Source organism: Micromonospora sp. NPDC052213, from assembly GCF_040679695.1.
GTDB lineage: Bacteria > Actinomycetota > Actinomycetes > Mycobacteriales > Micromonosporaceae > Micromonospora.
In genome coordinates this window covers 1-57671 of sequence record NZ_JBFAVI010000009.1, presented here as the reverse complement: position 1 = coordinate 57671, position 57671 = coordinate 1, and the positions used below count along the sequence as shown (strand labels likewise).

50 protein-coding genes and 1 pseudogene (1 of these 51 running past the window's edge) are annotated in these 57671 nt (G+C 73.3%); 32 read left to right on the top strand and 19 right to left on the bottom strand.

The features are described from left to right. Positions 1-682 carry the 5' portion of an aspartate aminotransferase family protein gene (locus tag AB0L34_RS04510; protein ID WP_350703251.1) on the bottom strand. It extends 665 nt beyond the left edge of the window, so only the first 682 of its 1347 coding nucleotides appear in the window; its start codon is at positions 680-682; the stop codon falls past the left edge of the window. Between the two features lie 432 nt (positions 683-1114). On the opposite strand from AB0L34_RS04510, the gene AB0L34_RS04505 reads away from it, so the two are divergent. Together AB0L34_RS04505 and AB0L34_RS04500 are read left to right on the top strand one after the other, a co-directional pair. Continuing rightward, a complete protein-coding gene (locus AB0L34_RS04505; protein WP_363701836.1) occupies positions 1115-1885 on the top strand; it encodes a helix-turn-helix transcriptional regulator in 771 nt (256 codons plus the stop codon). Next, positions 1876-2076 (top strand): DUF397 domain-containing protein, encoded by a 201-nt coding sequence (locus tag AB0L34_RS04500; RefSeq protein WP_363701834.1) that lies wholly within the window; start codon positions 1876-1878, stop codon positions 2074-2076. Before AB0L34_RS04505 ends, AB0L34_RS04500 begins: the two co-directional genes overlap by 10 nt. On the opposite strand, the gene AB0L34_RS04495 is transcribed toward AB0L34_RS04500, so the two are convergent. Beyond that, positions 2077-2589, bottom strand: coding sequence for an Lrp/AsnC family transcriptional regulator (locus AB0L34_RS04495; RefSeq protein WP_350703245.1), 513 nt, complete (start codon positions 2587-2589; stop codon positions 2077-2079). A 205-nt stretch (positions 2590-2794) separates the two neighbouring features. Between AB0L34_RS04495 and AB0L34_RS04490 the strand changes: the two genes are divergently transcribed. The 8 genes from AB0L34_RS04490 to AB0L34_RS04455 all read left to right on the top strand — a co-directional run bounded on the left by AB0L34_RS04490 (position 2795) and on the right by AB0L34_RS04455 (position 11641). Continuing rightward, positions 2795-3979: a spermidine/putrescine ABC transporter substrate-binding protein gene (locus AB0L34_RS04490; RefSeq protein ID WP_350703243.1), complete on the top strand. Its 1185-nt coding sequence runs from the start codon at positions 2795-2797 to the stop codon at positions 3977-3979. A 5-nt stretch (positions 3980-3984) separates the two neighbouring features. Further along, positions 3985-5151, top strand: a complete 1167-nt coding sequence (locus tag AB0L34_RS04485) for an ABC transporter ATP-binding protein (protein WP_363701831.1) — start codon at positions 3985-3987, stop codon at positions 5149-5151. After that, complete coding sequence (locus AB0L34_RS04480) at positions 5148-6059, top strand: ABC transporter permease (protein ID WP_357692389.1); 912 nt, start codon at positions 5148-5150, stop codon at positions 6057-6059. Before AB0L34_RS04485 ends, AB0L34_RS04480 begins: the two co-directional genes overlap by 4 nt. Before the next feature lie 2 nt (positions 6060-6061). Next, positions 6062-6865 carry an ABC transporter permease gene (locus AB0L34_RS04475; protein ID WP_357455237.1) on the top strand — a complete coding sequence of 268 codons (804 nt, stop codon included), beginning with the start codon at positions 6062-6064 and terminating at the stop codon, positions 6863-6865. Then, the gene (locus AB0L34_RS04470; protein WP_363701829.1) at positions 6862-8322 is read left to right on the top strand and encodes an FAD-dependent oxidoreductase; all 1461 of its coding nucleotides are present in this window, start codon (positions 6862-6864) and stop codon (positions 8320-8322) included. The genes AB0L34_RS04475 and AB0L34_RS04470 overlap by 4 nt, the downstream gene beginning before the upstream one ends. Then, positions 8322-9524: a saccharopine dehydrogenase C-terminal domain-containing protein gene (locus AB0L34_RS04465; RefSeq protein WP_363701827.1), complete on the top strand. Its 1203-nt coding sequence runs from the start codon at positions 8322-8324 to the stop codon at positions 9522-9524. Before AB0L34_RS04470 ends, AB0L34_RS04465 begins: the two co-directional genes overlap by 1 nt. After that, positions 9521-10534, top strand: a complete 1014-nt coding sequence (gene speB, locus AB0L34_RS04460) for an agmatinase (protein WP_363701825.1) — start codon at positions 9521-9523, stop codon at positions 10532-10534. The genes AB0L34_RS04465 and speB overlap by 4 nt, the downstream gene beginning before the upstream one ends. A 261-nt stretch (positions 10535-10795) precedes the next feature. Beyond that, positions 10796-11641 (top strand): DUF559 domain-containing protein, encoded by an 846-nt coding sequence (locus AB0L34_RS04455; protein WP_363701823.1) that lies wholly within the window; start codon positions 10796-10798, stop codon positions 11639-11641. 207 nt (positions 11642-11848) lie between these two features. Here the strand turns inward: AB0L34_RS04455 and AB0L34_RS04450 are convergent, their stop codons facing one another. The 3 genes from AB0L34_RS04450 to AB0L34_RS04440 form a co-directional block, all read right to left on the bottom strand. Further along, a complete protein-coding gene (locus AB0L34_RS04450) occupies positions 11849-13783 on the bottom strand; it encodes a S8 family peptidase (RefSeq protein ID WP_363701821.1) in 1935 nt (644 codons plus the stop codon). Positions 13784-13955: 172 nt separating this feature from the next. Then, positions 13956-15230, bottom strand: a complete 1275-nt coding sequence (gabT, locus tag AB0L34_RS04445) for a 4-aminobutyrate--2-oxoglutarate transaminase (protein ID WP_363701819.1) — start codon at positions 15228-15230, stop codon at positions 13956-13958. 5 nt (positions 15231-15235) lie between these two features. Next, on the bottom strand, positions 15236-16672 hold the full coding sequence (locus tag AB0L34_RS04440; protein ID WP_363701817.1) for a gamma-aminobutyraldehyde dehydrogenase: 1437 nt from the start codon (positions 16670-16672) through the stop codon (positions 15236-15238). Positions 16673-16807: 135 nt separating this feature from the next. Here AB0L34_RS04440 and AB0L34_RS04435 point away from each other — a divergent pair, with 135 nt between their 5' ends. After that, the gene (locus AB0L34_RS04435; protein WP_363701815.1) at positions 16808-18247 is read left to right on the top strand and encodes an aldehyde dehydrogenase family protein; all 1440 of its coding nucleotides are present in this window, start codon (positions 16808-16810) and stop codon (positions 18245-18247) included. Between the two features lies 1 nt (position 18248). Here the strand turns inward: AB0L34_RS04435 and AB0L34_RS04430 are convergent, their stop codons facing one another. Beyond that, complete coding sequence (locus AB0L34_RS04430) at positions 18249-19481, bottom strand: SUKH-3 domain-containing protein (protein ID WP_363701813.1); 1233 nt, start codon at positions 19479-19481, stop codon at positions 18249-18251. Positions 19482-19555: 74 nt separating this feature from the next. Here AB0L34_RS04430 and AB0L34_RS04425 point away from each other — a divergent pair, with 74 nt between their 5' ends. From AB0L34_RS04425 to ahcY, 13 genes and pseudogenes are all read left to right on the top strand, one after another. Then, complete coding sequence (locus AB0L34_RS04425) at positions 19556-19975, top strand: YbaB/EbfC family nucleoid-associated protein (protein WP_363701811.1); 420 nt, start codon at positions 19556-19558, stop codon at positions 19973-19975. Further along, complete coding sequence (locus AB0L34_RS04420) at positions 19975-20313, top strand: hypothetical protein (RefSeq protein WP_363701809.1); 339 nt, start codon at positions 19975-19977, stop codon at positions 20311-20313. The genes AB0L34_RS04425 and AB0L34_RS04420 overlap by 1 nt, the downstream gene beginning before the upstream one ends. A gap of 18 nt (positions 20314-20331) precedes the next feature. Beyond that, positions 20332-24297, top strand: coding sequence for a toxin glutamine deamidase domain-containing protein (locus tag AB0L34_RS04415; protein WP_363701807.1), 3966 nt, complete (start codon positions 20332-20334; stop codon positions 24295-24297). Between the two features lie 423 nt (positions 24298-24720). Next, positions 24721-25155 (top strand): hypothetical protein, encoded by a 435-nt coding sequence (locus tag AB0L34_RS04410; RefSeq protein ID WP_363701805.1) that lies wholly within the window; start codon positions 24721-24723, stop codon positions 25153-25155. Positions 25156-25337: 182 nt separating this feature from the next. After that, positions 25338-25844 (top strand): annotated as a pseudogene (locus tag AB0L34_RS04405) (DinB family protein). A 197-nt stretch (positions 25845-26041) separates the two neighbouring features. Beyond that, a complete protein-coding gene (locus AB0L34_RS04400; RefSeq protein WP_363701863.1) occupies positions 26042-26704 on the top strand; it encodes an endonuclease V in 663 nt (220 codons plus the stop codon). Between the two features lie 341 nt (positions 26705-27045). After that, the gene (locus tag AB0L34_RS04395; protein WP_363701803.1) at positions 27046-28197 is read left to right on the top strand and encodes a hypothetical protein; all 1152 of its coding nucleotides are present in this window, start codon (positions 27046-27048) and stop codon (positions 28195-28197) included. Between the two features lie 69 nt (positions 28198-28266). Next, the gene (locus tag AB0L34_RS04390; protein WP_357455190.1) at positions 28267-29652 is read left to right on the top strand and encodes a phosphomannomutase/phosphoglucomutase; all 1386 of its coding nucleotides are present in this window, start codon (positions 28267-28269) and stop codon (positions 29650-29652) included. Between the two features lie 62 nt (positions 29653-29714). After that, complete coding sequence (locus AB0L34_RS04385; RefSeq protein WP_350682673.1) at positions 29715-29900, top strand: Trm112 family protein; 186 nt, start codon at positions 29715-29717, stop codon at positions 29898-29900. Next, a complete protein-coding gene (locus AB0L34_RS04380; RefSeq protein WP_363701801.1) occupies positions 29897-31093 on the top strand; it encodes an SIS domain-containing protein in 1197 nt (398 codons plus the stop codon). The genes AB0L34_RS04385 and AB0L34_RS04380 overlap by 4 nt, the downstream gene beginning before the upstream one ends. Positions 31094-31169: 76 nt before the next feature. After that, positions 31170-32171: a cation diffusion facilitator family transporter gene (locus AB0L34_RS04375; protein WP_363701799.1), complete on the top strand. Its 1002-nt coding sequence runs from the start codon at positions 31170-31172 to the stop codon at positions 32169-32171. Between the two features lie 3 nt (positions 32172-32174). Continuing rightward, positions 32175-33338 (top strand): mannose-6-phosphate isomerase, class I, encoded by a 1164-nt coding sequence (gene manA / locus AB0L34_RS04370; RefSeq protein ID WP_363701797.1) that lies wholly within the window; start codon positions 32175-32177, stop codon positions 33336-33338. A 315-nt stretch (positions 33339-33653) separates the two neighbouring features. After that, a complete protein-coding gene (gene ahcY / locus AB0L34_RS04365; RefSeq protein WP_363701795.1) occupies positions 33654-35153 on the top strand; it encodes an adenosylhomocysteinase in 1500 nt (499 codons plus the stop codon). A gap of 156 nt (positions 35154-35309) precedes the next feature. Here the strand turns inward: ahcY and AB0L34_RS04360 are convergent, their stop codons facing one another. The 4 genes from AB0L34_RS04360 to AB0L34_RS04345 form a co-directional block, all read right to left on the bottom strand. Beyond that, positions 35310-35468 (bottom strand): hypothetical protein, encoded by a 159-nt coding sequence (locus tag AB0L34_RS04360; RefSeq protein ID WP_363701793.1) that lies wholly within the window; start codon positions 35466-35468, stop codon positions 35310-35312. 49 nt (positions 35469-35517) lie between these two features. Continuing rightward, entirely contained in the window at positions 35518-36390 is an 873-nt protein-coding gene (locus tag AB0L34_RS04355; RefSeq protein ID WP_363701791.1) for a tetratricopeptide repeat protein, read from the bottom strand. Beyond that, positions 36387-36833 (bottom strand): hypothetical protein, encoded by a 447-nt coding sequence (locus tag AB0L34_RS04350; RefSeq protein WP_363701789.1) that lies wholly within the window; start codon positions 36831-36833, stop codon positions 36387-36389. The genes AB0L34_RS04355 and AB0L34_RS04350 overlap by 4 nt, the downstream gene beginning before the upstream one ends. Positions 36834-36955: 122 nt before the next feature. After that, complete coding sequence (locus AB0L34_RS04345) at positions 36956-38047, bottom strand: RDD family protein (protein ID WP_363701787.1); 1092 nt, start codon at positions 38045-38047, stop codon at positions 36956-36958. Positions 38048-38080: 33 nt separating this feature from the next. On the opposite strand from AB0L34_RS04345, the gene AB0L34_RS04340 reads away from it, so the two are divergent. Further along, on the top strand, positions 38081-39067 hold the full coding sequence (locus AB0L34_RS04340; protein WP_363701785.1) for a stage II sporulation protein M: 987 nt from the start codon (positions 38081-38083) through the stop codon (positions 39065-39067). A gap of 27 nt (positions 39068-39094) precedes the next feature. Here the strand turns inward: AB0L34_RS04340 and AB0L34_RS04335 are convergent, their stop codons facing one another. The 5 genes from AB0L34_RS04335 to AB0L34_RS04315 are packed head-to-tail and all read right to left on the bottom strand — an operon-like array spanning position 39095 to position 44361. After that, entirely contained in the window at positions 39095-40405 is a 1311-nt protein-coding gene (locus AB0L34_RS04335) for a DUF58 domain-containing protein (RefSeq protein ID WP_363701783.1), read from the bottom strand. Next, complete coding sequence (locus AB0L34_RS04330; protein ID WP_363701781.1) at positions 40402-41394, bottom strand: MoxR family ATPase; 993 nt, start codon at positions 41392-41394, stop codon at positions 40402-40404. The genes AB0L34_RS04335 and AB0L34_RS04330 overlap by 4 nt, the downstream gene beginning before the upstream one ends. After that, a complete protein-coding gene (locus AB0L34_RS04325; protein ID WP_363701779.1) occupies positions 41391-42944 on the bottom strand; it encodes a DUF4350 domain-containing protein in 1554 nt (517 codons plus the stop codon). Before AB0L34_RS04325 ends, AB0L34_RS04330 begins: the two co-directional genes overlap by 4 nt. Then, the gene (locus tag AB0L34_RS04320) at positions 42941-43522 is read right to left on the bottom strand and encodes a DUF4129 domain-containing protein (RefSeq protein ID WP_363701777.1); all 582 of its coding nucleotides are present in this window, start codon (positions 43520-43522) and stop codon (positions 42941-42943) included. The genes AB0L34_RS04325 and AB0L34_RS04320 overlap by 4 nt, the downstream gene beginning before the upstream one ends. Continuing rightward, positions 43519-44361: a hypothetical protein gene (locus tag AB0L34_RS04315; protein WP_363701775.1), complete on the bottom strand. Its 843-nt coding sequence runs from the start codon at positions 44359-44361 to the stop codon at positions 43519-43521. The genes AB0L34_RS04320 and AB0L34_RS04315 overlap by 4 nt, the downstream gene beginning before the upstream one ends. Before the next feature lie 199 nt (positions 44362-44560). On the opposite strand from AB0L34_RS04315, the gene mtrA reads away from it, so the two are divergent. From mtrA to raiA, 5 genes are all read left to right on the top strand, one after another. Further along, positions 44561-45250, top strand: a complete 690-nt coding sequence (gene mtrA / locus AB0L34_RS04310; protein WP_089001893.1) for an MtrAB system response regulator MtrA — start codon at positions 44561-44563, stop codon at positions 45248-45250. Between the two features lie 12 nt (positions 45251-45262). Beyond that, complete coding sequence (gene mtrB, locus AB0L34_RS04305; RefSeq protein WP_363701773.1) at positions 45263-47050, top strand: MtrAB system histidine kinase MtrB; 1788 nt, start codon at positions 45263-45265, stop codon at positions 47048-47050. Continuing rightward, on the top strand, positions 47047-48840 hold the full coding sequence (locus tag AB0L34_RS04300) for an LpqB family beta-propeller domain-containing protein (protein ID WP_363701771.1): 1794 nt from the start codon (positions 47047-47049) through the stop codon (positions 48838-48840). Before mtrB ends, AB0L34_RS04300 begins: the two co-directional genes overlap by 4 nt. Continuing rightward, positions 48840-49544, top strand: a complete 705-nt coding sequence (locus tag AB0L34_RS04295) for a ComF family protein (RefSeq protein WP_363701769.1) — start codon at positions 48840-48842, stop codon at positions 49542-49544. The genes AB0L34_RS04300 and AB0L34_RS04295 overlap by 1 nt, the downstream gene beginning before the upstream one ends. Before the next feature lie 248 nt (positions 49545-49792). Next, the gene (gene raiA / locus AB0L34_RS04290; protein ID WP_350703171.1) at positions 49793-50431 is read left to right on the top strand and encodes a ribosome-associated translation inhibitor RaiA; all 639 of its coding nucleotides are present in this window, start codon (positions 49793-49795) and stop codon (positions 50429-50431) included. A 97-nt stretch (positions 50432-50528) separates the two neighbouring features. On the opposite strand, the gene AB0L34_RS04285 is transcribed toward raiA, so the two are convergent. Both AB0L34_RS04285 and AB0L34_RS04280 read right to left on the bottom strand, forming a co-directional pair. Next, positions 50529-51638 (bottom strand): GNAT family N-acetyltransferase, encoded by a 1110-nt coding sequence (locus AB0L34_RS04285; RefSeq protein ID WP_363701767.1) that lies wholly within the window; start codon positions 51636-51638, stop codon positions 50529-50531. Continuing rightward, positions 51635-52798, bottom strand: coding sequence for a GNAT family N-acetyltransferase (locus AB0L34_RS04280; protein ID WP_363701765.1), 1164 nt, complete (start codon positions 52796-52798; stop codon positions 51635-51637). Before AB0L34_RS04280 ends, AB0L34_RS04285 begins: the two co-directional genes overlap by 4 nt. 161 nt (positions 52799-52959) lie before the next feature. Between AB0L34_RS04280 and secA the strand changes: the two genes are divergently transcribed. Then, positions 52960-55881 (top strand): preprotein translocase subunit SecA, encoded by a 2922-nt coding sequence (secA, locus tag AB0L34_RS04275; protein WP_363701763.1) that lies wholly within the window; start codon positions 52960-52962, stop codon positions 55879-55881. A gap of 77 nt (positions 55882-55958) precedes the next feature. On the opposite strand, the gene AB0L34_RS04270 is transcribed toward secA, so the two are convergent. Both AB0L34_RS04270 and AB0L34_RS04265 read right to left on the bottom strand, forming a co-directional pair. Further along, entirely contained in the window at positions 55959-56561 is a 603-nt protein-coding gene (locus tag AB0L34_RS04270) for an Rv3235 family protein (RefSeq protein ID WP_363701761.1), read from the bottom strand. Between the two features lie 102 nt (positions 56562-56663). Beyond that, positions 56664-56891, bottom strand: coding sequence for a helix-turn-helix domain-containing protein (locus tag AB0L34_RS04265; RefSeq protein WP_089001884.1), 228 nt, complete (start codon positions 56889-56891; stop codon positions 56664-56666). A gap of 216 nt (positions 56892-57107) precedes the next feature. On the opposite strand from AB0L34_RS04265, the gene AB0L34_RS04260 reads away from it, so the two are divergent. Next, the gene (locus AB0L34_RS04260; RefSeq protein ID WP_363701759.1) at positions 57108-57617 is read left to right on the top strand and encodes a hypothetical protein; all 510 of its coding nucleotides are present in this window, start codon (positions 57108-57110) and stop codon (positions 57615-57617) included. The last annotated feature ends 54 nt before the right edge of the window (positions 57618-57671 follow it).

Genomic DNA, 57671 nt, shown 5'->3' with positions numbered 1-57671 from the left:
GCGGCGGGAAGCAGCCGCCGGAGTTCTGCACCGGCTCCAGGAAAACGGCGGCGACCGTGTCCGGCCCCTCCCGCTCGATGGCCCGACCGATCTCCTCGGCGGCCCAGCGGCCGAACGCCTCGGGGGAGTCGCCGTGCTCGGGGGCGCGGTAGAAGTTGGTGTTCGGCACCTTGATGCCACCAGGGACCAGCGGCTCGAAGTCGCTCTTGATGCCGGGCAGGCCGGTGATCGACAGCGCGCCCATCGAGGTGCCGTGGTAGGCGATGTACCGGCTGACCACCTTGTGCTTGTTCGGCCTGCCGGTGCGCTTGAAGTAGGCGCGGGCGAGCTTCCACGCCGCCTCGACCGCCTCGGAGCCGCCGGTGGTGAAGAAAACCCGGTTCAGGTCTCCGGGGGTGAGCGTGGCGATCCGCTCGGCCAGCTCGACGGCCTTCGGGTGTGCGTACGACCAGAGCGGGAAGTAGGCCAGCTCGCCCGCCTGCTTGGCGGCGGCCTCGGCCAGCTCGGTGCGCCCGTGGCCGGCGTTGACGACGAAGAGCCCCGCGAGGCCGTCCAGGTAGCGGCGGCCCTGGGCATCCCAGACGTACGCGCCCTCGCCGCGCACGATGGTCGGCACCTCGCCGGCGGAGTAGCTCGCCATCCGGGTGAAGTGCATCCAGAGGTGGTCGGTGGCGTCGGCCATGTCAGCCCCATCGGGTCTCGGGCCGGTCAGGGGTGACACCGGCCGCTCTGCCCACGGTTATCCCACAGTCCGGCGGCCAAAAGCAAGTGGGATCGGTGGTGTGTGGTCGATATGGCAACGGAATCAGCGAGTAGCCAAAGCGTGAACGACGGAATCCGTATCGCGAGGGTTGTGAGGTGAACGGTGGGTGGGATCGCGTCGGACGGGCATTGTCGAGCTGCCCTGTCGGCGAGGCCGCGTCGAGGGGGATCGCGGTGGAGCCGCGTCGAGGGCGTCACGGTCGGGACACCTTCGGGGCACTTCGGCCGCGCTCGCGGCGCACCTGAGGTGCGCGAAACACATCCCACCGCGACACGCCGGTAGGCGGCGGACGCCGGCACCGAGCGTGGCTATCGTGCGCCGGAGCGTGAACCCGCGTGGAGGGAGGATCCGATGGCCAACGAGGCGCTGCGGGTGGCGATGGCCGCCAAGGGGGAGACCGTCGAGTCGCTGGCGGAGAAGGTGCGTGTCGACCCGAAGACGGCGGGCCGGTGGCTCACGTCGGGCCGGATCCCGCACCCCAGGACCCGGCTGGCGGTGGCCGAGGTGCTCGACCGCGACGCCGCCGAGCTGTGGCCCGAGCCGTTCCGCCGCCGCGACCTGCCCTGGTTCCGCCCCTGGGCCGAGCTGGAACAGGACGCCATCTCGATCCGGTCCTACGAGCCGCTGCTGGTGCCGGGCCTGCTTCAGACCGAGGGGTACGCCCGCGCGGTGCTCGGGACCGGCGGCCTGCTGTCGGCGGCCGAGGTGGACCAAATCGTGGCCGGCCGGCTGGAGCGCCAAGAGATTCTCTGTCGTGAGGAACCTCCGCAGCTCGTCGTCGTGATCGACGAGGTGGTGCTTCGCCGGCCGGTCGCGGGCCGGGCGGTGATGGCCGAGCAACTGGCCCATCTCGCTGCGATGGCGCAGCGGGAGCACGTGCAGATCCGGGTGATCCCGGCCGAGGGACCCTGGCACACGGGGTTGGCCGGGCCGTTCGTGCTGGCCCGACTCCGGGACGGGGTCGAAGTGGCCTATCTGGACAATCAGCTCCGTGGTCAGATGGTGACTGAGGGCATCGATATTGCTAGCCTGGGTCGGAGGTGGGAGAGCGTCACCGGTGAGGCGCTTCCCTGCCGCCGGTCGATCGCACTGATCCGAGAGGTGGCGCAGACATGGACCTGACGGAAGCCCGCTGGCGCACCGCCACCCGCAGCAGCAACAACGGCGGCAACTGTGTCGAGGTGGCCGACAACCTGCCCGGCCGGGTGCTGGTGCGGGACAGCAAGGACCGTGCCGGCGGCACCCTCAGCTTCGGGCCCGACGCCTGGCGGGCGTTCGTCGCGTCGGTCGGGCGCGACGGGGGCGCGCGCTGATCAGGCGGTGCCCCAGGTGTACGTCTGCTTGCGCAGCTTGAGATAGACGAACGCCTCGGTGGAGAGCACGCCCTCGACCGACCGCAGCCGCTGGAGGATCTCCAGCAGGTGGTCGTCGTTGCGGCAGACCACCTCGGTCAGCAGGTCGAACGAGCCCGCCGTGATCACCACGTAGTCGACCTCGTCCAGCTCGGCGAGGCGGTCGGCCACGGCCTCCAGGTCGCCGTTCGTACGCAGGCCGATCATGGCCTGGCGGGGGAAGCCGAGCTGGAGCGGGTCGGTCACCGCGACGATCTGCATCACCCCGGCGTCGAGCAGCCGCTGCACCCGCTGGCGCACCGCCGCCTCCGACAGCCCGACCGCCTTGCCGATGGTCGCGTACGGTCGGCGGCCGTCCTCCTGGAGCTGTTCGATGATCTGCTTTGCCACGTCGTCGAGCAGTGCGTGGCTGGCACCCTCGCGGACGGTGACCCTGCGTCCGCCGTTGCCGTTGTCGTGCTGCCGGTTCGTCATCGACCGCTCCCCATGTCCGTGCCCGGGCTGAGCCTAGTGCCCCCGGGCAGTCTGGCGTATTTCGTCGTGCAGAGCTATTCCGGCAACGGAATCCCTTGTAAGGAAGGTCACCTCATGTCAGGATCAGTCGTCCACCGCACCTGACCCTCCCGCCGGCGCGCCACCCCCGTTCCCGCCGCCGACGATGACCCCTAGGAGTCGTCACATGCGTACTCCCTTTCGGCCCCTCACCCGGCGTGGACTCCTGACCGGCACCCTCGGCTCGGCCGCGCTGCTCGCCGCCGGCGGCTCGCTGGCCGGCTGCGGCACCAAGGCCGCCACCCAGACGGAGGCCGGCTGCGTCAGCGAGGACCTGTCCGCCACCGAGAAGAAACTGGCCTTCTCCAACTGGCCGCAGTACATGGACGTGGACGAGAAGGACGAGTCCAAGCGGCCGACCCTCGACGCGTTCGTCGCCCAGAGCGGCATCCAGGTCGCCTACACCGAGGACGTCAACGACAACAACGAGTTCTTCGGCAAGGTGCAGAACCAGCTCGCGGGCTGTCAGGGCACCGGCCGGGACGTCATGGTCCTCACCGACTGGATGGCGGCGCGGATGATCCGCCTCGGCTGGGTCCAGAAGCTCGACAAGTCGAAGCTGCCCAACGTCGAGGCCAACCTGCTGCCGTCGCTGCGCAACCGGTCCTTCGACCCCGAGAACCAGCTCGCCATCCCGTGGCAGTCCGGCCTGGCCGGGCTGGCCTACAACGGCAAGGTGACCAAGGAGATCCGGACGGTCGACGAGCTGCTCACCCGCCCCGACCTCAAGGGCAAGGTGACGGCGCTGTCCGAGATGCGCGACACCATGGGCCTGCTGCTCCAGTCGAACGGCCACGACCCGGCGAACTTCACCGGCCCGCAGTTCGACGACGCGCTCAACAAGCTCAAGAAGGCCGTCGACTCCGGCCAGATCCGCCGGTTCACCGGCAACGACTACGCTCCGGACCTCGCCAAGGGCGACATCGCCGCGTGCATCGGCTGGTCCGGCGACGTCATCCAGCTCGGCTTCGAGGACGACAAGGTCAAGTTCGTGGTGCCCGAGTCGGGCGTGATGCTCTGGTCGGACAACGTCCTCGTGCCGAACAAGGCCACCCACAAGGGCAACGCCGAGCAGATCATCAACTACTACTACGACCCGGCGGTCGCCGCGAAGCTCGCCGCGTTCGTGAACTACATCTGCCCGGTCCAGGGCGCCAAGGCCGAGATGGAGAAGATCGACCCCGAGCTGGCCGCCAACCCGCTGATCTTCCCCGACGACACCATGCTGTCGAAGTCCAAGGTCTTCATGGCGCTGGACGAGAAGCAGGAACGCGAGTACGAGAGCAAGTTCCAGCAGGTCATCGGGGCGTGAGCGGCATGGGCGCGGCGACTGCGGGGCGCGAGACACCGGCCGGCGACCTGCGGCTGGCCAACCTCACCAAACGGTTCGGCATCTTCACCGCCGTGGACGACCTCAGCCTGACCATCCCGCAGGGCTCGTTCTTCGCCCTGCTCGGGGCGTCCGGCTGCGGCAAGACCACCACCCTGCGGATGATCGCCGGGCTGGAGGAGCCGACCAGCGGGCAGGTGCTGCTCGGCGACCGGGACATCGCCCGGCTGCGCCCGTACAAGCGGCCGGTGAACACCGTGTTCCAGAGCTACGCGCTCTTCCCGCACCTGAACGTCTTCGAGAACGTGGCCTTCGGGCTGCGGCGGCGCGGCATCCGATCCGTCGACGAACAGGTCAGGGGCATGCTCGCGCTGGTGCAGCTCGACGACTACGGCCACCGCCGTCCCGCCCAGCTCTCCGGCGGGCAGCAGCAGCGGGTCGCCCTGGCCCGCGCCCTGGTCAACCGCCCGCAGGTGCTGCTGCTCGACGAGCCGTTGGGCGCGCTCGACCTGAAGCTGCGCCGGCAGATGCAGATCGAGCTGAAGCGGATCCAGACCGAGGTCGGCATCACGTTCGTGCACGTCACCCACGACCAGGAGGAGGCCATGACGATGGCCGACACGGTCGCGGTGATGAACGCCGGGAAGATCGAGCAGCTCGGCGCACCCGCCGACATCTACGAGTTCCCGGCCACCGCGTTCGTGGCGAACTTCCTCGGCCAGTCCAACCTGCTCGCCGGCGAGGCCGCCGGCCCGGGCGGCGGCGAGGTGGCGGTCGCGGCGCACGGCAACCGCTTCTCGGTGCCCGCCGGCCGGGCCCGGGTCGACCGGGGGCCGGTCCACCTGGGCGTACGCCCGGAGAAGCTGCACCTGGTCGACTCCGTCGACCAGGTGCCCGCCGGGCACCAGCACGTCACCGGGTTGGTCACCGACGCCTCCTACGTCGGGGTCAGCACTCAGTACCTGCTGCGCACCGGCTGGGGCAGCGAGCTGTCGGTCTTCGTGGCCAACAGCGGCGTGACCGGCCCGCTGGCGGTGGGCAGCGAGGCGGTGGCGCACTGGGACCCGCGGCACGCCTTCCTGCTGCCCCGGGCGCCCGGCGAGCACGACCGGACCACGCCGGTCCTGGACGAGCCGGTGGGTGCGTCCTCGTGACGGCCCTCGCGCACATGCCCGGTTCGGGGCGGTCGGCGGCACCCCCGCCGACCCGCCGGTCCGGTCGGCACCGGTTCCTGCCGTACCTCCTCCTGCTGCCCGGCGCGGCGTGGCTGTTCCTCTTCTTCGCCGTGCCGCTGTTCCAGCTCGCCGCCGCCAGCCTCTACGACCCCGCCGGCTCGCTCGCCACCGGGTACGCGCTGACCTGGGCGGTCGGCAACTACCCGGACGCGCTCGCGGCGTACTGGCCGCAGTTCACCCGGTCCTTCGTCTACGCCGGCATCGCCCTGGTGCTGGCGCTGCTGATGGGCTACCCGCTGGCGTACGCGATCGCGCAGAAAGCCGGCCGGTGGAAGAACCTGCTGCTGGTCTGCGTGGTCGCGCCGATGTTCACCAGCTTCCTGGTGCGCACGCTGGCCTGGAAGACCATCCTGTCCGACAACGGCTGGGTCGTCGGGCTGCTGCGCGACGTGCACCTGCTCGCCCCCGACGGCCGGCTGCTGGCCACCCCGGTCGCGGTGGTGCTCGGCCTCACGTACAACTTCCTGCCCTTCCTGGTGCTGCCGCTGTACGCGAGCCTGGAGCGGCTGGACCACCGGCTGCTGGAGGCGGCGAGCGACCTCTACGCCAGCCCGCTGCGGGTGTTCCGCCGGGTCACGCTGCCGCTGTCCATGCCGGGCCTGGTCGCCGGCACGCTGCTGTTCTTCATCCCGGCCAGCGGCGACTACATCAACGCCGAACTGCTCGGCACCCCCAACGAGTACATGATCGGCAACGTCATCGACTCGGCGTTCCTGGTCCGGCTGGACTACCCGCAGGGCGCGGCGCTGTCCTTCCTGCTGATGGCGGCGATCCTCGCGGTCGTCTTCGTCTACCTGCGCCGGGCCGGCACGGAGGAGGTGCTCTGACCGTGGGACACCGCATCGGTCGCTGGCTCGCCGAGCGCTGGGTGATGGGCGTGGCGCTGCTGGTGCTCGGCTACCTCTTCCTGCCGATCGCCGTGGTCGCCGCCCTGTCCTTCAACCGCCCGTCCAGCCGCCTGTCGTACGACTTCAACGAGTTCACCCTCGACAACTGGCGCAACCCGTGCGCCACCTCCGACATGTGTGACGCGGTGGTGCGCAGCGTCCAGATCGGCTTCATCGCCACCGTCGTCGCCACGGTGCTCGGCACCCTCATGGCGTTCGCGCTGGTGCGGCACCGGTTCCGCGGCCGGTCCGGGATCAACGTGCTGATCTTCCTGCCGATGGCCACCCCCGAGCTGGTGATGGGCACCTCGCTGCTCGCCCTCTTCGTCTCCGCCGGGGTGCCGCAGGGCTTCTGGACCATCGTCATCGCGCACGTCATGTTCTGCGTGTCGTTCGTGGTGGTCACCGTCAAGGCGCGGCTGGCCGGGATGGACTCCCGACTGGAGGAGGCCGCGATGGACCTCTACGCCAGCGAGTGGCAGACCTTCCGGCGGATCACCCTGCCGCTGGTGCTGCCCGGCATCGTGGCCGCCGCGCTGCTGGCGTTCTCGCTGTCGTTCGACGACTTCATCGTCACGAACTTCAACGCCGGCACCACCGTCACGTTCCCGATGTACGTCTGGGGCGCCGCCCAGCGGGGCATCCCGCCGCAGGTCAACGTCATCGGCACGGCGATGTTCGTGATCGCGCTGCTGCTGGTGCTCGCCAGCACCCTGCGCGGCCGGCGGGCGAAGCGGCTGCCATGACGCCCCCGCCCACCGGCCGGGCGCTCGCCGACGCGGCGCCCGTGCCGTACTGGCTGGACCGCCCGGAACGCCCCGACCCGCTGCCGCCGCTGCACGGCGGCACCGACACCGACCTGCTGGTCGTCGGCGGCGGCTACAGCGGCCTCTGGGCGGCGCTGCTCGCCAAGCAGGACGACCCCGACCGGGACGTGCTGCTGGTGGAGGCGGGCACGTGCGGCTGGGCGGCGTCCGGGCGCAACGGCGGGTTCTGCGCCGCCTCGCTGACCCACGGCCTGGCCAACGGCGCCGAGCGATTCCCCGACGAGATCGACGTGCTGGACCGGCTCGGCCGGGACAACCTGGACGCCATCGCCGACACCGTGGCCGCGTACGGCATCGACTGCGAGTTCGAGCGCACCGGCGAGCTGTCCGTGGCGGTCGAGCCCCACCAGCTCGACGGGCTGGCCGCCGACGTCGACCTGGCCCGCCGGTTCGGCCACGACGTGCGGCTGCTCGACCGCGACGAGGTACGCGCCGAGGTGGACTCGCCGACGTACCTCGGCGGGCTGTGGGACCGCGACCGGGTGGCGATGCTGGACCCGGCGAAGCTGGCCTGGGGCCTGCGCCGCGCCTGCCTCGACCTCGGCGTGCGGATCCACGAGCACACCCGGGTCACCGGGCTGCGCCGCGACGGGGCCGCGCTGCGCGCCACCACCCGCGGTGGACCGTCCGGCGCTCGCGGGGCCGACGGCCCGGGACCGGGCGGCCACGGCGCCCCCGGCTCGGTGCGCGCGCGGCGGGTCGTCCTCGCCACCAACGCGTTTCCGCCACTGCTGCGCCGGCTGCGGGCCTGGCTGGTGCCGGTCTACGACTACGCGCTGACGACCGCGCCGTTGACCGCCGCGCAACGCGAATCGATCGGCTGGCGCAACCGGCAGGGGCTCGCCGACACCGGCAACCAGTTCCACTACTACCGGCTCACCGGCGACGGGCGGATCCTCTTCGGCGGCTACGACGCCGTCTACCACTACGGCAACCGGATGGCCCCCGAACTGGCCCAGCGGCCGGCCACCTTCACCGCCCTCGCCCAGCACTTCTTCGCCACGTTCCCGCAGCTCGCCGACGTGCGCTTCAGCCACCGCTGGGGCGGCGTCATCGACACCTGCACCCGGTTCTGCCCGTTCTTCGGCACCGCGTACGACGGCCGGCTGGCGTACGCGGCCGGCTACACCGGCCTCGGCGTCGGCGCCACCCGGTTCGGCGCCCGCGTGGTGCTCGACCTGCTGGGCGGCGGGCAGACCCCGCTGACCGGGCTCGACCTGGTGCGCAGCAAGCCGCTGCCGTTCCCGCCGGAGCCGTTGCGGGCCACCGGCATCCACCTCACCCGCTGGTCCCTGGCCCGGGCCGACGCGCGAGCGGGACGGCGCAACCTCTGGCTCCGTACGCTCGATCGTCTTGGTTTGGGGTTTGATTCCTGATGCGGATCCTGCTCGTCGGCGCCGGTGGGGTCGGCTCCGCCGCCGTCGCCGTCGCCGCCCGACGCTCCTTCTTCGAGACCATGGTCGTCGCCGACCGCGACCCCGCCCGTGCGGCGCGGGCCGTGGCCGGCCACGGCGACCGGTTCGTCCCCGCCGCCGTCGACGCCTCCTCGGCGGACGCGGTCGCCGCGCTGTGCCGCGAGCACCGGATCACCCACGTGCTCAACGCGGTCGACCCGCGCTTCGTCATGCCGATCTTCGACGGGGCGTTCGCGGCCGGCGCGGACTACCTCGACATGGCCATGTCGCTGTCCCGGCCGCACCCCGACCGGCCGTACGCCGAGACCGGGGTCAAGCTCGGCGACGACCAGTTCGCCGCCGCCGACCGCTGGTCGGCCGCCGGCCGGCTGGCGCTGTGCGGCATCGGCGTCGAGCCGGGCCTGTCGGACGTCTTCGCCCGCTACGCCGCCGACGAGCTGTTCGCCGAGATCGACGAGATCGGGGTACGCGACGGCGGCAACCTCACCGTCGACGGCTACGACTTCGCGCCGTCGTTCTCCATCTGGACCACCATCGAGGAGTGCCTCAACCCGCCGGTGATCTGGGAGGCCGGCCGCGGCTGGTACACCACCCCGCCGTTCTCGGAGCCGGAGGTGTTCGACTTCCCCGCGGGTATCGGCCCGGTCGAGTGCGTCAATGTCGAGCACGAGGAGGTGCTGCTGATCCCGCGCTGGGTCGCGGCGAAGCGGGTCACCTTCAAGTACGGCCTCGGCAACGAGTTCATCGAGGTCCTCAGGACCCTGCACAAGCTCGGCCTCGACGCGGCGTCCCCGGTGCGGGTGAGCGGCGTGACCGTCGCGCCCCGCGACGTCGTGGCGGCCTGCCTGCCCGACCCGGCGACCCTGGGCGACCGGATGCGCGGCAAGACCTGCGCCGGCACCTGGGTGCGTGGCACGGCGCGCGGCGGCGGGCCGCGCGAGGTCTACCTCTACCACGTCGTCGACAACGAGTGGTCCATGGCGGAGTACGGCCACCAGGCCGTCGTCTGGCAGACCGCCGTGAACCCGGTCGTCGCCCTGGAACTGCTCGCCACCGGCGCGTGGTCCGGGTCGGGGGTGATCGGCCCGGAGGCGCTGCCCCCGCGCCCCTTCCTCGATCTGCTCACCGGTTACGGCTCACCCTGGGGGATGCAGGAGCGATGACCCGCTACGGCCCGATGTTCGGCCCCGACGTCACCTTCCTCGGCGTCGACCGCTGCGCCCTCGACGACCCGTCGTCCTTCGCCGACGCCGACGTCGTGATCGTCGGCGCGCCCTTCGACGGCGGCACCTCGCACCGGCCGGGCACCCGGTTCGGCCCGTCCGCCATCCGGCAGGCCTGCTACCTGCCGCACGACGGCTCCCGACCGTCCCTCGCGCTGCGCGTCGACGCGCTGCGCGACCTGCGGGTGTACGACGCCGGCGACGTCGAGATGTTCTCCGGCGACATCGAACGCTCCCTGGCCGCCCTGGAGTCGGCGGTCTTCGCGGTCGCCTCGGCCGGGGCGATCCCCGTCGTGCTCGGCGGCGACCATTCCATCGCGCTGCCCGACGCGACCGGCGTCGCCCGCCATTACGGGCTGGGCCGGGTGTCGCTGGTGCACTTCGACGCGCACGCCGACACCGGGGACATCGAGTTCGGCAGCCTGCACGGGCACGGCCAGCCGATGCGCCGGCTCATCGAGTCCGGCGCCGTACGCGGCGACCGGTTCCTCCAGATCGGCCTGCGCGGCTACTGGCCCGGCCCCTCGGTCCTGTCGTGGATGGCCGAGCAGCGGATGCGGTCGTACGAGATGACCGAGCTGGTCGCTCGGGGCCTGGACGAGTGCCTGACGGAGGCGTTCGGGATCGCGGTGGACGAGTGCGAGGGGGTCTTCCTCTCCGTCGACGTGGACGTGGTCGACCCGGGCATGGCACCCGGCACGGGCACCCCGGAGCCCGGCGGGCTGACCTCCCGACAGCTGCTCGACGCGGTCCGGCGCTGCTGCTACGAGCTGCCGGTCGTCGGCGTCGACGTGGTCGAGGTCGCCCCGCCGTACGACCACGCCGACATCACCGCGTACCTGGGCAACCGCGTGGTGCTGGAGGCGCTGTCGGCGATCGCCCGCCGCCGCCGCGACGCCGCCGGCCACCCGCCCTGGACCCCGACCCAACCCCTCCTCGACGCCCGCTAACCCCCGCCCCCCGCCCCCCGCCTCCCTCCCCGCCCCCCGCCCCCGCCCCCTCTCCGCGATCTTGTATTTCGTGCCCCGATATTCCGGGCATTCTTCGTCAATCGAGGGCCGAAAGTGCAAGATCGCGGGGTTGTCGGGAGTGGGGGTGGGGCGCCTAGCACGTGAGGGGTGGGGTTTGGGGGTTGTGCACAGGGTGGGGGCTGTCCACAGGGGAGGTGGTGCGGGGCGGAGGGGCGGCGGGGAATTCTCGATCCTGTGCGTATGGGTGGTCAGTTGTGGCGTGTCGACGAGTTGATGCGGAGCCTCACCGTGAAGCGGATCCGCACCAGGGTCGACAGAGCGGAGCTGCTCCGGGTGCGGAGAGGCGTCTACGCCGACCAACCCTGCGATGAGGACGACGAACTGCGTGCCCTCATGCTGTGCCTGCCCGAAGAGGCCATGCTCACCATGCAGAGCGCGGCCCACCGGTACGGCTTCGGGGTCCTGCGGGAAGATCTCGTCCACATTCAGTTGCCTGCGACGGTGCCCAGACCCCGGCTGCCCGGACTGGTCGTACACCACTCGGTGCTTCCCGCGCAGGCTGTCGACGTGCGGGGGTTGCCCTGCGTGCCGGCGGCGCGATGCGCCGTCGACCTGGCGCGTACCGCCCGGCGGCTGGATGCCCTGCCCGTGCTCGATGCCGCCATCCGGTCGGGCGCGGTCGGCCTGGACGAGCTGTTGGCGGAGGTGTCGGCTCACCAGGGGCTCCGGGGCGTGCGGCAGGCCCGGGAACTCGTACCGCTGGCGGACGGGCGGCCCGAGTGCCGGCAGGAGAGCCAGTTGCGTTTGATCCTGATCGACGGGCGACTCCCGGCGCCTGAACCGCAACTGTGGGTGCACGACCGTGACGGCATTCCTCGCTACCGGCTGGACCTCGGCTACCGGAAGCGGAGAATCGGCATCGAGTACGACGGCGCGTCACATCTGGAACGTGATCAACTCCGTCGCGACCGTGAGCGGATGAACTGGCTCGACGTTAACGGGTGGCGGATGCGCTACTTCACCGATCGCGACCTGTACCGCCGCCCCGCCCACATCGTGGCCACGATCCGCGCCGCCCTCTCCTGACCCGCCTCCTTCCGTGACCCCACACTCCCGCGATCTTGCACTTTCCGCCCCGACAATTCGACATAGAGTGGATATTTGAGGGGCAGGAACTGCAAGATCGCGGGAGTGCACGTCGCGGCGGGGAGGGAGGGGTGGGGGGCCAGCTCCTCGTGTGGCGAGGGGCCCTTGCTTGCTGGCGGCCCTGCCGGGGCCGTCCGTTCCCGAGACCTAGAGGGTCAGGGTCCAGGTGTCGATGTAGCCGGTGTCGCCGGAGGCGGCGTCCTGGACGCGCAGGGTCCAGTTGCCGTTACGGGTCTCCGAGGAGAGGTTGACCGTGTAGGTCTGGTTGATGTTGTCGGCGGAGCTGCCGCTGCGGTTGTGCAGGGTGTAGGCGCTGCCGTCGGGAGCGACGAGGCTGACGACGAGGTCCCCGATGTAGGTGTGCACGATCTGCACCGCGACCTTGCTGCTGGACGAGGCGGTGCCGGTGCAGCCGCTGATCGCGATGGTGCTGGTGACCGTCGCGTTGTCACCGACGGTCACGTTGGTGCCGTTGGTGCCGGTGCACTCCTGCGTGCCGGAGCCGCCCAGGTTGAGCGTCCAGCTGTTCAGGTAGCCGGTGTCGCCGGCGCCGGCGTCCTGGACGCGCAGCTTCCAGGTGCCGTTGGCGACCTCCGACGACAGGTTGACCGGGTAGGTCTGGTTGATGTTGTCGGCCGAGCCGCCGCTGCGGTTGTGCAGGGTGTAGGCGCTGCCGTCCGGGGCGACGAGGCTGACGACGAGGTCCCCGATGTAGGTGTGCACCAGGTTCACCGCGACCGTGCTGGTGGCGCCGGCGTTGCCCGTGCAGCCCGCGATGGTGATGGTGCTCTCCACCGTGGCGTTGTCCCGGATCGTCACATCGGTGCCGTTGGTCTGGGTGCAGCCGGTGCTCGGCGGGGGCGTGGTGCCGCCGTCACCGAGGTTGAGCAGCTTGTTGGGCGAGCCGGTGCCGGGGCTGGTCACCACGTTGCTGGTGGCGTCGGCGACGAGCTTGTCGCGCACCTGCTGCGGCGTGAACGACGGGTTGGCGGCGAGCACGAGCGCGGCGGCGCCGACCACGTGCGGGGTCGCCATCGAGGTGCCGCTGATGGTGTTCGTGGCGGTGTTGCTGGTGTGCCAGGCCGAGGTGATCGAGCTGCCGGGGGCGAAGATGTCCAGGCAGGTGCCGATGTTGGAGAACGACGAGCGGGCGTCGGTGTTGGTGGTCGAGCCGACGGTGATCCCGGCGGGGGTGCTGGCCGGCGAGCTGTCGCAGGCGTCGGCCCCGTAGTCGTTCCCGGCCGCGAGGCCGTAGCTGACACCGTCGGCGATGGAGCGGGCCACCGCGTCGTTGAGGGCCTGGCTGAAGCCGCCGCCGAGGCTCATGTTGGCCACCGCGAGCTGGCCGGCGGCGTGGTCGCCGGTCACCCAGTCGACGCCCTGGATGACACCGGCGTCGGTGCCGCTGCCCTGGCAGTCGAGCACCCGGACGCCGACGAGGGTGACGCCCTTGGCCACGCCGTGGGCGCTGCCGCCGACCGTGCCGGCCACGTGGGTCCCGTGCCCGTTGCAGTCGTCGGCGCTGCCGCCGTCGATCGAGTCGAACCCGGTGACGGCCCGACCGCCGAAGTCGCCGTGGCCGAACCGGATGCCGGTGTCGATGATGTACGCCTTCACGCCCGAGCCGGTGTTCGGGTAGGTGAACGAGTTGTTCAGCGGCAGCGCGCGCTGGTCGAGCCGGTCCAGGCCCCAGGACGGCGTGGGGCTCTGCGTACCGCTGATCCGCACGGTGTGGTTCTGCTGGACGTAGCTGATCGACGGGTCGGCGGCGAGCCGCTTGGCCTCGGCCTCGGACATCCGGGCCTCGAACCCGCGCAACGCGTTCTGGTACGTCCGGTTGACCGCGCCGCCGTGCCGGCCGGCGAGGTCGCGCGCCCGCTTCGTGACGTCGGCCCGCCCCACGGTCGCGTCCTTGAAGACGACGATGTACGACCCGTCGACGGCGGTGGGGCCGCCTGCCAGGAGGATCTGCCCCTCGGCGGGGGCGGCCGTCGCGGGTGCGCCGAACGCCACGGCGGTGGCGACGGCGGCGGTCAGCACGCCGAGACGCCAGCGGCGCGCGGCAAGGTGGGGAAGTGTCATCCCTCGGGTGTTCCTCTCGCTCCACGACGGCGGGTCCCGCCATCGATCGCAATTGATCAAAGTGAGCAAGAGAGTAGAGCGTCCGCGGCGCGATGTGTAGATCGATCGATGTTTGGTTACTCGGGGGAAACAAAGATAGGGGTGGGCGCGGTGCCGCCCCGCACCCGCGCCGCTACGTGCCGAAAGCCTCGTCCAGGATGTCCAGCCCTCGACGCAGCTCGGTGTCGGAGATCACCAGCGGCGGCAGGAAGCGCAGCACGTTGCCGTACGTGCCGCAGGTCAGGGTGAGCAGGCCGGCGGCGTGACAGGCCGCCGAGACCGCCGCCGCGGCGACCGGGTCGGGCGTCAGGGTGCCGGGCCGGACGATCTCCACGGCGAGCATCGCGCCCCGGCCGCGTACCTCGGCGATGCGGGGATCGCGGTCCGCCACGGCTCGCAGGCGCGCCGTCATCGCCGCGCCGATCCGGCGGGCCGCCCCCGCCAGGTCCAGCTCGTGCATGGTCGCGATCGACGCGAGCGCCGCCGCGCAGGCGATCGGATTCCCGCCGTACGTGCCGCCGAGCCCGCCGACGTGCACCGCGTCCATCAGGTCGGCCCGGCCGGTGACCGCGGCCAGCGGCAGGCCGCCGGCGATGCCCTTGGCCAGGGTGACCAGGTCCGGCTCCACGCCCTCGTGCTGGCAGGCGAACCAGTCGCCGGTGCGGCAGAACCCGGTCTGGATCTCGTCCGCCACGAACACCACCCCGGCCGCCGTCGCCCACTCCCGCAGCGCCGGCAGGAACCCCGGCGCCGGTACGACGAACCCGCCCTCGCCCTGGATCGGCTCGATCAGCAGCGCGGCGACGTTCTCCGCGCCGACCTGCTTCTCGATCGTCTCGATCGCCCGGGCCGCCGCGGTCGGCCCGTCGAGCCCACCGTCGCGCAGCGGGTACGACATCGGCACCCGGTAGACCTCCCCGGCGAACGGCCCGAACCGGTGCTTGTACGGCATGTTCTTCGCGGTCAGCGCCATGGTCAGGTTGGTCCGGCCGTGGTACGCGTGGTCGAACACCACCACCGCCGACCGCCCGGTGGCGTGCCGGGCGATCTTCACGGCGTTCTCCACCGCCTCGGCACCCGAGTTGAACAGCGCGGACCGCTTGTCGAACGCGCCCGGGGTGAGCGCGTTGAGCTGCTCGCAGACCGCCACGTACGACTCGTAGGGGGCGACCATGAAGCAGGTGTGCGTGAAGCGTTCGACCTGCGCCCGCACCGCTTCGACCACGCGCGGGGCGGAATTGCCGACGTTGGTGACGGCGATGCCGGCGGCGAAGTCGATCCACTCCCGGCCGTCGACGTCGACGACGGTGCCGCCCGACGCCCGGTCCACGTAGGACGCGATGGTGCTGCCGACGCCGCGGGCCACAGCCGCGCCGCGCCGCTTGTGCAGTTCGTCCGAGGAGGCCATCGCGCTCAGCCCTCGATGTTGTGCATGACGTGCTTGATCCGGGTGTAGTCCTCCAGGCTGTAGACCGAGAGGTCCTTGCCGTGGCCGGAGTGCTTGAAGCCGCCGTGCGGCATCTCCGAGACGAACGGGATGTGCGTGTTCACCCAGACGCAGCCGAAGTCGAGCCGGCGGGTCATCCGCATCGCCCGACCGTGGTCCTTCGTCCAGACCGACGCCGACAGGCCGTATTCGACGCCGTTGGCCCAGCGCACGGCCTCGTCCTCGTCGGAGAACCGCTGCACGGTGATGACCGGCCCGAACACCTCGTCCTGGATGATCTCGTCGGACTGGCGCAGCCCGCTGACGACGGTCGGCGCGTAGAAGTAGCCGCGGTCGCCGACCTGCGAGCCGCCGGTCTCGACCTTCGCGTGGTCCAGCAATCGGTCCACGAAGCCCCGCACCCGGGCCAGCTGGTTGGCGTTGTTGAGCGGGCCGTAGAGCACGTCCGCGTCGTCCGGCGCGCCGGTCTTCGTGTTGCGGGCCTGCTCGGCCAGCGCCGCCACGAAGTCGTCGTGGACGCCGGGGCCGGCGAGCACCCGCGTCGCCGCCGTGCAGTCCTGCCCGGCGTTGAAGTAGCCGCCGACCGCGATCGCCTCGGCCGCCGCCGCCACGTCCGCGTCGTCGAAGACCACCACCGGGGCCTTGCCGCCCAGCTCCAGGTGGGTCCGCTTGAGGTCGGGGGCCGCGGCGGAGGCGACCTCCATGCCCGCGCGGGTCGAGCCGGTGATCGACACGAGCTGCGGGGTCGGGTGCGACACGAGCGTACGACCGGTGTCCCGGTCGCCGCAGACCACGTTGAACACCCCCGGCGGGAAGAACTCCGACGCGATCTCGGCCAGCAGCAGCGTCGACACCGGCGTGGTGTCCGACGGCTTGAGCACCACCGTGTTGCCGGCGGCCAGGGCCGGGGCGATCTTCCAGACGGCCATCATCAGCGGGTAGTTCCACGGGGTGACCTGCGCGCAGACGCCGATCGGCTCGCGCCGCACGTACGACGTGTGCCCCGCCATGTACTCGCCGGCCGAGCGACCCTCCAGCATCCGGGCCGCCCCCGCGAAGAAGCGGAACTGGTCGACCGCCGGCGGCAACTCCTCCTCGGCGGTGAGCTGACGCGGCTTGCCGGTGTTGCGTACCTCGGCGTCGACCAGCTCGCCGGCGCGGGCCTCGACCGCGTCGGCGAGCCGGAGCAACGCCTTCTGCCGCTCGGCCGGGGTCGTGTCCCGCCAGGTCTCGAAGGCGTCGGCGGCGGCCCGCATCGCCGCGTGCACGTCCCCGGGCCCGGACACCGGGGCCTGTGCGAAGACCTCTCCGGTGCACGGGTCGACCAGGTCGGCGTAGCCGCCGTCGGTCGGCTCGACGTAGTCGCCGTTGACGAAGTTGCGCAGCTGCTGCTGGTCACTCATGACGGGCTCACTCCGAGAGGGGGTGGTCTGCGGCGGTTATCGCAATCTGACTGCCATCTTGGCCACTGAATTCGCGGCAGACAAGGGTTGACGCCACTGTTTCCGTGGAAGGGTTGGTCGTCTACGCTGCTCCACGTGGAGTCCGCAGCCTTCTATGTCGCCTCCCGCCCCGCCCACGGCGAGGGCGAGCTGACCGTCCACCACCCTTACGACGGGCGCGCCGTCGGTCGTACCACCCTCGCCACCGCCGCCCAGGTCGAAGCGGCCGTCGCGGCAGCCGCCGGGGTGGCCGCGACGGCCGCGGCCCTGCCCGCGCACGCCCGCGCGGCGGCCTTGGACCACGTGTCCCGGCGGCTCGCCGAGCGGGCCGACGAGACCGCGCGCCTCATCACCGCCGAGAACGGCAAGCCGCTCAAGTGGGCGCGGGCCGAGGTGGGCCGAGCCGTCTCCACCTTCCGCTGGGCGGCCGAGGAAGCGCGGCGGTTCTCCGGCGAGCTGCAACGCCTCGACACCGACCCCGCCGCCACCGGGCGCATCGCCCTGGTCCGGCGGGCGCCGAAGGGGCCGGTGCTCGGCATCGCGCCGTTCAACTTCCCGCTCAACCTCGTCGCGCACAAGGTCGCCCCGGCGATCGCGGTCGGCGCCCCGATCGTCGTCAAGCCCGCACCGGCCACCCCGCTGTCCGCGCTGCTGCTGGGCGAGCTGCTCGCCGAGACCGACCTGCCGGAGGGGATGTTCTCGGTGCTGCCGCTGCCCAACGAGCGCGCCGCCGAGCTGGTCGCCGACCCCCGGCTGCCGGTGGTGTCCTTCACCGGCTCCGGGCCGGTCGGCGCGGCGATCCGCCGGTCCGTGCCCGACAAGCACGTCACCCTGGAGCTGGGCGGCAACGCCGCCGCCGTGATCTGCGAGGACTGGAACACCGACGAGGACCTGACCTTCGCCGCGCACCGCGTAGCGACGTTCTCCAACTACCAGGCCGGGCAGTCGTGCATCGCCGTGCAGCGGGTCTACGTGCACGAATGGCTCTACGACGCGTTCCTGCCCCGGCTGGTCGCGGCCGTGCAGGAACTGCGCACGGGCGACCCGTCCGACGAGCTGACCGACGTCGGCCCGCTGGTGTCCGAGGAGGCCGCCCGCCGCGTCGAGGCGTGGGTGGACGAGGCGGTCACAGCCGGCGCCACCATCGAGGTGGGCGGCCGGCGCGAGGGCGCCACCTACCCGCCGACCGTGCTCACCGGGGTGCCGGCGGACGCCAAGGTCTGCGCCGAGGAGGTCTTCGGGCCGGTGCTGGTGGTCGCCCCCGTCGAGCACGACCAGGCCGCGTTCGCCGCCGTCAACGACTCGGCGTACGGATTGCAGGCCGGCGTCTTCACCCATCGCCTGGATGTCGCCTTCGCCGCGCACCGGGCCCTGGAGGTCGGCGGGGTCATCGTCGGCGACGTACCGTCGTACCGGGCCGACCAGATGCCGTACGGCGGGGTCAAGGGCAGCGGCGTCGGGCGCGAGGGACTGCGCAGCGCGATGGACGACTACACCGACCCGCGTGTCATGGTGCTGACCGGGGTGACGTTGTAGCTCACCAGGTGCCGTCGTCGCGGACGCGGGCCGGGGCGCGGCCGAGCAGCAGGGTGGTCAGCGCGGCGTCGATGTCCGCGCCGAGGAACCACTCGCCGACCTGGTCCAACGCGAACACCCGACCCCGCTCGTCGACAGCGAGGATGCTGTCCTGCCGCTCGGTGCCGATGGGAAAGAGCCGCGCGCCGAGGACGGCGGCGAAGTCGGCCAGGGTGTCGGCGGTGTGGGCGACCTGACGTGGGCGGATGTCGAACCGGGAAATCCACACCTGCTCGCCAGGACCGCGCCGAGCGCCCACCAGGCTGGGGAAGGCGGTGAGCGTCGCGAGGGCGGCCGGGAAGCTGGCGTGGGTGGACGTCCTGCCCCGGACAGCGCTCACGTCCCTGATGGCGGACATGGCGACGACCTCGTCCCCGAAATGAGGCCGCCAACCAGCCGCGACGAGTGCCTGCGCGACCTCGGGCGGGAATCGGCCGGGGTCGGGATCCGGCTGCGGATCCGGCTGCCACGGCATCGTGAAGGCCCGGTCGGACCAGGGCAGAAGGTTGAACTCCACGAGCAGATCCACGCAGGAATCGCAGGGGCGGTCCGCAGGGCCCCCGTTGGGATCCCCCGGCTCGCGCACCCGGAAAACCTCGAATCGCGCGCTCTGCAGGAGATCCTTCGCGTCGGCCATGCTCAGTGGGGCGATGCCCTCGGTGGCGCGGCGGTGGTCGTAGTCGTGCAGGGCGTCCGAGACGACGATCAGCTCGGCGTGCCGGTCGCCGCCGCGCGCCAGGTGGCCGGCGGGCAGCTCGTCCAGGTAGGCGCGGACCAGCGGGTGGTGGTGCAGCTCGACGTCGCCCTTGGCCCCCTGCGCGCGGAATAGCCGGCCCTCGACGGTCAGGTGCGCCGCCGTGCCGGGGGTCGGTAGCCGGCGGATCTCGCGGAGCAGTTGGCTCGCCGGATCGACCGTGCGCGGCGCGCCGGGACCCTCCGCCCGGCTCGTGCGGTACATCTGCTCGACGATCTCCACCGGCACGCGCGGCCAGGTGGTCACCTCGCCGGTCTGCTTGTCCACCACGGTGGTCGGCAGCTCGCCCGGCACCGTCCTCGCGTCGAGGGACACAGTGGACGTGATCACGTAACCGAGGTCGAACTCGTCGACCATCGGGCGGCACTCGTGTCCCAGGCGCTGCGACTCGCGGCGGGCCCACACGGCGGCGAGTTGCTCGGCCTGCTGGCGATCGATCACGGGCTCGAAACTACCGGACCCCACGGAATCGTGGCGGCCGGTATGGTTCGCCCTACCGACGGTGACCGGGGAGGGTGGCGTTGGGCGAGAGCGTGGACCGGGACGCCAATCGCGCGCTGCGGGCGCGGTTCGACGAGGTGTACGGGGACTATCGGCGACTTCGGTCCGGTTTGGACGAGCTGCGGGTCCGGCTCGCCGAGCTGCGGGTGACGGAGCGCTCCGACGACGGCCAGGTGACCGCGACCGTCGGGGCCCGGGGCGAGCTGATCTCGGTGGAGCTGCACCCCTCCGTCTACCACGACCGGGACGCGAAGGCGTTGAGCCGGAAGATCACCACCACGATCCGCCGGGCCGGTACGACCGCCGCCTCCGCCACCCAGGAACTCGTGGCCGGCTACCTGCCCGCCGGCTCCGGAGCGGTCGACTTCCTGCGTACGGGTGACTTCGGGTCGTTGCTGGGCCGGGCGGACTCGGCGCTGCGCCGGGGCGAATGATGGACGGGCAGCTCTGGCTCGACCCGCAGCGTGCCCGGCGCGGCGGCAGGGACCTCTCGCTCGCCGGCGAGGCCGTCGGCGCACGGCGCCGCGAGGTGGGCGGGGCCATAGCGGCGGCGAGCGCATCCCGGCCGTGGGGCAAGGACGACATCGGCGCGGCCTTCGAGCAGAAGTACCGGGGCTTCGAGGAGCTGGTGCTGCGCGTGTGGGAGGGCGTGGGGCGGCACCTGGAGGGCCTCGGCGCCGACGTGGTCCGGTCCGTCGACGCCAACCTCCGCACGGACGCGTCGAGCGCCGGCCGGATCGACCGCGCCGGCGACCGGCACCAGCAGCGCTGATCCGCGGAGGAGACCCGGATGAGTCTGTTGCCGAGCCCCATCCCGCACCCGCTCGACTACTCGCCCTGGGACCTGCCGGGCTGGGTCTACGAGGCCCTCGACTGGGTGATCGGCGTCGAGTGGCCGGAGGGGAACGAGCGGGCGGTCTGGGAGCTGGCCGACCAGTGGTACGCGGTGGCCGCGGCGCTGGCCGGGCCGCACGCCGACGCCGTCACGGCCGCCGCTGAGGTGCGCGGCGGGTACGGCGGCGTCGGGGCGGTCGCCGCCGCCTTCGACACCGCCTGGCGCCGGGTCGCCGAGGGCGACGAGGCGCCGCTACCCGTGCTGCTCGCCGTCAGCACCGAGCTGGGCCGGCTGGTGGAGGAGTGCGGCTGCGACATCGAGGGCGCCAAGCTCGAGGTCTGGATCGAGCTGGGCATCCTGGTGATCGAGCTGCTGTCGCTGGCGGTCGCCACCGTGCTCACCGCCGGCGCGGCCTCGCCCGCCGCCGGGGCGGCGATCACCGCCACCCGGTTGATCGTGCAGCAGATCTTCAAGCGGCTGATGGCGCAACTGGCCCGCAAGTCGCTCAAGCAGGGGCTCAAGGAGGCGGGCGAGCGGGCGGCGAAGGAGGTCACCAAGGGCGGCGTGCGGGGCCTCGCTCGGCGTGCGGCGCTGGGCGGCGCGTCCGAGGCGGCCGAGGAGAGCGGCATCAACCTCGCCACCCAGGCGTACCAGAACTCGACCGGCCGACGGCACGGGCTGGACATGACGGAGTTGGGCACGACGGCGGTCGGCGGCCTGGCCGGCGGAGCGGTGGCGCCGCTGGCCGGCCTCGGCCGCCACGCCACCGGGCGGGGCGCCCGCATCGGGGAGCACCTGGGCCGCGAGATGACCGGCGAAGTGATGGCCGAGCAGGCCGCGAGCCTCGCCACCGGCCAGGGACTGACCTCCGTGGAGGACGCGGCCCGGGCGGCCGTGTCCGGAGCCCGTGGCTCCGCCACCGCCCAGGCCGACGCCGCGCTGCAGGCCCGACTCGACGGCCAGATGAGCATCCTGGCCGGAATGTCGCTGCCATCGGCAGCAGCCGGCGGGCTTTCGGCCCCGCCCGGTGCGCAGCCAGTGGCTGAGTTCTCCGCTGCCGTGCCTGACACGGCGGGGGTGGAGTCGTCGGCGCACGGCTCAGGGGCGGCGACCAGCGCGACAGGTGAGAGCCAACGAGGTGCGACCGTTGCCGAGGTGGTGCCGGCACCTCGGTCATCGCCCGAGAGTCACACAGCACCAGCCGAGCCCGCGACCACGGTCGCCGCCCGTGCCGGCGACATGACGGAGCCTGTGACCACCGCCGGAACCGACCAGGCTGGCGGAACCCTCGCCGGTAGGTCGTCCGCGTCGGAGTCCGCACTCAGTCCGACGCTCTCGTCGGTCACGACCGCGGCGCCGACTCTGGTCAGCGGGGGCGGCGCGACCGGCGTGGAGGTTCCGTCGGCCGGTTCCGGGAACCTCCCCACCGGCGGTGGGCCGTCGAACGCACCGGTTACCTCGGCAAGCGGGCTCAGCGCAGGTGCGGGCACGGCGGCGGTCCCACCCGGTCCCGCCTCGCCGCCTGAGCCGAGAGCACCCGGTGCGCCCGTCCCTGGTGCGGGCCACGTTCCGCCGCTCGGCAACCCCGAGGTCGCCGCCCCACGAGGAACCGCCGGAGGGGTGTCCACACATCCGCAACCGGCACCGCCTACCCGGCTACCCCTGCCCGACGCGTCGGCGCCCACGCAGAATCCGCATGTCCACGCCGAGACGCCCGCAGCGGCCCGCCGGGATGACGCGGCATTTCCCCCTGTCAGGACGCCAGAGTGGTACGCGGCCAAGTGGGCCCTCGACCAGGAGGCGTTCGAGAGACGCCGCTATCGCGGCTACTACGAGTCGCAGCGGGCGTGGTTCGAGGACAACCGCCGCTTCGACGAGGCTGCGAGACTCAGGGCTCGCGCCGAGGAGCACGACCAGAGGGCGCGCGACTTCGTCGCTCACGCGCGTCATCTGCGCCAGACGGGTCAGGCGCGTCAGGCTGACGCGTGGCAGTGGGCGGCTGATGACGAGACGCGTGCATACGGGCAGTGCCTCGACTACGCGGATGCTGTACTGGCCGGCAGTCTCGTACCGTCGGTCGTTGGCGTCGTCGACCCTGCGGACTTCCGGCGGATCAACGACGATGTCGGCGACCTGGCACTCGGTGCCGTGGAGACCGCGGACCGCTCGGCGCTGACGAGGGACGACTACCCGCCGCCGATCGACCGGTCGCGGAACTACGGCCAGCCCGGCGGTCTGCGTCCGCCGCTGGCGCTGCACCAGACCGACATCGAGCGGCAGGTGCCCCGCGAGCCCGACGGGAGCGTCAAGCGGACCGCCGATCCGCGACGCGGCGGCTGGTTCGGCTTGGTGAACGACGGCGGGCCGCGAGCCGACCCGACCCGCGCCATCAACTGCATCGACTGCACGCTCTCGCTGTTCGACACCTGGATGCACGGCCGGCCCCGGGTGGCCGCGCCCCGCACCTTCGACGCCTACCTGGCCGGTGACGTCACGCGCCCCATCAACGGTGAGTGGGGCGGCATGGGGCGGATCGAGGACGTCACCGGGGGGCGTTTTCAGCGCCTCTGCCAGCCGACGGAGGACGTTCAGGGTGCCGAGCGGCGCCGGGCCGTCGACACCGGCTACGACAACCTCCATTACCAGCTCCGCCTCGGCGGCCACGGCAGCTTCGCCTTCGTCGTCAACAGCTGGGAGCAGGGCGGTTCCCACATCTGGGTCGCCCTCAACCAGCACGGCACGGTGCTCTACCTCGACCCCCAGACCGGAGCCGTGTCAGACGCGCCGCTGTACCGGCACCGGGGCAGCCCGCACCCGTACAACGCTGTCGACACCGAGGTTCTGGTGCTGGGCCCGGACGCCCGACCGATGCCGCTCGGCGGGCTGCGGCGCGGCCGGTTCAGCGAGCGTCCGGACCTGCCGGACCACCCGCCCGTCGAGACCGACCAGGGGTACGGCGAGCCGTACCTGAACCGCATGTACCTGCTCGACGGCCCCGGTTCAGTAGGCTCTACTCCCTCGGCCAATGACAATCGGCCTGATGACGGCTGGCCAAAGGAGGAGTTACCTTTCGCCGGCCGGCTGTCCCCTGAGGAGCATGTTGTCCTGGCCGCCTTGCATTCTCAGGCGGCCGCCGCCGCAGACGAGGTTGAGGCCGCGCTTACGCAGGTGGGGAGGCGGGTGACAGAGATTTTGCGGCTGGATCATCCCATTACCCTGCGGGATCGGGAGTTTCGGGTGAAGGGCCTGGATTCCCTTGTCCGCAAATACCTTGACGAGGCGCAAGCGATGGGGATTTCGGTCGAGGAGTTTGGTGAGGACGTAAACGATGTCCTTAGGTTCTCGTTCTCCATGCCGCCCAGAGGGCGGTATCGGGAAGCTGTGCAGGAAATCCTTACTGAACTGAACGAGGTGGGGTTTGTTGTTCGCGGTGAGAACTGCAAGAATTTCTGGCGTGCGGGTAATCGCTTCTATGGGTTCAACTGCACGATCATCTCGCCGAACGGTCAAACGTTTGAGTTGCAGTTGCATAGCGATTTGTCCAGAAGTTCCTGGCTGCTGACGCATCGGGCATACGAGGTGCTGCGACGGGTTTCGGAGCCCCCGGAGCGACGCATCCATGCATTTATGGAAATGATTTCCGTGAATCGGAAATCCGGTATGCCGGACCAGATTCCGCCCGGCCTTCAAGACGATTTCCCGACGAAGGACGCCACTTTCGCAAAGTGGATACTTGCCAACGGTCGCGTGTGGGGCGACTATTTAAACTGGCTGCATCAGCAGGGACGCACCTTTCCTCAGATCGTTGAAGAGTTTGGTCTGGCGGTGGAAGATTTCCCGATTGCCCAAGAAGTCCTGACAATGCTGGAGAAGAGTGATGTTGACCTACTACGTAATCTACCGAGACGAGGCGAAGGCTAGGCCGGCTGGAATCTTCGTGATGGATACGGCCACGGAGTCCGCCATCCTTTGGAACCACCGTCAAGGCACATGGACCTATGACCCCGGTCTTGTCTTACGGTTCTTAGACGACTATCGCAACCTGGATAGATATGAGAATGTCGACAGATCGACCGTTGAGGGGCTCGTGGGGGCGATTACAGGGGGTCACGAGCTGCCTGAGGAAACTTTGCTCATGTCCATGCTGCAAGAAGGGCTCCGGCGGGGCCAGTGATCCCGCACTCCACTGTTCGGGTGGCTCGACGTCAGATGCATGGCGGTGTTTCTGGGTGGCGATGTGCGCTCAAGCCTAAGGAGCGCACTGTGGGGCGGATTGTTGCGCTCCGCAGGAATTGGGAATCATTGGCTACGGTTAAGTGATGAGGGAAGCGAGGTGCCGCCGTAATGGAGGCTCTGGTTGGTGTTGAACTTCCCGTCTTCTATAGCTACTACGAATCGCCCGTAAAATTCGTCCGAACGGCCGACGGTCGTGTTGCTGCATGGCGATTATCGAAAGACACTGGGGGCTGGCTCTCGGCGGATCATCTCATGGAAACGATTCTTCTCGTTGGAGGGGATGAAATCGAAGAGTTGACCCGTGAGGAGTTCATTCAACTTGCCGAGCATGACCGTGGGTACTGCCTCCGCGGCGAAGGCGCGGTTTTCGCTCTCTACGAGACGATCCGCGCAATTCAACACGCGCTGGCTAGTGAAAGGCGGCATCCGAGTCCGGCGGAGAGCGCGCTTATTGCCGGAATTCAACGCCGCACCTTCGTCATGTTCGAGGAGGAACTTCAGCGAGCGGGTGATCCTGCTGCCGATCCTTTGCTGGCTCAATAGCGTTCGAGCGCTTAGCTGCAAGACTCTGAGGGCTCGGGCGCAAGGAAACCTGTTGCGACCCCTGGTGTCGGTCAGGGTCGCTCGTATGGTTGAAGCCGCCGCTGCCCGCCCCACGCAGAACTTTGCCTGGTCGAACATGTTCGTCCACCCGGACGACGACCCCCGCTCCGACGGCAACCACTATGACGAGCGGACGATCCTCGTCGAGTACCTGCGCGACCAGCGGCTCACCCTGGAACTCAAGTGCGCCGAACTGGACGCCGAGGCGCTGGCCCGGCGGGGCCGTACCGCCATCGACGTTGTCGCTGCTCGGCCTGGTCCGCCACCTGGCCGAGGTGGAGCGGGGCTGGTTCCGGCGGACGATGGCCGGTCAGGACGCGCCGAAGCTCTACTGCTCGAAGGCCGACCCGGACGGCGACTTCGACGGCGCGGTCGGCGACCCGGAGGTGGTGGCCGAGGTGTGGCGCACCTGGCGGGCGGAGGTGGAGTTCGCCGAGCGCTTCGGGCCGTGCTGACCACGATCGCGGGGACGATCGCGCCGAGTCCGACGACCTGGGGGCACGGGCCGGCACGGCGACGGGGAGGTCTCGCTGCGGGAGCTGCTGGTGCACATGATCGAGGAGTACGCCCGGCACAACGGCCACGCCGACCTGCTCCGCGAGCTGATCGACGGCCGCGTCGGGCAGTAGGAGCGTCGCTGTTCACCGTGGACGGGGTGGTTTGTGAGGCCGGAATAGCATGGCGAAATGGCTGAATCAGACACCGACCAGCGGTCCGCTGGCCAGCAGAGTGCCGGCAGGCAGGCCACCGGCCGGTCGTCGTGACGACGGACGGACCGGGGGTCGCGCAGGTCGGCGTGTCCGAGGTGTCCGGCGTGCCCATTGCTGTGCCGGGCAGCGTGGCGGAGGCGCTGGCCGTGCAGGAGCGGTTGCGGCCGCTGGTCGACCTGGTCGGGCCGGGGCCGGACGAGCCGGCGACGGTGGCCGGCCTGGACGTCGCGTACGCCGAGAGTGGCGACCGCCTCGCGGCGGCCGTGACGGTGTTGGACGCCCGGACGCTCGCGGTGGTCGACTCGGCGGTCAGCGTGGGCCGGCCCGCCTTCGACTACGTCCCGGGGCTGTTCGCGTTCCGTGAGCTGCCCGCGTTGCTCGACGCGCTCGACCGGCTGACCGTGCGGCCGGAGGTGCTGGTCTGCGACGGGCACGGGCTGGCCCACCCGCGCCGGTTCGGGCTGGCCTGCCACCTGGGCGTGGTGACCGGCCTGCCGGCGATCGGGGTGGGCAAGACGCCGCTGCTCGGCGAGTGGGCCCCGCCGGCCGACGAGCGCGGCGCGTGGACGCCGCTGCGCGACGGGGCCGAGGTCGTGGGCCGGGTGCTGCGTACCCGGGACGGCGTGAAGCCGGTCTTCGTCAGCGTCGGCCACCGGATGGGCCTCGACAACGCGACGGCGCGGGTGCTCGCGTTGACGCCGCGCTACCGGCTGCCCGAGACCACCCGCACCGCCGACCGGCTCTGCCGCGACGCGCTGGCGGCCACCGAAGGGGGCTGACGCCCGCGGCCGTCCACCCGGGACGCTCGCAGGCACCCGTAAGCACCCCGCCCGAGACGTCCACAGGCACCCCGTCCGGGGACGTCCGCAGGCACCCCGCCCCGAGACCCGCAGACGCCCTGCCAGCCAGGAAACGCGCGGAGGGCGCCACCGGGAGCGTCGATGCCGAGGTGCCGGCCCGCCCCGCTGGCGGAGGCCAGGTGCGGGGATCGGATGTCAGGTGCAGCGCGACCACCGGGGTAATGCGGCGCACATCCGGAGCGCTCTATGACCGGGCCCCACCCGGCGGCGGTAGTAGCCTACCGGCGGACCCCCGTCGGGGGAGGAACGGCGAGGTGATCATGGCGGTACGTCGGCACGCGGCGCGGCTCGCGACGGTCTGCGCGTTGCTGGGTGGCCTGGTGGCGCTCGGCGCGACGCCGGCGCTCGCCGACGGCGACTCGGTCCGGGTGCGGTCGGCCGGCAGCTTCACGGCCGGCGGTTCCGCCGAGGGCGTCTCGATCGAGGTGCGCAAGCGCAGCGACGGCTGCGTGCTGCTGCGTACCACTCTGGGGCTGCGCCTGGGCGGCCTGCGCGCCGACCAGGTCAGGGCGCAGGTCAACGTGGGCGGCCACTGGTTCCCGGTGTCGCTCTCCGGGGGCGGGGGCAGCGTGGCCACTCCGGCCACCTCGCCGGCGAACCCGCGGCTGTGCAAGGGCAAGGGCATCACGGTGCGCTACCGGGTGGCGTTCGTCCAGGGTGCGCCGGGCGGCCGGCTGACGGTCACCGGCGCGGCCAGCAACGCACTCGGGCAGCTGCTGGGCCGGGGCGCCGAGGCGTCCCGGGTGGTCGGCGGCCGGGCCTCCGCGTCGCCGTCGCCGACGCCCTCGAAGAAGCCGTCGCCGACCCCGAGCGCGATCGCCTCACAGGAGGGGACCGCCGGGGAGTCGCCGGCCCTGGCGGCCGTCGCCGGGCAGGGCGCCGGCGCCACCGTCAACGCCGCCGAGGAGGAGTCCGGCGGCGGGTCGGTGGTCATGTTCTTCGGTATCGCCATGGTGGCCGTCGGGGTCCTGCTCATTCTCCTGATCTTCCGCCGCTCCCGGGCGGACAAGGAACCCGCCGACGACCTGCCGCCCGTCCCGCTGCCCCGCAGCAACCCCGGCGGCACCACCTACCGCTCCGCGCAGGGCCCGGCCGCCGCCCCCGTCCCGCCCGGCCAGGTGTACGGCCAGCAGCCGCCCGTCCCCGGCGTGTACGGGGGCACCGCAGCCCCGCGTCCGGCCGGCGGCGTGTACGGCAGCCGCCCGGCCCCGGAGGCCACCCAGGTGGTGCCCGGCGGGTCCACCCCGCCGCCGGTGCCCGCCCCGCCCGGGAACCCGACGTCGACGCCGCCCACCCCGGGGCAGTACGGCCGGCCGACATCGGCTCCGCCCGCCACCGGGCGACCCGGTGACCCGCCCCCGGAGGCCGACGGCGGCGACCACACCAGGTTCATGCCCCGGCTCCCTGGCTGAGCCGGGGCACCCCGCGCCCCTCCGATACGCTCAGGCCGTTGACGACCTGCGGCGCGAGGAGCGATACCGGTGTCTGATCTGTCCCAGATCGTGAAGGCCTACGACGTCCGTGGGACGGTGCCGGACCAGTGGGACGAGCGGGCCGCCGAGGCCCTCGGCGTGGCCTTCGCGCAGGTGCTGGACGCCTACGGCGAGGGCGGCGACGCGGTGCTCATCGCGCACGACATGCGTGCCACCGGTCCCGGTCTGGCCGCCGCCTTCGCCGCCGGGGTGCGTGCCGAGGGGCGCTCGGTGATCGAGCTGGGGCTCGGCTCGACGGACATGCTCTACTACGCCTCCGGCGCGTTGGGGCTGCCCGGCGCGATGTTCACCGCCAGCCACAACCCGGCGCAGTACAACGGCATCAAGATGTGCCGCTCCGGCGCCCGGCCGATCGGGCAGGACAGCGGGCTGGCCGAGATCCGCCAGCGGGCGCAGGCCCTGCTGGACAAGGACGAGGCCCACCCGGCCGGCGAGCCGACCGCGCCGGCCGAGCGCCGCGACCTGCTGGCCGGTTACGCGGCGTACCTGCGCGAGCTGGTGGACCTCTCCACCATCCGCCCGCTGAAGGTCGTCGTCGACGCCGGCAACGGCATGGGCGGCTACACCGTCCCGGCCGTGCTCGGCGACGCCGTCCTGCCGGCGCTGCCGCTGGAGATCGTGCCGCTCTACTTCGAGTTGGACGGCACGTTCCCCAACCACGAGGCCAATCCGCTGGACCCGGCCAACCTCGTCGACCTCCAGCGCGCGGTGCTCGAGCACGGCGCCGAGATCGGCCTGGCGTTCGACGGCGACGCCGACCGCTGCTTCGTGGTCGACGAGCGCGGCGAGCCGGTCTCCCCGTCGGCGATCACCGCCCTGGTGGCGGCCCGAGAGCTGGCCAAGCACCCCGGCTCGACGGTGATCCACAATCTGATCACCTCCAGCGCCGTGCCGGAGATCATCCGCGAGCACGGCGGCGAGCCGGTCGTCGCCCGGGTCGGGCACTCCTTCATCAAGGCGGAGATGGCCCGCACCAACGCGATCTTCGGCGGTGAGCACTCCGCCCACTACTACTTCCGGGACTTCTGGTTCGCCGACACCGGCATGCTCGCCGCGTTGCACACCCTGGCCGCCCTGGGCGAGCAGTCGCTGCCGATGTCCGTGCTGGCCGGCGAGTACGAGCGGTACGTCGCCTCCGGCGAGATCAACTCGACCGTGGCCGACCAGGCCGCCAAGGTGGCCGAGGTGCGGGCCGCGTACCCGCAGGCCGAGGCCGACGAGCTGGACGGCCTCACGCTGCGCTTCCCGGACGGCGCGTGGTTCAACCTCCGCGCCTCCAACACGGAGCCGTTGCTGCGGCTCAACGTCGAGGCCCCGACCCGGGAGCGGATGACCTCGCTCCGTGACGAGGTGCTCGACCGGGTTCGCCGATAAGATCGCCTGCGCCGGTCGGCACCGTCGATCGGTGAAACCGCATACGTGGAAGGAGCCGCGCCGTGGCCCTGGACCCGCAGTTGCTGGAAATCCTCGCCTGTCCGGACACGCATCACGCCCCGCTCGACTACGACGCGGAGGCGCAGACGCTGACCTGCACCGAGTGCGGTCGGATCTTCGAGGTCCGCGACGACGTGCCCGTGCTGCTGCTGGACGAGGCGCGCGGCGGCCCCGCGGAGCGGTCGTGATCGAGGGTACGGCCGGGGTCAGCGGCCGCCGCGATCCCGACGAGGCCCTGCTCGACGACCAGGACGCGCTCGCCGAGCACGACCCGGGCGGCATGCTGCGGCACACCGCCTCCGCCGGGGCGCAGGTCCGCGAGTCGGCCGCCCTGGCCGCCGAGGCGAACCTCCAGGTGCTCGCCGACGAGGGCCGACCCCGCGCGGTCGTCATCGCCGGCATCGGCACCGCCGGCCGTACGGGTGACGTGCTGGCCACCGTCGCCGGGCCGCGCTGCCCGGTGCCGGTCATCCCGCACCGCAGCGCCGGCGTGCCCGGCTGGGTGGGGGCTGCCGACGTGGTCATCGCCGTGAGCGCCTCCGGCCGCAGCCCCGAGGCGCTGGGCGCCGCCGAGGCCGCGCACCGGCGGGGCGCCCGGCTGGTCGCCGTCGGCGCGCCCGACTCGCAGTTGCAGTCGGTGGCCGAGCGGGCCCGGGCGCCGTTCATCCCGGTGCCCCGGCGCGCCCCGGCCCGGGCCAGCCTCTGGGCGCTCACCGTGCCGGTCCTGCTCGCCGCCCGTACGCTCGGCCTGGTGAAGGTCAACGAGGCGGACCTGGCGGAGACCGCGGCCCGGCTCGACGCGGACGCCGACCGGTGCCGCCCGACGGCCGAGTCCTTCGTCAACCCGGCGAAGTCGCTCGCCCTGGGCCTGGCCGGCTCGGTGCCGATCGTCTGGGGCTCGTCGCCGCTCGCCACCGTGGCGGCCCGCCGGTTCGGCGACACCCTGTCCGCCAACGCCCGCTACCCGGTGGTCAGCGGGGCGCTAGGCGAGGCCGGGCGGGGGCGGGTCGGCCTGCTCGACGGCGTCTTCGGCGGCCTGGCGGAGGGGGAGCGGGACATCTTCGCCGACCCCGACGACGAGGCGTCGGCCGGCACCCGGCTGCGGCTGGTGCTGCTGCGCGACGGCGGGCTGAACCCCGAGGACGACGCCGACGAGCCGCTCGACGTCGAGGAGCGCCGCGCGGACGCGGTGCAGACCCTCGCCGAGCGGCGGGGTGTTCGCTGCGACGTGGTGACGGCCGAGGGCGGCTCCGCGCTGGAGCGGCTCGCCTCGCTGGTCGCCGTGCCGGACTTCGCCTCGGTCTACCTCGCCCTGGCACACGGACTGGATCCGATGGCCGTTCCGGCCATCACCGAGATGAAGGAGCTGGCGAACCAGTGAGCGATAGCAGGGAGCGGGTCGAGCGGCGCGGCGCGCCGGTGCCCGGCGGCGCCGCGCGACGGAACGGGGCGGCGGCGTGAGCGCCAACGGCGGGACGAAGGCGATCGTCGCCGCGCTGCTGGCCAACGTCGGCATCGCCGTCACCAAGTTCGTCGCGTTCCTGCTGACCGGGTCGTCGTCGATGCTGGCCGAGTCGATCCACTCGGTCGCCGACTCCGGCAACCAGGGACTGCTGCTGCTCGGCGGCCGGCGGGCCAAGCGGGCCGCCACCCCGCAGCACCCCTTCGGCTACGGCCGTGAGCGCTACATCTACGCGTTCATCGTGTCCATCGTGCTGTTCAGCGTCGGTGGCCTGTTCGCCCTGTACGAGGCGTACCACAAGTGGTCCGACCCGCACCCGATCGACAAGTGGCAGTGGGTGCCGGTCACCGTGCTGGTGGCCGCGATCATCATGGAGTCGTTCTCCTTCCGTACCGCCATCAAGGAGTCCAACCTCGTCCGGGGCAACCAGTCCTGGGTGAGGTTCGTCCGCCGGGCCAAGGCTCCCGAGCTGCCGGTGGTGCTGCTGGAGGACCTCGGCGCCCTGGTCGGTCTGGTCCTCGCGCTCCTCGGCGTCGGCATGACTCTGGTCACCGGCAACGGCGAGTGGGACGCCGCAGGTACGGCGGCGATCGGCGTGCTGCTGGTGGCCATCGCCATCATCCTGGCCGTCGAGACCAAGAGCCTGCTGCTCGGTGAGGGCGCCGAGGCGCACGACGTCGCCGCCATCGAGAAGGCGGTCACGGACGGCCCGGAGGTGGAGCGGATCATCCACATGAAGACGCTCTACCTGGGCCCCGAGGAGCTGATGGTCGCCGCGAAGATCGGCGTGCCGGCCTGCGACAACGCCGAGGAGCTGGCCCGCGGCATCAACGTCGTCGAGGCCCGGATCCGCGCCGCCGTGCCGGCCGCCCGGGTGATCTACCTGGAGCCGGACATCTACAGCGCTGCCGCCGAGCGGGCGGGCAGCGGGAGCGCGGCGCACACCGCCGTGCCGGGATCCGAGCCGGGTGAGGCTGCCGGGCGGCCCGGGAGCTGACCGGTGGAACTGCTGTACGGACCGATCAGGGACTACGCGTGGGGGTCCCGTTCGGCGATCGCCCAGTTGCAGGGCAGGCCGGTGCCGAGCGACGGCCCGGAGGCCGAGCTGTGGCTGGGCGCCCACCCGGGCGGCCCGGCCACGGTCGACCGCGACGGCGGCCGGGTCGACCTGACCGACCTGCTGCTCGCCGAGCCGGACCACTGGCTCGGCGAGCGGGTCGTCGGCCGGTTCGGCACCCGGCTGCCGTTCCTGCTCAAGGTGCTCGCCGCGGACGCCCCGCTGAGTCTGCAGGCGCACCCGGACGCCGAGCAGGCCCGTGCCGGGCACGCCGCCGACGCCGGCCGTCCCGACGGGCAGCGCAACTACGTCGACCCGTACCACAAGCCGGAGCTGCTGGTCGCGCTCTCGCCGATGGAGGCGCTCTGCGGGTTCCGTGACCCGGCCGCCTCGGCGGAGGCGCTCGCGGGGTTCGGCGTACCCGCGCTGGAGCCCGTGCTGGCGGCGTTGCGCACCGGCCCGTCGGGGCTGCGCGACGCCGTACGGCTGCTGCTGACCTGGCCCGCCGACGAGCGCGACGCGCTGGTGCGGGCCGCGGCGTCGGCGGCGGTCGGGGGGCCCGACGCGGAGCTGGCCCGGGAGCTGGCCGCCGCCTACCCGGGCGACCCGGGGGTGCTGGTGGCGATGCTGCTCAACCGGGTGCGGCTGGCGCCCGGGGAGGCGATCTGGATGCCGGCCGGCAACCTGCACGCCTACCTGCGGGGCACCGGCGTGGAGATCATGGCGGCCAGCGACAACGTGCTGCGCGGCGGTCTGACGCCGAAGCGGGTGGACGTCGACGAGCTGCTCCGGGTGCTGCGCTTCGAGGTGCTCCGGGACCCGGTGGTGCCGTCGCTGGAGGTCGACCCCGGGGTGGTCACCTGGCCGGTGCCGGTGGACGACTTCGCGCTGCACCGGGTGACGGTGGGCGCGGCGCTGCCGGCGGTGACGCTGTCGGTGCCCGGGCCGCGCGTGGTGCTCTGCTGCGCGGGGGAGCTCTCGGTCGACGACGGGACGGGCGCGGTGACGCTCGGACGGGGGCAGGCCGCGGTCGGCACGGCCGCCGCCGGGCCGCTGCGCGTGGCGGGCACGGGCGAGGCGTACGTGGCGAGCTGCGGCCTGGGCTGAGCCGGTCGCCCGCCCACCGGTCGCCAGGCGGGGCAAGTCCGACTTTCCCGGAACGACTTGACGCGGCGACTGCGCAGTGTGACTCTATGGGTACGCAGCGTTATCGCGACGACGGTCCGAGAACGCGCGCGAGGGATCCAAACCGGGGGGATGCACGGGGCGGGCGGCTGGTGGACGGAGAGTCCGTCCACGACCGACCGCCCCGTGCGCTGCCCGCTTCTGTCTTCCTGCTCTCTTCACCGGCCGGTCCCTTCCGCGGCGGCCCGCGCGCGTAAGGTGGAGGGTCGCGCAGCACATCGTCCGACAGGAGCTTCCATGACCAGCACCCTCCCGGCGTCCGCAAGCGGAACGCCGTCCGAGGCCCGGCCGAGCACCCTCGCCGAGGGCGACTACAAGGTGGCGGATCTGTCGCTCGCCGAGTTCGGGCGCAAGGAGATCCAGCTCGCCGAGCACGAGATGCCCGGCCTGATGGCGATCCGTCGTGAGTTCGCCGACGCCCAGCCGCTCGCTGGCGCCCGGATCACCGGGTCGCTGCACATGACCATCCAGACCGCTGTCCTGATCGAGACCCTGGTCGCGCTCGGCGCGCAGGTCCGCTGGGCGTCCTGCAACATCTTCTCCACCCAGGACCACGCCGCCGCCGCGATCGTGGTCGGCCCGACCGGCACCCCGGAGGCCCCGGCCGGCGTGCCGGTCTACGCCTGGAAGGGCGAGAGCCTGGAGGAGTACTGGTGGTGCACCGAGCAGGTGCTCGCCTGGCCCGACGGGCAGGGCCCGAACATGATCCTCGACGACGGCGGCGACGCCACCCTGCTGGTCCACAAGGGCGTCGAGTTCGAGAAGGCCGGGGCCGTCCCGCCGGTCGAGTCCGCCGACTCCGAGGAGTACGCGGTCATCCTCGGCGTGCTGCACCGCTCGCTCGCCGAGGACGGCCAGCGGTGGACCCGGATCGCCGCCGGCATCAAGGGCGTGACCGAGGAGACCACCACCGGCGTGCACCGGCTCTACGAGATGCACCGCGCCGGCACCCTGCTCTTCCCCGCCATCAACGTCAACGACTCGGTGACGAAGAGCAAGTTCGACAACAAGTACGGCTGCCGCCACTCGCTCATCGACGGCATCAACCGGGCCACCGACGTGCTGATCGGCGGCAAGATGGCGGTCGTGCTCGGCTACGGCGACGTCGGCAAGGGCTGCGCCGAGTCGCTGCGCGGCCAGGGTGCCCGGGTCGTGGTCACCGAGGTCGACCCGATCTGCGCCCTCCAGGCGGCGATGGACGGCTACCAGGTCGCCACCCTGGACGACGTGGTCGAGCAGGCGGACATCTTCATCACCGCCACCGGCTGCTTCGACGTCATCACCAACGAGCACATGGCCCGGATGAAGCACCAGGCCATCGTCGGCAACATCGGCCACTTCGACAACGAGATCGACATGGCCGGCCTGGCGAAGCGGTCCGACGTGGAGCGGGTCAACATCAAGCCGCAGGTCGACCTCTGGAAGTTCGCCGACGGGCACGCGATCATCGTGCTGTCGGAGGGCCGCCTGCTGAACCTGGGCAACGCCACCGGCCACCCGAGCTTCGTGATGTCGAACTCGTTCGCCAACCAGACGATCGCCCAGATCGAGCTGTTCACGAAGACCGAGGAATACCCGGTCGGCGTCTACGTGCTGCCGAAGCACCTGGACGAGAAGGTCGCCCGGCTGCACCTGGAGGCGCTGGGCGCCAAGCTGAGCACCCTGACCAAGGAGCAGGCCGCCTACCTCGGCGTCTCCGTCGAGGGCCCGTTCAAGCCGGAGCACTACCGGTACTGAGCCGACCCGCACCGACCGGGCCGGCCCGCGCCAGCGGGCCGGCCCGTCGGCGTCTCCGGCGACTGCGGGCGGCCGGCCCGTCGGCGTGCCGCGGCGGGCGTGGGTCAGTCGGGGCGGGAGCCCTCGGGGCCGGGGCCGGCCGGGGCGGGAGCGGGGTCAGTCCGGGCGGGAACGGCGGCGGGCGGGGCGGACCCAGGTCCACACGCACCAGGCGAGCCAGGCCAGCGAGACCACCGTGGCCAGGGCGCGCAGGCGCAACGCGCTGAGCAGCAGCACCACCGCCAGGACGGCCAGCCACGGCCCGAACGCCCTCACGACCGCCACCGCCGACGCGCGCTCCCGACCGCCACCGGCCGCACCGCCCTCACGACCGCCACCGGCCGAGGACCATGCGGCGGACCAGCGGCGGGGCGATCCACGACCAGACGCAGAAGAGCGCCCACGCCAGGCCGAACAGGCCCGCGAGCAGGTCCAGCCCGGCGAGGTTGAGCAGCACCACCACGCCGATCGCGAGCAGCCAGGTGCGGAGGACCCCCAGCCGGTAGAGCGGTCGCAGCGGCAGCAGCAGCGGGTGGGTGTACACCCGGCTCGCCCAGGCGGCCTCGGCGTAGTCGGCGTCGGTCGGATCGTGCGCCACCGCCTGGCCGAAGGCACGGTGCGCGGTGCCCACCCGGCCGCGCCGGGCCGCGGCGACGCCGTGCAGGGCGAGCGCCGCGGGGTTGGCCGGCCACGCCCCGAGGAACTCGCGGGAGATGCGCTCGGCGGCCCGGTCGTCGCCCCGGGCGTACGCGAGCTGGAATCGGGAGGCGAAGACGGCCGGCGCGTCCGGGACGATCGCGGCGGCGCGGGCGACCAGGCGTTCCGCCTTGTCGGTCTGGCCCACGGCCGAGCAGAGGTCGGCGTACTGGCAGAGCAGCCACGGGTTCTCCGGCTCGATGGCCAGCGCGTCGAGCAGGCCCCGCTCGGCGGGGGCGAACTCGCGGCGGTGGCGCAGCGCGAGACCCAGCCGGCCGAGCAACTCCGCGTCCGGGCCGGTCTCGGCCAGGCCCTGACGGGCGACGGCGACCACCTCGTCCCAACGGTCCAGCCCGGTCAGTGCCGCCGCCCGCAGCCGGAACGCGGCGGGGCTGGCGGCCAGCGCGGCGGGGAGCCGGTTCACCTCGTCCAGGGCCTGTTCCAGCCGGTTCAGCTCCAGGAGTTGGACCACCCGGGCGAGCTGGGTCTCCGGGGCGGTCACGCGGCGGCCACCAGCACGATCAGCGCGGCCTCGGCGAAGCCGAACAGGAGCACCGCCCCGACGCCGGGCAGCCACAGCGACGCCGGCTCGCCGCCGCGCAGCTCGTACGCCCGGAACCGGCGCTTCTGCGTGGCGGAGGCAGCGAGCCAGACCAGCGCGCCGGCCAGCGCCCCGATCAGCCGGACGGGCCGGTCGGCCCCGTCGTCGAAGGCCACGAGCGTGACCACCAGCCGGGCCACCAGCCCGGCCAGCCCGACGCCGAGCACCGCCAGGTGCGTCCGGCGGGGCAGGCCCAGCCGGTGCCCGTTGACCAGGGCCAGCACGGTGGCTGCCGTCGGGCCGCCGAACACGGCGGGGAAGAGCAGCGAGTGCGGTCGCCACGGCGGGCGACGCGCCTCGTACGCCGCCGGCGCGATGGTGGGGGTGAACAGGTCGTCGGCCACGGTGTTCCCGTCTCGGTAGGGGCGAGCGAGCCGGATCCTGCCACAGCCGGGCGACGGTCGGCGGTCCCGCGCCCGCCGTTCGGGTGTCCCGCGCCCGCCGGTCGGGTGCCCGCGCCCGCCGGTCAGGTGCCGGCGTCGGGCGTGGACATGACGCCCGCCGGCGCCGACGGGGCGGAGGTGGACGGCGGCGTCGACGCGGTCACCGCCGCGACCGCCGGCCGTACCGCCGCGACGGGCTGCGCCGGCACGGCGGCCGGCGCGCCGCCGGGCACCGCCGGACGGATCGTGCCGGGTGGCGCGGCGACCTCGGGCGGGGCGGCGGCCGGGACCGCGCGGGGCGGCGCGGGCGGGCCGGGCGTCAGCTCCGGCCAGAGCGTCGCGGCGACGGCGCGACCGCGGCCCAGCCGGTGCCAGGCCCGCCGGTGCCGCTCGCCGAGGACCGCGGCCAGGTAGACCGACTCCGGCATGCCCGGCGGCGGGGGCGGCGTGATCACCGCCGAGATCTCGGCCCACAGGCCGCGCCCCAGCCGCCCGCGGGCCGGCTCCGCCAGGTGGCGCACCCGGGCCAGGTACTGCCGGGCGGCCAGCGCCAGGCCGTCGTCCAGCCGGCTCAGGTCCAGCGTGTGCGCCCAGCCGACCAGCACGGGCACCGCCGTCGGGACCGGCCGCCAGGCGGTCGCCGCCCGGGTGTGCACGACGAGCGTGCCCGCCACGAGGTCGCCCAGCCGGCGCCCCCGCCGGTCGGTCAGCATCACGGTCACGCCGGCGACCCAGCTCAGCAGCGGCAGCACCAGGCCCGGCCACTCCACCGCCACGCCCACCAGCGCCCGGGTCAGCGACTGCCGCAGCCCCACCGGGGCGCCGTCGGCGCTGACCACCCGCAGCCCGACCGCCAGCTTGCCCAGCGTCCGGCCGTGGTTGAACCGCTCGCAGAGCACCGGGTAGCCGACCAGCACCAGGACCAGCCCCACCGTCGCGAGGGCACCGGTCAGCGCCTCGTCGACCAGCCCGGGCGGCAGGTTGCCGAGCACGACGCCGGCGGCGATCGACAGCACCAGCACGAGGACCAGTTGGGCCAGGATGTCGAGCATCAGCGCGAGCACCCGGGAGCCGATCCGGGCGGCCCGGACGTCCAGCTCCACGGCCTCCCCGCTGACCAGCCCGGCGTCGCCCCACGGGGCGGGTCGGGCCGGCGGTCGTGGTTGCGCTCTCACCCCGACAGTGAACACTATGATCGCCGGACGGGGGTGAAGGTGGATCTCGACGCGTACGTCGCGGAACACGGCGGGGAGTGGCGGCGGCTGGAGGAACTCTCCCGGCGCGGCCGGCTCGACGCCGCCGAGGTCGACGAACTCGTCGCCCTCTACCAGCGGGCGACCACCCAGCTCTCGGTGCTGCGCAGCCGCTCACCCGACCCGGCGCTGGTCAGCCAGCTCTCCCAGGTGGTGCTGCGGGCCCGGGCCCGGCTCACCGGCCGCCCGCGGCCGTCCTGGGCGGCGGTCGGCAGGTTCCTGCTGGTCGGCTTCCCCGGCGCGGTCTACCGCGCCTGGCCCTGGTGGTGCGGGGTGGCGACCGGGTTCACCCTGCTCAGCTTCTTCCTCATCTGGTACGTGGCGGGCAACCCGGAGACGGCCGGCGCGTTCATCGGCGAGGAGGCGGCCGCCGACCTGGTCGAGTCCGGCTTCGCCGGCTACTACACCGAGTTCGCCGCGCCGACCTTCGCCTTCCACCTGTGGACGCACAACGCCTGGCTCGCCGCCCAGTGTCTCGCCGCCGGGGTGCTCATCGTCCCCGTGCTCTACCTGCTCTGGCAGAACGCGCTCAACATCGGCGTGGTCGGCGGGGTGATGGTCGCCTACGGCCGCGCGGACGTCTTCTTCGGACTGATCACCCCGCACGGGCTGCTGGAGCTGACCGGCGTCTTCGTGGCCGCCGGGGTGGGCCTGCGCGTCGGGTGGGCGTGGATCGCGCCGCCCGCCCAGCTCACCCGGGGGCAGGCGGTCGCCCGGGCGGGCCGCGAGGGCGTCCTGGTCGCCGTCGGCCTGGTGGGGCTCTTCGCGGTCTCCGCCGTCATCGAGGCGTTCGTGACGCCCGCGCCCGTGCCGGTCCCGCTCCGCGTCCTCGCGGGCGCCGCCGTCTGGCTCGCCTTCCTGGCGTACGTCGTGGTGCTCGGCCGCCGGGCGACCGCCGCGCGCGAGGGCGACGACGTCCTCGCCCCGTACGCCCGCCGCTGACCGCCCCGCCCCGACCGGCCCGGGGGATCAGAGCTGGCCGAGGGACTTGAGGCGCAGGTAGGTGTCGGCCAGGGTGGGGGCCAGGCGGCCCGCCGGGGCGTCGACGACCGTCACCCCGTGCCGGCCCAGCGCGGCGCGGACCCGGTCGCGTTCGGCCAGCGCCCGCCAGGCCGCCGCCGCCGCGTAGGCGTCGCCGGGGCGCTGCGGGACGGCCGTGGTGAGCGCGGTCAGCACCGGGTCGTGCGTCGCGGCGATCACCACCTTGTGCCGGGCCGCGAGCCGGGGGAGCACCGGCAGCAGCCCCTCGCCGAGGGCGCCCGCCTCCAGCGCGGTGAAGAGCACCACCAGGCTGCGCTGGCGCTGCCGGCGCAGCAGCTCACCGGCGATCAGGTCGAAGTCCGTCTCCGCCAGCGTCGGTTGGAGCGGGGCGAGGGCGTGCACCAGCCGGGAGAGCAGGGCCGGCCGGCCGGTGCCCGTCACCGTGGCCCGGACCGCCGTGTCGGCGGCGAGCAGGTCGACCCGGTCACCGGCGCGGGCGGCGAGGGCGGCGAGCAGCAGCGCGGCGTCGATCGCGGTGTCCAGCCGGGGCTCGTCGCCGACCCGCACCGCCGACGTGCGGCCCGTGTCCAGCACGCAGACCAGCCGGCGGTCCCGCTCCGGCCGCCACGTCCGCACCAGCACGTCGGCCCGGCGCGCGCTCGCCCGCCAGTCGATCGACCGGACGTCGTCGCCCACCACGTACTCGCGGAGGGTGTCGAACTCGGTGCCCTGGCCGCGCCCCCGGCTGACCTGGGTGCCGTCGATCACGCGCAGCCGGGCCAGCTTCTCCGGCAGGTGCCGGCGGGAGTCGAAGCGGGGCAGCACGCGCAGCGTCCACGGCGGGGTGGCCGGGCGGCCGGAGCGCTGGCGGAAGCCCAGCCCCATCGGCCCGAACGAGCGCACGGTCAGCGCCACCGCCGGCCGGTCGCCCCGCCGGAGCGGGGTGAGCCGGCTGGGCAGCGCCACCGTCCCGCCCGGCTCGACGCGCACGAGCTGCGCCGGGGGCACGTCGGGGCGGGCGCCGGCCGAGGGCACCCAGGCGTCGCGGATCCGGGCGCGCAGCGTACGGCCGGTGGGGTTGTGCAGCAGCAGCGCGACGGTGGCGGTGCCGCCGAGCCGCACCGCGCGGTCGCCCTCCCGGGTCGCCGCGAGCGCCCCCGGCGGCGCGGCCAGCGCCCGGTCGACCAGCACGAGCAGCAGCACCCCGCCGGTCATCACCAGCAGGCCGACGAACGGCGCCGGCCAGGCCGGCAGGGTCAGCGCGCCCGCCGCCAGCAGGAGCGCCGCCCGCCAGGTCATCGCGGCGTCGGCACGGTGGCCAGCACCGTGTCCAGCACCGCGTCCACGCCGACGCCCTCCAGCTCGACCTCGGGGCGCAGCCGCAGCCGGTGCCGCAGCGTCGGCCGGGCGACCGCCTTCACGTCGTCCGGGACGACGTGGTCGCGGCCGGCCAGCCAGGCCCACGCCTTGGCGGTGGTGAGCAGCGCGGTCGCGCCCCGGGGCGAGGCGCCCAGCTCCAGCGCCGGCGTGCTGCGGGTGGCCCGGCACAGGTCGACGATGTAGCCGAACAGCGGCTCGGCCATGTGCACCCGGCCGACCGCCGCCCGGGCGGCAGCCAGGTCGGCCGCGCTGGCCACCGGCCGTACGCCGGCGGCCGTCAGGTCGCGCGGGTCGAAGCCGGCGTGGTGCGCGCGGAGCACCCCCAGCTCCTCCTCCCGGTTGGGCAGCGGCACGGTGAGCTTGAGCAGGAACCGGTCGAGCTGCGCCTCCGGCAGCGGGTAGGTGCCCTCGTACTCGATGGGGTTCTGGGTGGCGGCGACGATGAACGGGTCGGGCAGCGGACGCCGGTCGCCCTCGACCGAGACCTGTCGTTCCTCCATGACCTCCAGCAGCGCCGACTGGGTCTTCGGGGGCGTCCGGTTGATCTCGTCGGCGAGCAGCAGGTTGGTGAACACCGGCCCCTCGCGGAAGGTGAAGGCGGCGGTGTGCGGGTCGAAGATCAGCGAGCCGGTCACGTCCCCCGGCATCAGGTCCGGGGTGAACTGCACCCGCTTGGACCGCAGGTCGAGCGCGGTGGCCACGGTGCGGATCAGCAGGGTCTTGGCCACGCCCGGCACGCCCTCCAGCAGCACGTGCCCACGGCAGAGCAGGGCGATCACCAGGCCGGTGACGACCGCGTCCTGCCCCACGACCGCCTTGGCGACCTCGGCGCGCAGCCGGTGCAGGGCGGCCCGGGGGTCGGCGGGGCCGGCGGTCAGCGGATCGGCGGTTCCGGCGGGTCGGGTCACCGAGGGTCTCCTTCGGGTCGGTGCGGGTGCGGTGCGGCTGCCGGGGGCGGCCCGTCGGCGGGGTCGGACACGGCGTGCGCGTCGGCCGGATGCGCGGGGTGCGGCGCGGGGTGCGCCTCGGTCGGGCGCGCGGCGTGCGCCTCGGTCGGCGGTCCGTCGGCCGGGTGCGGGGCGACCGTGCGGGTCAGCCGGTCCAGCGCGCGGGCCAGCTCCAGCAGGTCCTGGTCGGTGTCGGGCGCGCCGCCGTAGAGCAGTTCCTCGGTCCGTCCGGGGCCGTCGCCGGTGCGGGCGGCGACGGCGGCGGCCACCTCGGCGGGCGGGGCGGTCGGCGGCAGGTTCAGCCGGGGCAGCAGGCGGTCCCGGGCGGCGGTGCGCAGCGTCCGCGCGGCCGCGTCCCGGGCGCCGGCCTTCTCGTAGAGCCGGGCCCGGCCGAGCACCGTCTCGGCCGAGCGGACCGTCACCGGCAGCCGCTCCGGCGCCGGCGGGCCGAGCCGGCGGGCCCGCCAGAGCGCGGCCAGCAGGGCGGCGACGGCGAGCTGCACCAACAGTGCCCAGAACCAGCCGGGGAAGGCGGACCAGAGCGGGTTCGGCGGGTCGGAGCCGTCGGCGCGGGAGTCGTCACCGTCGTCGTCGGAGCCGCCGCCCGGGCCGCCGGGGCCGCCGGGCCGCCCGTCGCCGTCGCCCGGGCCGCCGGGCCGACCGCCGCCCGGCCCGTCGTACTCGGTGGAACCGCCCGGGGTGGGCGACCAGGCCGGGCTGCCGCTGCTGCCGGAGCCGAAGGTCGGCGGCGGCGCCTGGCCGTCCAGGTCGAGCCAGACCACCCGGCCCGTCCCACCGAGCAGCGCGGTGGCGAACGCCCGGTTGTCCCACTCGTCGATCCGGTCGTTGCGGAACGGGTCGCTGGCGCCGACCACCACCACGCTCTCGGGGACCCGGAGCAGCCGGGCGAGCCCGCCGTCGAAGCAGAACTGCACGGGCGCCGACCCGCCCGGGGTGACCGCGTAGCGTTGCAGCCCGACCGCCGCCCGTCCGAGCTGGCGCAGCTCGGGCATCGGGCAGGGCAGGCCCCGCGCGTCGGGCTCCACCGCCTGCGCGGCCCACCGCCGGCCGGCCGGCTCCACCGGCAGCGGAATCGCGTCCAGCACCCGCCGCGGCGGGTCCACCAGCACCAGCCGGGTGGCCGAGGGAAGCGAGCCCAACGCAAAGACCGTGTCCGGGTGCAGCAGCGCCGGCGCGGGCACGAAGAGCGTGGCCGGCCCGCCGCGGGCGGCCAGCAGCGCGCGCAGTGTGTCCGTCTCGCGCTGCACCGTGACGCCCCGCTCCCGCAGCGCCTCGGCGAGCCGGCTGCCGCCGTCGTCCCCGGTCGCGACGGGGGAGAGGAACCCCCGGTCGGTGGGATCGGGCTGGTCGACCGCGTGGGTGACCAGGGTGGTGGTCAACAGCAGCGCGGCCAGGCCCAACGGGATCAGCAGCCGGTGCCGGCGGCGACGTCGCCGGAGGGCGTCGCCGGCCTTCGGGGCCGGCTGGGCGGCGGTGACCTGTGCGCTCATGGTCGTGGCCCGTCCTCGGGTCGGCCGGTCAGCAGCCGGTCCAGGTCGGCGGCGTGCTCCCGCATCCGCCGGTCGTGCTCGGCCGAGGCGGGGCGCTGGCCGTACCAGAGTTCGGAGAAGATCGCCCCGGCTGCGCCCAGCGGCGGGCCGACCTGCGGACGGCTGGCCGTCGCGGCCCGCACCACCTCGACGACGGTCATGCCGGGCTGCGGTTGGAGCACCCCCCGGGCGACCAGCTCGCGGATCATCGCGCGGAGCCGTTCCCGGACGGCCTCGGCGTACCGGCCCTCGGCGGCCAGCCGGTCGGCGAGGGAGACGTACGCGGCGGCCGGCAACTCCGGCTCCGGCTCGCGCGGCGCGGGTACGACCGGCGCGGGGGCGTCCACCGGCCCGGGCTTCCGGCGGCGTCGCCGCAGCCGGGGCAGTCGGGGCAGCCGGCGGGGCACCCAGGCGGGGTACGTGTACCAGCCGACCGCCACCAGCACCGCGGCGAGCACCAGCAGCAGCGCGGCCAGGGGCAGCGGCACCCGGTCGCCGAGCGCGGCCGTGGTCTCGGTCCACCACCGGCTGAAGCTCATCGGTCGGCCGCCAGCAGAACAGCCTCCGGCGTGCCCGTCCGGGCCCGGGAGAGGCGGATGTCCAGCCCCTCGGTGCGCATCCGGGTCTCCAGGTGCAGCACCGCGTCGAGGCAGGCCAGCGCCGGGTACGCGACGCTGTTCACGCCCGCCCACACGGCCAGCGACAGCCAGGGGGCCCAGGCCCGGTCGACCAGGTCGAGCGCGTCCAGCCCGTAGTAGACGCCGATGCCGAGACCGAGGCGGACGATCCACCAGGACAGGTAGCCGAGCAGCCGGATCCCGCCGGCCCGGCCGCCGCCGCGTACGGCCAGGGTGGCGGCGCGCAGCGGGGCCCGCAGCGGGTGCACCCGGTCGACGACCAGCGCCGGCGCCACGGCGCCGAGCAGGGCGAAACCGATGAACCAGGCCGGCCCGAACAGCGCGGCAACCCACATCACCAGCCCGACCAGGGCGGTGAGCAGCACCGTGGTGCCCCAGCGGGCGCCGGCGGGACGGAGCACCTCGCGCGGCCCGACCGTACGGCCGAACAGCGCGCCGCCGGCGGCCCGGGCGGCCGGGTTGCCCAGCAGCGTGATGATCATCGCCTCGGTCGCCGCGCCGACGGCCAGCAGCAGCCAGTACATGCCGAAGTGATCGAACTCCACGAACCAGACGGGGGGCTCGACGTCGGCGGCGAGCCGCAGCGGGTAGAGCAGGAGCTGCTCGCCGACGGCCAGGGCGAGGGCGAGCGGGACGAGCACCCGGGCCTGGCCGCGCAGCAGCAGGACCGCGGAGTCCAGCAGTTCGCCGACCGTGAGCGGGCGGCGCGGGAGCACGGCGGTCGGGCCGGCGTCGGGCACGCGTACTCCTGGGGACGGGCGACGGTGGCGCGTGACGGCGCACGCGGGGATCATGGTGACACGCGCGGTCCGATCGGGTGGACCCGCACGCCGGGGCGGCGACGCCGGCGTCGGTTGCTGGGCGGCGGCGTCCCACGGCAGTACCGTGCCGGGTGACGCGGATCCCACCGAAACTGAACGGGATGGAAACATTAACCCCATGAGAGCCCGGGTACTGGTGGTCGACGACGACCCCGCGCTCGCCGAGATGCTCGGCATCGTCCTGCGCAGCGAGGGGTTCCTGCCCTCGTTCGTCGCCGACGGGGAGCGGGCCCTGGCCGCGTTCCGCGAGAACCGGCCGGACATCGTCCTGCTCGACCTCATGCTCCCCGGCATGAGCGGCATCGACGTGGCGCGGTCGATCCGGGCCGAGTCGGGCGTGCCGATCGTCATGCTGACCGCCAAGAGCGACACCGTCGACGTGGTCCTCGGCCTGGAGTCCGGGGCCGACGACTACGTGGTCAAGCCGTTCAAGCCCAAGGAGCTGGTCGCCCGGATGCGGGCGCGGCTGCGGCGCGGCGAGGACGTGGCCCCCGAGATGCTGACCATCGGGCCGCCCGGCAACCAGATCACCATCGACGTGCCGGCGCACACCGTCAGCCGCAACGGCGAGGAGGTGAAGCTGACGCCGCTGGAGTTCGACCTGCTGGTGGCGCTCGCCCGCAAGCCGCGCCAGGTGTTCACCCGCGAGGTGCTGCTGGAGCAGGTCTGGGGCTACCGGCACGCCGCGGACACCCGGCTGGTCAACGTGCACGTGCAGCGGCTGCGCGCCAAGATCGAGCCGGATCCGGAGCGACCGGAAATCATCCTCACCGTGCGGGGCGTGGGCTACAAGGCGGGCACCGGATAGCCTGGTCACACTGTGGCCACCTCCCCGATTCCGGACCCCCAGCCGACAGCTCCGCACCGGCGTGTCGCCGCCGTGCGGGAGCTGTGGCGCGGCGTGAGCGGCCGGTCCGCGCGCCTGCTGGCCGGGCTGCACCAGACCTGGCGGCGGTCGCTGCAGCTGCGGGTGGTGACCATCACACTGGTCGCGTCCAGCCTGCTGGTGGGCGGTTTCGCCTACCTGATCGCCGACAAGATCACCAGCATCCTGGTGGACAACGTCGAGACCGACGTGCGGGTGCGGCTGGACAGCGGCGCGGCGTACGCGGCCAAGCAGTTCGGTCTCTACAACCAGCCGCAGGACGCGCAGTTCCAGGAGACCGTCGACGGCACGGTCAACTACCTCGCCGGCGGTGACCCGCAGCAGACCACCGGCGTGATCGTGGCGCTCACCGCCGACAACCACACCGGCGTCATCCAGCCGCGCTCCTCGCCCGCGGTCAACGTCCGGCCGCTGATCAGCCGCGAGCTGCGCGCCACGGTCGCCGGGGGCAAGATGGCCAGCCAGATCCGCACCGGCCGGCTGGACGGGGAACGCACGAAATACCTGGTCTACGGCTCGCCCGTGCCCACCAAGTTCGGCCAGGTGGAGCTCTACTACCTCGTGCCGCTGACGCGGCAGGACGAGACGGCCGCCGACGCCCGCGCGACGGTGGTCGCCACCGGCGCGGCCCTGGTGATCCTGCTCGGCCTGCTCGCCGGCCTGGTCACCCGGCTGGTGGTGACCCCGGTGCGGGTGGCCGCCCGGACGGCCCAGCGGCTCTCCGCCGGCCTGCTCGACCAGCGGATGGCGGTCAACGGCGAGGACGACCTCGCCCTGCTCGCCGCGTCGTTCAACCAGATGGCGACCAACCTCCAGCGCCAGATCCTGCGGCTGGAGGAGATGTCCCGGCTCCAACGCCGCTTCACCTCCGACGTGTCGCACGAGCTGCGCACGCCGCTCACCACGGTCCGGATGGCCGCCGACCTGATCTTCTCCGAGCGGGACGAGTTCGACCCGGCGGTGGCGCGCAGCGCCGAGCTGCTCCAGGCCGAGCTGGACCGCTTCGAGGAGCTGCTCACGGACCTGCTGGAGATCAGCCGCTTCGACGCCGGCTTCGCGATGCTGGACGCCGAGCCGACCGACCTGGTGCCGGTCGTGCACCGGGTGGCCGACCGCCTCGCCGGCCTGGCCGAGCGGGTCGGGGTGCCCATCGAGCTGGACGTGCCCGCCACGCCGGTGATCGCCGAGGTCGACCCGCGGCGGGTCGAGCGGGTGCTGCGCAACCTGGTCGGCAACGCCGTCGAGCACGGCGAGGGCAAGCCGGTACGCATCACCCTGGGGATGGACGACACGGCCGTCGCGATCACCGTCCGCGACCACGGGGTGGGTCTCAAGCCGGGCGAGGAGAAGCTGGTGTTCAACCGCTTCTGGCGGGCCGACCCCTCCCGGGCCCGGCAGACCGGCGGCACCGGGCTGGGGCTGTCGATCAGCCTGGAGGACGCCCGGCTGCACGGCGGCTGGCTGGAGGCGTGGGGCGCGCCCGGGCAGGGCGCCCAGTTCCGGCTCACGCTGCCGGCCCGCGCCGGCGACCGGTTGACCACCTCGCCGCTGCGGCTGGTCCCGGCCGACGCCGCCCTGCCCTTCGGCGGCCCCCGCGAGGGCGGGCTGCTGGCCATCGGCCCGGGCAGCGGCGGCGTGCTCGCGATCGGCCCGGCCGACGGCGCGGTGGCCGCCGGGCCGGGGCGGCAGGGGACCGGGGGACGCGCGGAGGTGGGATCGTGAGGCGGCACCTGCTCGCCGCTGTGCTCGGCGGCGCACTGCTGCTGGCTGGCACGGCCGGCTGCGGCATCCCGGCCAACACCGAGGTCCGGGTGGAGGGCGCCGGGCCGGCGGCCGAGGCCGGCTCCACCAGCGGCATCCGGGGCGAGCCCCCGAATCGCAGCGCGAGCGGCAGCACCCCGGAGCAGTTCGTCAAGAACTTCCTCTCCGCCGCGGCGGGCGAGCCGGACCGCGCCTACCAGCGGGTCCGGAACTTCATCACCCCGGAGGACCAGGACCGCCTCCAGGTGAAGGAGGGCAGCGAGGTCGCGCTGACCGTCGTCCGGCTCACGGAGGATCCGGTGATCGTCGCCGGCCCCGAGAAGACCGACGTCACCCTCAAGGTGCAGCAGGTCGGCCAGCTGCGGGCCGACGGCACGCTGGCCCCGCCGGAGACGAGCACCACGTCGTACACGTTCGAGCTGCGCAGCCCGCCCCGGCAGGAGGGCAAGGGGGAGCCGGGCCTGTTCGTGGCCAACCCGCCGAACGTGCTGCTGCTCAGCGTCGACGCGCTCGAGGCGTACTACCAGAGCCGGACGATCTACTTCTGGAACTCCGGCCGTACCCGGCTGGTGCCCGACCAACGTTACCTGCCCCTCGCCGTGCCCGACGAGCGGCTGGTCAGCGAGGTGGTGAAGTGGCTGACCGCCGGCCCCTCCCCCTGGTTGCGCTCCGCGGTCACCGGGCTGCCGGACGGCACCCGCCTGATCAACAACGCCACCCGGACGGAGGGCCGCTGGGAGGTCGACCTGGAGATGCCGGACGAGAAGGTCCGCCTGGAGCAGCTCGCCACGCAGCTCGCCTGGTCGCTGCCCGACGTCGACGGGCAGCTCGAGATCAAGATCCGTACCCAGCCCCGGAAGGACATCCCCGACCTGGAGGCGCACCGGCAGGCGAACCCGGTGTACCGGGTCGGCGGCGGCTTCCAGCGGTTCTGCGTCTACGAGGGCGCCGTCCACCCGCTGTCCGACGCCGCCGGAACGATCGTCACGGTGCCGGTGGCGGCCGAGGCGAACAGGAACGTCGTGACGGCGGGGCTCAGCCGCGCCGAGGACCAGATCCGGGCGGCGCTGGTGGTCACGGAAGACGGCCGCCAGTGGCTGTCCGTCGGCGCCGGGCTCGACCCCGTCGCCGTCTTCCACCGCAGCGCGAAGGGCTACGGCACGATCGGCCGGCCGGTCTGGCTGCGCTCGACGGACCGGGGCGAACCGGCCGGGTTGGTGGTCGCCGACGGCGCTCTCTACCGGTTCGACGCCCAGGCGCAACTCACCCCCGTGTCGCTGGGCGTCTCCGGCACGGTGACCGCGGTGGCCGCCTCGCTGGACGGGCACCGGATCGCCGTCGTCGCCGGCGGCGCGCTCTACGTCGCCGCCCTGAGCCCCACCGAGGGCGGGGTCACCCTCGGCCCGGCCCGTCGGCTGCCCACCCGGCTGACCGGCCTGTCGGCCGTCGACTGGTACAGCGAGGACAAGCTGCTCCTCGCGGGGGAGGTCGGCCGCCCGGCGGTCTACGAGGTCAGTGTGGACGGCACCCGGGACACCCGGGTGGAGGACAAGATCGGCGCCCGGGTGACCCACCTCGCCGCGTACCCGGCCAACACGGAGGTGCCGCGCGGCGCGGCGATGTACGAGGCGAACGGGGTGGCGTACGGCAGCGCTCCGTTCGAGCGGATCCAGCCCGAGCAGGTGCAGGTGTCGCCGCCCTCGACCGGGACGCGCGCCGGCAACCCGACCGCCCCCTTCTTCCTCTACTGATGTCGGGCCTCGGCGGGCTCTGGTCGGACCTCACCGACCTGGTGCTGCCGGTGGAGTGCGCCGGTTGCCGGGAACGCCGGCCGGGGCTGCGGCACGGCGTCTGCCCGGAGTGCGTGGCGGCGCTGGACGCGCTGCGGCCCCGGGCGGTACGCCCCACCCCGGCCCCGCCCGGCCTGCCGCCCTGCGTCGCCCTCGGCCCGTACGCGGGCCCGCTGCGGGAGACGCTGCTCGCGTACAAGGACCACGGCCGGCACGGGCTGGCCCGGCCGCTCGGCGCGCTGCTCGCCGAGGTCGTGGCGGCGGCGGTCGGCGAGGCGCGGCCGGTGACGCTGGTGCCGGTGCCGGACACCGCGGCGGCGGCGCGCGCCCGCTACGGCGACCACCTCGGCCGGCTGACCCGGCACTGCGCGGACCGGCTGCGCCGGGCGGGCTGGCCGGTGCGGGTGCGCCGGCCCCTGCGCGCCCTGCCCCGCCCCGACTCGGTGACGCTGGACAGCGCCGGGCGGGCGGCGGCGGCCGAGTCCGCCTTCCGGGTCCGCCCCCGGGCCGCGCCCGCCCCGGACGGGACCGCGGTCGTGGTGCTCGACGACATCCTCACCACCGGGTCGACCCTCGCCGCGGTGGCGCGCGCGCTGACCGTGAGCGGGCTGTCGCCGACGGTCGCCGTCGTGCTCGCCGCGACCGAGAAACGGCACCGGTCGTAACCGATCGTGTTTCCGTTTCACCCGTTGGTGTATGAGGTGTGAAAAATTTCTGGCCGTCTCCGCGACCGGGGGTGACTGCCGGGCAAACAGGAGTTAGCGTTTGCCTGTCGGGGGTAGGAGGTCTTCCCACCCGCTCCCGGCGGTGAAAGGAGGCGTAGCCGCACTGACCGGTCGACGCCGAGTGGGACCTCCCCCAATGCGCGCGACCGGATGCCGGATCGAACGACCGTCCGAACTAGGGAGGTCACGTGGACATCGTGGTCAAGGGCCGTAACGTCGAAGTGCCGGACCATTACCGGGTGCACGTAGCGGAGAAACTCGCAAAGATCGAACGCTACGACCACAAACTTATTCGTGTCGATGTCGAGCTTTTTCACGAGCGGAATCCCCGCCAGGCGGACCACTGCCAGCGCGTCGAGATCACCTGCGTCTCCCGGGGCCCGGTGATCCGGGCGGAGGCGTGCACGAACGACTTCTACAGCGCGCTCGACGCGGCCATCGCCAAGCTCGACACCCGGTTGCGCCGGGCGGCCGACCGCCGCCGCGTCCACCGGGGTCGGCACGCCCCGCTCTCCGTCGCCGCCGCCACCGCCGGCCTGCCGGTCGCCGACCTCGACGCGCCCCTGGGGGCGTCCGTCGACGGCGCCCGCGCCGGCACGGCCACGGCCGTGGCGGAACGGGTCGAGGAGGAACACGAGGATCAGCCCTGGCACATCGCGCGGGAGAAGGTGCACCCCGCCGAGCCGATGACCGTCGACGACGCCCTGTTCCAGATGGAACTCGTCGGCCACGACTTCTACCTGTTCCAGGACAAGGAGTCCGGCCGGCCGAGCGTCGTCTACCGGCGGCACGCCTACGACTACGGCATCATCTCCCTCGCCCTCTGATCCTCCGACGCCGTGGTGGCGGCCCGCGCCGCCACCACGGCCGACCGGACGTCGGGCCTCCGGCCCACCGCACGCCTGAGGCGCGACCGGGCGCGGGTCAGCGGAGTTCGTCGGGGAGCAGCCCGAAGACCAGGTCGTCGATCCGGGTGCCCGCCAGCCCCGGCAGCCGCCCGCGCAGCAGCCCCTCCCGGCGGAAGCCCACCTTTTCCAGCACCCGCTGCGACGCGACGTTGCCGGGCAGGGTGGCGGCCGTCAGCCGGGCGGCCCCCACCGGCCCGAACGCCCAGCCGGCGAGGAGCCGCACCGCCCGGGTGGCCAGCCCGCGACCCCGCGCGGCGGGCAGCAGCGCGTAGCCGATGCTCGCCTCCCCGGCGGCGGGGTCGAGGTAGGACATCCCGCAACTGCCGACCGGTTCGCCGGTGGTCGCGTCGAGGATCAGCAGCCGGGCGATGCTGCCGGTCAACCACCCGCTCTCCGACAGCCGGCAGCGTCGCGCGATCGCCTCCCGGGTGGGCGGCACCGGCGGGGCCTGGTTCGCCACCACCTCCGGCAGCGTGTGCAGGTGGTACATCAGGTCGACGTCCTCCGGGCCGAGCGGGCGCAGGGTCACCACGCCGTCGGTGAGCCGGCCGTCGGGCAGGCCGGGCAGCAGCCGGGGGGCGGGGCCGGGCGGGTCGTCGGCGAGGCGTACCCAGGCCATCAGGTCCGACCGGCCGCCGCCGCGGAGCTGGCCGGCCGCCCGGCGTACCCCCTCGTGGCGGAAGCCGGCGGCGAGCGCCACCCGCTGGCTGGCCGGGTTCTCCGCGTGGGTCAACAGCTCCAGCCGGTCGAACCCGCACCGGAACGCCGAGTCGGCCAGGGCCCGCGTCGCGGCGGTCGCGACGCCGCGACGCCGCGCCCAGGGCGCGACCCAGTAGCCCACCTCGGCCTGCCGGCGCGGCGTCACGACCTGGCCGAGGCCCGCCCCGCCGACCAGCCGGTCGGTGGTGCGGTCGGCGATGGCGTACGCGGCCCCGCCGGCGGTCCAGGCCGCCGGCGCGCCCTCGGTGATCCACCAGCGGGCGTCGGCCTCGGTGTACGGCTCCGGCATGCCCGGGTTGAACCGCAGGTTGACCGGGTCGGCGCAGCCGGCGGCCAGGTCGGCGGCGTCCTCGGGGCGGAACGGCCGCAGCCGCACCCCGTGGGCGTCGATCACCTCGGGCGTCACGTCAGGTCCCCGGCGAGCAGCGCGCCGACCCAGGCGTCCACCCGTTCGCCCCGGTGCGTGAGCCCGCCCCGGGCGGTGCCCTCGACCGTGAAGCCGGCCTTCTCGGCGACCCGGCGCGAGGCGGCGTTGCCGACGTTGGCCCGCCACTCGATCCGGGCCAGGCCCAGCGTGGTGAAGCCCCAGGTGGCGAGGGCGGTCAGCGCGGCCGGCATGAAGCCCCGGCCCCGGCTCGCCGGCGCGGTCATGAAGCCGACGTCGGCCAGCAGCGGGTCGACGGGGGAGAGCCGCAGGTCGATCGAGCCGGCGTACCGGTCGTCGGCGTCGGCGACCACGAAGCAGGCGCTGGTGCCGGCCGCCCAGGTGCCGCGCGAGTGGACCAGGTAGGACTCGGCGTCGGCGGGGTCGTACGGGTCGGGCACGGTGGTCCACCGGATGGTCTCCGGGTCCCGGCAGGTCTCGACGACCGATTCGAGGTCGCGCTCCTCCATCGGGCGCAGCCGCAGCTCACCGCCGCCGGCGGTGGCGAAGAGGACGGGCTGGGGGCGGCCGAAGACGGCGGCCCGCCGGGTCTCCAGGGTGCCGGGCCCGGCGGGCCCGGTCTCGCCGGGGGCGGGCACTTCGCCGGGGAACAGCGAGCCGATCCAACCGTCCGGCCCGCCCTCCGGCGCCGGGTCGGCCAGCCGCAGTTGCCCTTCGACGCGGAAGCCCGTCCGGAGTGCGACCAGGCGGGAGGCGTGGTTGCCGACCTCGGCCTGCCAGATCAGCCGGCGCAGTTTCCGCGTGTCGAGGGCCCAGCGCGCGACGGCCCGGGCGGCCCGTACGGTGACGCCCCGGCCCCGGGCCCAGGGCGCGGTCCAGTATCCGATCTCGCCCGTGCCGTGGCCGGGGTCGATCGAGACCAGCCCGCAGGAGCCGAGCACCTCGCCGGTGGCGGGGTCGCAGACCGCGAACGGCGCCCCGGTGCCGGCCGCCCAGTCCCCCGGGGCCACCTCGGTGACGAACCTGTGCGCGTGTTCGGGCAGGTACGGGCGAGGTACGGTGGTCCAGCGCTGGATGTCCGGGTCCTGGCACGCCCGGTGCACCGCGTCGGCGTCGGTCGCCCGCCAGGGTCGCAGCAGCAGGCCGTCCTCGGTGATCTCCACGGGTTCCACCCGAGCCATCGTGCCGGATCGTTCGCGTACGGCGTAACCGGATTACGGCGGAGGCGGCGCGCGTCGAGCGAGTTATGTCGGTTTCGCCGGGTCGGAGGGCCGCCACCAGTGACCATCGCGCCGATGGAGCGCCTACGATGGTTCGAGACTGTCTAGGGGAGCGTTGATCCGTGTCGATTCTGGAAAGGGTCCTCCGCGCGGGCGAGGGCCGTATGGTGCGCCGGCTGAAGGCCATCGCCGCCGCCGTCAACTCGATCGAGGACGACTACGTCAACCTCAGCGACGACGAGCTGCGCGGCATGACCGACCAGTTCAAGGAACGGCTCGCGGACGGCGAGACCCTCGACGACCTGCTGCCGGAGGCCTTCGCGGTGTGCCGGGAGGCGGCCGCCCGGGTGCTCGGCCAGCGCCCGTACGACGTCCAGGTGATGGGCGGCGCAGCGCTGCACTTCGGCAACATCGCCGAGATGAAGACCGGTGAGGGCAAGACGCTGACCTCGGTCATGCCGGTCTACCTCAACGCGCTCTCCGGCAAGGGCGTGCACGTCATCACGGTCAACGACTACCTGGCCCAGCGCGACGCCGCCTGGATGGGCCGGGTGCACGAGTTCCTCGGCCTCACCGTCGGCGTGGTCCTGCCCAACCGGCCGGCCGCCGAGCACCGCGCCGCGTACGAGTGCGACGTCACCTACGGCACGAACAACGAGTTCGGCTTCGACTACCTGCGCGACAACATGGCCTGGTCGCGGGACGAGCTGGTCCAGCGCGGCCACAACTTCGCGGTGGTCGACGAGGTCGACTCGATCCTGATCGACGAGGCCCGCACCCCGCTGATCATCTCCGGCCCGGCCGAGCACTCCGCCCGCTGGTACACGGAGTTCGCGGGCGTGGTGGCCCGGCTCCAGCCCGGCAAGGACGGCGAGGGCGACTACGAGGTCGACCACGCCAAGCGGACCATCGCCGTCACCGAGCGCGGCGTGGCCAAGGTCGAGGACCGGCTGGGCATCGACAACCTCTACGAGTCGGTGAACACCCCGCTGGTGGGCTACCTCAACAACGCCATCAAGGCCAAGGAGCTCTTCAAGCGCGACAAGGACTACATCGTCAGCGACGGCGAGGTCCTGATCGTCGACGAGTTCACCGGCCGCATCCTGCACGGACGCCGCTACAACGAGGGCATGCACCAGGCGATCGAGGCCAAGGAGGGGGTGGAGATCAAGCAGGAGAACCAGACCCTGGCCACCATCACCCTCCAGAACTACTTCCGCCTCTACGAGAAGCTCTCCGGCATGACCGGTACGGCGCAGACCGAGGCGGGCGAGTTCAACAAGGTCTACAAGGTCGGTGTCGTGACCATCCCGACGCACCGGCCGATGGTCCGGCAGGACCGGCCGGACGTGATCTACAAGACCGAGAAGGCCAAGTTCAACGCCGTGGTGGAGGACATCGCCGAGCGGCACGCGGTGGGCCAGCCGGTGCTCGTCGGCACCGTCTCGGTGGAGAACTCCGAGATCCTCTCCCAGCTCCTGCGCCGCCGCGGCATCCCGCACTCCGTGCTGAACGCCAAGTTCCACGCGCGTGAGGCCGAGATCGTCGCCCAGGCAGGCCGCAAGGGCGCCGTCACCGTCGCGACCAACATGGCCGGTCGCGGCACCGACATCCTGCTCGGCGGCAACGCCGAGTTCCTCGCCGCCAACGAGCTCCGCCAGCGTGGCCTCGACCCCATCGAGCACGAGGAGGAGTACGCCAAGGCGATGGAGGAGGTCCTGCCCAAGTGGAAGCAGGCCTGCGACGTCGAGGCGGAGGAGGTCGCCGACGCCGGCGGCCTCTACGTGCTGGGCACCGAGCGGCACGAGTCCCGCCGGATCGACAACCAGCTGCGCGGCCGTTCCGGCCGGCAGGGTGACCCGGGCGAGTCCCGGTTCTACCTGTCGCTCCAGGACGAGCTGATGAAGCGCTTCCGCTCCGGGGCGGTCGAGGCGGTCATGGAGCGCTTCAACATCCCGGAGGACGTGCCCATCGAGTCGAAGATGGTCACCCGCCAGATCAAGAGCGCCCAGGCCCAGATCGAGGGCCAGAACGCCGAGATCCGCAAGAACGTCCTCAAGTACGACGAGGTGCTCAACAAGCAGCGCCAGGTGATCTACGCCGAGCGCCTGCGGGTGCTCAACGGCGAGGACCTCTCCAACCAGGTCCGCAACATGATCGACGACGTCGTCGAGGCGTACGTGCGGGGGGCCACCTCCGAGGGCTACGGCGAGGACTGGGACCTGGAGCAGCTCTGGTCCAGCCTCAAGCAGCTCTACCCGGTCGGCGTGACGATCGACGAGCTGGAGGAGGAGGCCGGCGGGTCCCGGGCGGGCATCGACGCGGACTTCCTGCTCGCCCGCCTCAAGGAGGACGCGCACGCCGCGTACGACCGGCGCGAGGAGCAGCTCGGGGCGGAGGGCACCCGCGAGCTGGAGCGGATGGTCCTGCTCCAGGTGATCGACCGCAAGTGGCGCGAGCACCTCTACGAGATGGACTACCTCCAGGAGGGCATCAGCCTGCGGGCGTACGCCCAGCGCGACCCGGTGGTGGAATACCAGCGCGAGGGCTTCGACATGTTCGCCACCATGATGGACGGCATCAAGGAGGAGACGGTCGGCTTCCTCTACAACGTCGAGGTCCAGGTCAACGAGCCGGAGCCCGCGGCCGAGGAGGTGCAGCTGCTCGACAAGCCGGTGGAGATCCGGGCCAAGGGCCTGGGCCGGTCGCCGCAGCAGCAGGGCCTCCAGTACTCGGCGCCGACCATCGACGGCGAGGCCGGCGCGGGTGCGGTGGCCGTCGAGCGCGCCGACGAGCAGGCGCCGGCGCTCGGCGTCGGCCGGCCGGAGCCGGCCGCCCCGGCCGCGCCGGGGACGACGGCCCCCGCGGCGCCGCAGCGTCCGGCGACGGGCCTGCGCGGCCCGGCCGTCGCGGCGAGCGCCGCGCGGCGCCCGGCGCCGGGGCAGGCGGAGGCCGGCAACGGCCCGTCCCGCAACGCGCCGTGCCCGTGCGGTTCCGGCCGCAAGTACAAGCGCTGCCACGGCGCCCCCAACGGCGGCGCCTGATCGACAGGTGAGCGGGGCTGCGCCCCGCCGGAGCGAATCGAGCCGCGGTCCTCGCCGACCGCGGCTCGATCCGTGTGTCAGAGCACCTGGAGGGCGGTGCAGAGCCAGGTGCCGCGGCGGTGCTCCAGGCGCAGCGCCATCGCCCAGGTGCGCCCACCCGCGCCGGCGAGCACCGCGGCCGCCTCCACGGCGGCGGCGCGCGGCTCGCAGACCCGCAGCCGACGCAGCCGAACGGTGGGCCGGGTGGACCGGCGACGCGCCGGGCCGGACCGGGCGGTGGCGCGGGCGAGTTCGGGCAGCAGCCCGGCCGCCCTGGCCGGGTCGAGCAGCGGGCGGAGCTGCCCGGGCGGACGGTAGCCGTTGAGCACCTCCAGGCAGGTGCTCACGAAGCGGTGGGCGGCCCGGGTGGCCTCGGGGGTGGCGGTCACCAGCGCGCCCGGGGGCAGCGGGGCGGCGGGCCCGCGGCCGGGTCCCGCCGGGGCGGGCGACACCCGCGCCCGGCGGCCGGGCGGCCGGTCGGGGTCGCGGCGGGCCGGCTCGAACAGGTCGAGGACGAGTTGGGCGTGCGCCGGGGCGGGCCAGTGTGCGGCGTCGTCGTCGGCGAACGGCGGCTCGAACGAGGGCGCGGGGCGCAGCCGCACGGGAGGGCGCGGCGGGCCTGGACGGCGCGAGTCGGTCATCCGGACCTCCCATGATCTTGCGTTTACCTACGTTTGCCTTCGACTGGCTCCATTCTCGGCCACGGCAGAGCCGGCGGTCAATGGCTGGGGGCGTTCGGGTGGTTACTCCGGGTCGCGTTCGGTCAGCGGGTTGCTCCGCACCCACTCGGCGGTCTCGGCGTACTTGCGCTCGATGTACTCCTCCAGCCGGGCGCGCTCCACGCGCCACTGGCCACGCCCGCCGATCTTGATCGCCGGCAGCTCGCCGCTGCGCACCATGTGGTAGACCTGCGAGTCCGACACGTTCAGCTCGGTGGCCACGTCGGAGAGCAGCAGGAACCTCGGTTCCACGGAAACTCCCGGGGTCGGCGTCGTTTGGCTCAGTTTGCCACCGACCGCCGACGTCGCCCAGCCGGCGGACGGGACCTGCGGCGACGCGTCCGGCGGGACACACCGGCCGGGAGCTTCCGTCGCGCAGGTGCGAGGTGTATGACGGTCACGGCGTACGGCATGATCGGCGGCGGACCGGCGGAGGCCGGCGGAGGACCTGAGCGGGGGAGACGACCGGTGACCGAGGAGCTTGTCCGGGTGTACGTGCCGGCGACCGTCCCGATGCTGACCCTCCTGCGCGCGCCCGGGCTGCCCGTGGCCGCCGCGCACGCGGTGACCCCCGCCCTGCGCGAGTGGTACGCCGAGGGCGACGAGGAGGAGTTGGAGTACGTCGCCTTCACCCGCGCCGCCCAGGACGCGCTGCAACTGCTCCGGGCCGACCCCGACGCGCCCCGCCGCCGCGTGGTCGTCTCGGTGGACCTGCCCGCCTCGGCGGTGGGCCGGGGCGACGGGGAGCTGGGCTCCAGCGCGGTCGAGCTGAGCGCGCCCGTGCCCGTCGCCGCCGTCGCCGCGATCCACGTGGACGGCGCCGACGCGGTCGAGGACGTGGCCGCCGCGGCGGAGGTGGTCACCGAGGCCCTCGCCGGCGACCCGGACGCCCAGTTCACGGTCGACGGGGCCGAGGACCACGAGCTGGAGTGGTACGACGTCTCCGAGCTGGACCTGCTGCTCCGCGCCGCCTCCTGACCCCGCCGTCGCCGGCGGTGACCGCGGGCACCGCCGGCGGACGGGTCGGACACG

What these genes read in the sequence shown, in the direction of transcription:
- AB0L34_RS04280 (WP_363701765.1), bottom strand. Translation starts at nt 52,798, where the DNA reads ATGGCTCGGGTGGAACCCGTGGAGATCACCGAGGACGGCCTGCTGCTG.
- mtrA (WP_089001893.1), top strand. Translation starts at nt 44,561, where the DNA reads ATGAGAGCCCGGGTACTGGTGGTCGACGACGACCCCGCGCTCGCCGAG.
- AB0L34_RS04320 (WP_363701777.1), bottom strand. Translation starts at nt 43,522, where the DNA reads ATGAGCTTCAGCCGGTGGTGGACCGAGACCACGGCCGCGCTCGGCGAC.
- AB0L34_RS04495 (WP_350703245.1), bottom strand. Translation starts at nt 2,589, where the DNA reads ATGACGAACCGGCAGCACGACAACGGCAACGGCGGACGCAGGGTCACC.
- AB0L34_RS04295 (WP_363701769.1), top strand. Translation starts at nt 48,840, where the DNA reads ATGTCGGGCCTCGGCGGGCTCTGGTCGGACCTCACCGACCTGGTGCTG.
- AB0L34_RS04270 (WP_363701761.1), bottom strand. Translation starts at nt 56,561, where the DNA reads ATGACCGACTCGCGCCGTCCAGGCCCGCCGCGCCCTCCCGTGCGGCTG.
- AB0L34_RS04395 (WP_363701803.1), top strand. Translation starts at nt 27,046, where the DNA reads ATGGCGGTACGTCGGCACGCGGCGCGGCTCGCGACGGTCTGCGCGTTG.
- AB0L34_RS04415 (WP_363701807.1), top strand. Translation starts at nt 20,332, where the DNA reads ATGAGTCTGTTGCCGAGCCCCATCCCGCACCCGCTCGACTACTCGCCC.
- AB0L34_RS04505 (WP_363701836.1), top strand. Translation starts at nt 1,115, where the DNA reads ATGGCCAACGAGGCGCTGCGGGTGGCGATGGCCGCCAAGGGGGAGACC.
- AB0L34_RS04335 (WP_363701783.1), bottom strand. Translation starts at nt 40,405, where the DNA reads ATGACCTGGCGGGCGGCGCTCCTGCTGGCGGCGGGCGCGCTGACCCTG.
- AB0L34_RS04440 (WP_363701817.1), bottom strand. Translation starts at nt 16,672, where the DNA reads ATGAGTGACCAGCAGCAGCTGCGCAACTTCGTCAACGGCGACTACGTC.
- AB0L34_RS04500 (WP_363701834.1), top strand. Translation starts at nt 1,876, where the DNA reads ATGGACCTGACGGAAGCCCGCTGGCGCACCGCCACCCGCAGCAGCAAC.
- AB0L34_RS04465 (WP_363701827.1), top strand. Translation starts at nt 8,322, where the DNA reads ATGCGGATCCTGCTCGTCGGCGCCGGTGGGGTCGGCTCCGCCGCCGTC.
- AB0L34_RS04420 (WP_363701809.1), top strand. Translation starts at nt 19,975, where the DNA reads ATGGACGGGCAGCTCTGGCTCGACCCGCAGCGTGCCCGGCGCGGCGGC.
- AB0L34_RS04325 (WP_363701779.1), bottom strand. Translation starts at nt 42,944, where the DNA reads ATGAGCGCACAGGTCACCGCCGCCCAGCCGGCCCCGAAGGCCGGCGAC.
- AB0L34_RS04485 (WP_363701831.1), top strand. Translation starts at nt 3,985, where the DNA reads ATGGGCGCGGCGACTGCGGGGCGCGAGACACCGGCCGGCGACCTGCGG.
- speB (WP_363701825.1), top strand. Translation starts at nt 9,521, where the DNA reads ATGACCCGCTACGGCCCGATGTTCGGCCCCGACGTCACCTTCCTCGGC.
- AB0L34_RS04450 (WP_363701821.1), bottom strand. Translation starts at nt 13,783, where the DNA reads ATGACACTTCCCCACCTTGCCGCGCGCCGCTGGCGTCTCGGCGTGCTG.
- AB0L34_RS04455 (WP_363701823.1), top strand. Translation starts at nt 10,796, where the DNA reads ATGGGTGGTCAGTTGTGGCGTGTCGACGAGTTGATGCGGAGCCTCACC.
- ahcY (WP_363701795.1), top strand. Translation starts at nt 33,654, where the DNA reads ATGACCAGCACCCTCCCGGCGTCCGCAAGCGGAACGCCGTCCGAGGCC.
- gabT (WP_363701819.1), bottom strand. Translation starts at nt 15,230, where the DNA reads ATGGCCTCCTCGGACGAACTGCACAAGCGGCGCGGCGCGGCTGTGGCC.
- AB0L34_RS04490 (WP_350703243.1), top strand. Translation starts at nt 2,795, where the DNA reads ATGCGTACTCCCTTTCGGCCCCTCACCCGGCGTGGACTCCTGACCGGC.
- AB0L34_RS04410 (WP_363701805.1), top strand. Translation starts at nt 24,721, where the DNA reads ATGGAGGCTCTGGTTGGTGTTGAACTTCCCGTCTTCTATAGCTACTAC.
- AB0L34_RS04470 (WP_363701829.1), top strand. Translation starts at nt 6,862, where the DNA reads ATGACGCCCCCGCCCACCGGCCGGGCGCTCGCCGACGCGGCGCCCGTG.